The 57671-nt window shown below is 42.8% G+C and carries 52 protein-coding genes, 4 tRNA genes and 1 other annotated feature (2 of these 57 only partly in view); of the genes, 43 read left to right on the plus strand and 13 right to left on the minus strand.

Going from position 1 to position 57671, the window contains the following annotated elements:
• Together PR799_RS13905 and PR799_RS13910 are read right to left on the minus strand one after the other, a co-directional pair.
• Positions 1 to 500, minus strand: the 5' portion of a protein-coding gene (locus tag PR799_RS13905; protein WP_272522468.1) for a DsbA family protein. It extends 145 nt beyond the left edge of the window; 500 of the gene's 645 nt are visible here — the first part of the coding sequence; the start codon lies at positions 498 to 500; its stop codon lies beyond the left edge, outside the window.
• 142 nt (positions 501 to 642) lie between these two features.
• On the minus strand, positions 643 to 1515 hold the full coding sequence (locus tag PR799_RS13910) for an MBL fold metallo-hydrolase (RefSeq protein WP_272522470.1): 873 nt from the start codon (positions 1513 to 1515) through the stop codon (positions 643 to 645).
• Positions 1516 to 1640: 125 nt separating this feature from the next.
• On the opposite strand from PR799_RS13910, the gene PR799_RS13915 reads away from it, so the two are divergent.
• Positions 1641 to 2555: a LysR family transcriptional regulator gene (locus tag PR799_RS13915; protein ID WP_272522471.1), complete on the plus strand. Its 915-nt coding sequence runs from the start codon at positions 1641 to 1643 to the stop codon at positions 2553 to 2555.
• Here PR799_RS13915 and PR799_RS13920 read toward each other — a convergent pair.
• On the minus strand, positions 2535 to 3470 hold the full coding sequence (locus tag PR799_RS13920) for a LysR family transcriptional regulator (protein WP_154628218.1): 936 nt from the start codon (positions 3468 to 3470) through the stop codon (positions 2535 to 2537). The two genes, PR799_RS13915 and PR799_RS13920, sit on opposite strands and share 21 nt — an antisense overlap.
• A 123-nt stretch (positions 3471 to 3593) precedes the next feature.
• Between PR799_RS13920 and lysA the strand changes: the two genes are divergently transcribed.
• Positions 3594 to 4853 carry a diaminopimelate decarboxylase gene (gene lysA, locus PR799_RS13925; RefSeq protein WP_272522473.1) on the plus strand — a complete coding sequence of 420 codons (1260 nt, stop codon included), beginning with the start codon at positions 3594 to 3596 and terminating at the stop codon, positions 4851 to 4853.
• Between the two features lie 101 nt (positions 4854 to 4954).
• Positions 4955 to 5650 (plus strand): hypothetical protein, encoded by a 696-nt coding sequence (locus PR799_RS13930; protein ID WP_272522474.1) that lies wholly within the window; start codon positions 4955 to 4957, stop codon positions 5648 to 5650.
• Between the two features lie 134 nt (positions 5651 to 5784).
• Here PR799_RS13930 and fadE read toward each other — a convergent pair whose 3' ends face one another.
• Positions 5785 to 8250, minus strand: a complete 2466-nt coding sequence (gene fadE / locus PR799_RS13935) for an acyl-CoA dehydrogenase FadE (protein WP_272522476.1) — start codon at positions 8248 to 8250, stop codon at positions 5785 to 5787.
• 340 nt (positions 8251 to 8590) lie between these two features.
• On the opposite strand from fadE, the gene lpcA reads away from it, so the two are divergent.
• Complete coding sequence (gene lpcA, locus PR799_RS13940) at positions 8591 to 9169, plus strand: D-sedoheptulose 7-phosphate isomerase (protein WP_036954182.1); 579 nt, start codon at positions 8591 to 8593, stop codon at positions 9167 to 9169.
• 26 nt (positions 9170 to 9195) lie between these two features.
• Positions 9196 to 9963 (plus strand): class II glutamine amidotransferase, encoded by a 768-nt coding sequence (locus PR799_RS13945; RefSeq protein ID WP_154604561.1) that lies wholly within the window; start codon positions 9196 to 9198, stop codon positions 9961 to 9963.
• On the opposite strand, the gene PR799_RS13950 is transcribed toward PR799_RS13945, so the two are convergent.
• Positions 9934 to 10674 carry a L,D-transpeptidase family protein gene (locus tag PR799_RS13950; protein WP_272522478.1) on the minus strand — a complete coding sequence of 247 codons (741 nt, stop codon included), beginning with the start codon at positions 10672 to 10674 and terminating at the stop codon, positions 9934 to 9936. The two genes, PR799_RS13945 and PR799_RS13950, sit on opposite strands and share 30 nt — an antisense overlap.
• Before the next feature lie 415 nt (positions 10675 to 11089).
• On the opposite strand from PR799_RS13950, the gene PR799_RS13955 reads away from it, so the two are divergent.
• The 8 genes from PR799_RS13955 (at position 11090) to nqrM (ending at position 18434) form a co-directional block, all read left to right on the plus strand.
• Positions 11090 to 12433 carry a Na(+)-translocating NADH-quinone reductase subunit A gene (locus PR799_RS13955; RefSeq protein ID WP_154628214.1) on the plus strand — a complete coding sequence of 448 codons (1344 nt, stop codon included), beginning with the start codon at positions 11090 to 11092 and terminating at the stop codon, positions 12431 to 12433.
• Between the two features lie 4 nt (positions 12434 to 12437).
• Complete coding sequence (locus tag PR799_RS13960; RefSeq protein ID WP_036954189.1) at positions 12438 to 13676, plus strand: NADH:ubiquinone reductase (Na(+)-transporting) subunit B; 1239 nt, start codon at positions 12438 to 12440, stop codon at positions 13674 to 13676.
• On the plus strand, positions 13669 to 14463 hold the full coding sequence (locus PR799_RS13965; RefSeq protein ID WP_272522479.1) for a Na(+)-translocating NADH-quinone reductase subunit C: 795 nt from the start codon (positions 13669 to 13671) through the stop codon (positions 14461 to 14463). Before PR799_RS13960 ends, PR799_RS13965 begins: the two co-directional genes overlap by 8 nt.
• Positions 14456 to 15085: an NADH:ubiquinone reductase (Na(+)-transporting) subunit D gene (locus PR799_RS13970; RefSeq protein WP_154604565.1), complete on the plus strand. Its 630-nt coding sequence runs from the start codon at positions 14456 to 14458 to the stop codon at positions 15083 to 15085. The genes PR799_RS13965 and PR799_RS13970 overlap by 8 nt, the downstream gene beginning before the upstream one ends.
• Positions 15086 to 15089: 4 nt before the next feature.
• Positions 15090 to 15686 carry an NADH:ubiquinone reductase (Na(+)-transporting) subunit E gene (gene nqrE, locus PR799_RS13975; protein WP_006657396.1) on the plus strand — a complete coding sequence of 199 codons (597 nt, stop codon included), beginning with the start codon at positions 15090 to 15092 and terminating at the stop codon, positions 15684 to 15686.
• A gap of 15 nt (positions 15687 to 15701) precedes the next feature.
• Positions 15702 to 16928: an NADH:ubiquinone reductase (Na(+)-transporting) subunit F gene (gene nqrF / locus PR799_RS13980; RefSeq protein ID WP_154628212.1), complete on the plus strand. Its 1227-nt coding sequence runs from the start codon at positions 15702 to 15704 to the stop codon at positions 16926 to 16928.
• A gap of 231 nt (positions 16929 to 17159) precedes the next feature.
• Complete coding sequence (locus tag PR799_RS13985; protein WP_154628211.1) at positions 17160 to 18191, plus strand: FAD:protein FMN transferase; 1032 nt, start codon at positions 17160 to 17162, stop codon at positions 18189 to 18191.
• Positions 18192 to 18206: 15 nt separating this feature from the next.
• Complete coding sequence (gene nqrM, locus PR799_RS13990) at positions 18207 to 18434, plus strand: (Na+)-NQR maturation NqrM (RefSeq protein WP_154604568.1); 228 nt, start codon at positions 18207 to 18209, stop codon at positions 18432 to 18434.
• 83 nt (positions 18435 to 18517) lie between these two features.
• On the opposite strand, the gene PR799_RS13995 is transcribed toward nqrM, so the two are convergent.
• A complete protein-coding gene (locus PR799_RS13995) occupies positions 18518 to 18883 on the minus strand; it encodes a hypothetical protein (protein WP_154628210.1) in 366 nt (121 codons plus the stop codon).
• 224 nt (positions 18884 to 19107) lie between these two features.
• Complete coding sequence (locus PR799_RS14000; protein WP_154628209.1) at positions 19108 to 20004, minus strand: glycerophosphodiester phosphodiesterase family protein; 897 nt, start codon at positions 20002 to 20004, stop codon at positions 19108 to 19110.
• Between the two features lie 233 nt (positions 20005 to 20237).
• On the opposite strand from PR799_RS14000, the gene dinB reads away from it, so the two are divergent.
• Positions 20238 to 21293, plus strand: a complete 1056-nt coding sequence (gene dinB / locus PR799_RS14005; protein WP_272522482.1) for a DNA polymerase IV — start codon at positions 20238 to 20240, stop codon at positions 21291 to 21293.
• Between the two features lie 79 nt (positions 21294 to 21372).
• Here the strand turns inward: dinB and pepD are convergent, their stop codons facing one another.
• Positions 21373 to 22833, minus strand: a complete 1461-nt coding sequence (gene pepD / locus PR799_RS14010; protein ID WP_272522484.1) for a beta-Ala-His dipeptidase — start codon at positions 22831 to 22833, stop codon at positions 21373 to 21375.
• 319 nt (positions 22834 to 23152) lie between these two features.
• Here pepD and gpt point away from each other — a divergent pair, with 319 nt between their 5' ends.
• The 18 genes from gpt to luxS all read left to right on the plus strand — a co-directional run bounded on the left by gpt (position 23153) and on the right by luxS (position 40607).
• Positions 23153 to 23617, plus strand: a complete 465-nt coding sequence (gpt, locus tag PR799_RS14015; RefSeq protein ID WP_108479429.1) for a xanthine phosphoribosyltransferase — start codon at positions 23153 to 23155, stop codon at positions 23615 to 23617.
• A gap of 174 nt (positions 23618 to 23791) precedes the next feature.
• Positions 23792 to 25042, plus strand: a complete 1251-nt coding sequence (gene frsA / locus PR799_RS14020) for an esterase FrsA (protein ID WP_154604572.1) — start codon at positions 23792 to 23794, stop codon at positions 25040 to 25042.
• A gap of 71 nt (positions 25043 to 25113) precedes the next feature.
• Entirely contained in the window at positions 25114 to 25515 is a 402-nt protein-coding gene (crl, locus tag PR799_RS14025; protein WP_154604573.1) for a sigma factor-binding protein Crl, read from the plus strand.
• 115 nt (positions 25516 to 25630) lie between these two features.
• A complete protein-coding gene (proB, locus tag PR799_RS14030; RefSeq protein ID WP_036954225.1) occupies positions 25631 to 26734 on the plus strand; it encodes a glutamate 5-kinase in 1104 nt (367 codons plus the stop codon).
• A 2-nt stretch (positions 26735 to 26736) separates the two neighbouring features.
• On the plus strand, positions 26737 to 27990 hold the full coding sequence (gene proA / locus PR799_RS14035; protein ID WP_154628205.1) for a glutamate-5-semialdehyde dehydrogenase: 1254 nt from the start codon (positions 26737 to 26739) through the stop codon (positions 27988 to 27990).
• Positions 27991 to 28123: 133 nt separating this feature from the next.
• Entirely contained in the window at positions 28124 to 28621 is a 498-nt protein-coding gene (gene aroL / locus PR799_RS14040; RefSeq protein ID WP_154628204.1) for a shikimate kinase AroL, read from the plus strand.
• Between the two features lie 126 nt (positions 28622 to 28747).
• Positions 28748 to 30895, plus strand: coding sequence for a bifunctional acyl-ACP--phospholipid O-acyltransferase/long-chain-fatty-acid--ACP ligase (gene aas / locus PR799_RS14045; RefSeq protein WP_272522485.1), 2148 nt, complete (start codon positions 28748 to 28750; stop codon positions 30893 to 30895).
• Between the two features lies 1 nt (position 30896).
• Positions 30897 to 32099, plus strand: coding sequence for a lysophospholipid transporter LplT (gene lplT / locus PR799_RS14050; RefSeq protein WP_272522487.1), 1203 nt, complete (start codon positions 30897 to 30899; stop codon positions 32097 to 32099).
• Positions 32100 to 32113: 14 nt separating this feature from the next.
• A complete protein-coding gene (gene pncC, locus PR799_RS14055; protein ID WP_272522488.1) occupies positions 32114 to 32629 on the plus strand; it encodes a nicotinamide-nucleotide amidase in 516 nt (171 codons plus the stop codon).
• A gap of 92 nt (positions 32630 to 32721) precedes the next feature.
• A complete protein-coding gene (recA, locus tag PR799_RS14060; RefSeq protein WP_272522489.1) occupies positions 32722 to 33789 on the plus strand; it encodes a recombinase RecA in 1068 nt (355 codons plus the stop codon).
• A gap of 325 nt (positions 33790 to 34114) precedes the next feature.
• Positions 34115 to 36742 (plus strand): alanine--tRNA ligase, encoded by a 2628-nt coding sequence (alaS, locus tag PR799_RS14065; protein WP_272522490.1) that lies wholly within the window; start codon positions 34115 to 34117, stop codon positions 36740 to 36742.
• A 225-nt stretch (positions 36743 to 36967) separates the two neighbouring features.
• Positions 36968 to 37153: a carbon storage regulator CsrA gene (gene csrA, locus PR799_RS14070; RefSeq protein WP_004264815.1), complete on the plus strand. Its 186-nt coding sequence runs from the start codon at positions 36968 to 36970 to the stop codon at positions 37151 to 37153.
• Between the two features lie 438 nt (positions 37154 to 37591).
• Positions 37592 to 37684, plus strand: a tRNA-Ser gene (locus tag PR799_RS14075).
• Between the two features lie 11 nt (positions 37685 to 37695).
• Positions 37696 to 37772, plus strand: a tRNA-Arg gene (locus PR799_RS14080).
• A gap of 172 nt (positions 37773 to 37944) precedes the next feature.
• Positions 37945 to 38021: transfer RNA gene (locus tag PR799_RS14085), tRNA-Arg, on the plus strand.
• A gap of 102 nt (positions 38022 to 38123) precedes the next feature.
• Positions 38124 to 38200, plus strand: a tRNA-Arg gene (locus tag PR799_RS14090).
• A 185-nt stretch (positions 38201 to 38385) separates the two neighbouring features.
• Positions 38386 to 39945, plus strand: a complete 1560-nt coding sequence (gene gshA, locus PR799_RS14095) for a glutamate--cysteine ligase (RefSeq protein WP_154628199.1) — start codon at positions 38386 to 38388, stop codon at positions 39943 to 39945.
• A 146-nt stretch (positions 39946 to 40091) separates the two neighbouring features.
• On the plus strand, positions 40092 to 40607 hold the full coding sequence (gene luxS / locus PR799_RS14100; protein ID WP_272522491.1) for an S-ribosylhomocysteine lyase: 516 nt from the start codon (positions 40092 to 40094) through the stop codon (positions 40605 to 40607).
• Between the two features lie 84 nt (positions 40608 to 40691).
• Here luxS and PR799_RS14105 read toward each other — a convergent pair whose 3' ends face one another.
• Both PR799_RS14105 and PR799_RS14110 read right to left on the minus strand, forming a co-directional pair.
• On the minus strand, positions 40692 to 41978 hold the full coding sequence (locus tag PR799_RS14105) for a CNNM domain-containing protein (protein WP_272522492.1): 1287 nt from the start codon (positions 41976 to 41978) through the stop codon (positions 40692 to 40694).
• A gap of 45 nt (positions 41979 to 42023) precedes the next feature.
• Positions 42024 to 42815, minus strand: coding sequence for a cytochrome C assembly family protein (locus PR799_RS14110; protein ID WP_154639451.1), 792 nt, complete (start codon positions 42813 to 42815; stop codon positions 42024 to 42026).
• A gap of 296 nt (positions 42816 to 43111) precedes the next feature.
• Between PR799_RS14110 and ffh the strand changes: the two genes are divergently transcribed.
• The 8 genes from ffh to PR799_RS14150 all read left to right on the plus strand — a co-directional run bounded on the left by ffh (position 43112) and on the right by PR799_RS14150 (position 51167).
• Complete coding sequence (gene ffh, locus PR799_RS14115) at positions 43112 to 44473, plus strand: signal recognition particle protein (protein ID WP_036949826.1); 1362 nt, start codon at positions 43112 to 43114, stop codon at positions 44471 to 44473.
• 137 nt (positions 44474 to 44610) lie between these two features.
• Positions 44611 to 44859 (plus strand): 30S ribosomal protein S16, encoded by a 249-nt coding sequence (gene rpsP / locus PR799_RS14120; protein ID WP_036949828.1) that lies wholly within the window; start codon positions 44611 to 44613, stop codon positions 44857 to 44859.
• Positions 44860 to 44877: 18 nt separating this feature from the next.
• Positions 44878 to 45426, plus strand: a complete 549-nt coding sequence (gene rimM, locus PR799_RS14125; protein ID WP_272522493.1) for a ribosome maturation factor RimM — start codon at positions 44878 to 44880, stop codon at positions 45424 to 45426.
• 37 nt (positions 45427 to 45463) lie between these two features.
• Positions 45464 to 46228, plus strand: a complete 765-nt coding sequence (gene trmD, locus PR799_RS14130; RefSeq protein WP_154604584.1) for a tRNA (guanosine(37)-N1)-methyltransferase TrmD — start codon at positions 45464 to 45466, stop codon at positions 46226 to 46228.
• A gap of 41 nt (positions 46229 to 46269) precedes the next feature.
• Positions 46270 to 46623, plus strand: coding sequence for a 50S ribosomal protein L19 (rplS, locus tag PR799_RS14135; RefSeq protein ID WP_036949834.1), 354 nt, complete (start codon positions 46270 to 46272; stop codon positions 46621 to 46623).
• Between the two features lie 458 nt (positions 46624 to 47081).
• Entirely contained in the window at positions 47082 to 48176 is a 1095-nt protein-coding gene (locus PR799_RS14140) for a 3-deoxy-7-phosphoheptulonate synthase (RefSeq protein ID WP_154628195.1), read from the plus strand.
• Between the two features lie 13 nt (positions 48177 to 48189).
• On the plus strand, positions 48190 to 49311 hold the full coding sequence (tyrA, locus tag PR799_RS14145) for a bifunctional chorismate mutase/prephenate dehydrogenase (RefSeq protein WP_154628194.1): 1122 nt from the start codon (positions 48190 to 48192) through the stop codon (positions 49309 to 49311).
• A gap of 299 nt (positions 49312 to 49610) precedes the next feature.
• Entirely contained in the window at positions 49611 to 51167 is a 1557-nt protein-coding gene (locus PR799_RS14150) for a methyl-accepting chemotaxis protein (protein WP_272522495.1), read from the plus strand.
• 73 nt (positions 51168 to 51240) lie between these two features.
• Here the strand turns inward: PR799_RS14150 and pheA are convergent, their stop codons facing one another.
• The 3 genes from pheA to bamD form a co-directional block, all read right to left on the minus strand.
• Entirely contained in the window at positions 51241 to 52413 is a 1173-nt protein-coding gene (gene pheA, locus PR799_RS14155) for a bifunctional chorismate mutase/prephenate dehydratase (RefSeq protein WP_154639454.1), read from the minus strand.
• Positions 52414 to 52438: 25 nt separating this feature from the next.
• Positions 52439 to 52558, minus strand: a sequence feature (Phe leader region).
• A 168-nt stretch (positions 52559 to 52726) separates the two neighbouring features.
• The gene (raiA, locus tag PR799_RS14160) at positions 52727 to 53056 is read right to left on the minus strand and encodes a ribosome-associated translation inhibitor RaiA (protein ID WP_154628191.1); all 330 of its coding nucleotides are present in this window, start codon (positions 53054 to 53056) and stop codon (positions 52727 to 52729) included.
• 382 nt (positions 53057 to 53438) lie between these two features.
• Complete coding sequence (bamD, locus tag PR799_RS14165) at positions 53439 to 54167, minus strand: outer membrane protein assembly factor BamD (protein WP_154604595.1); 729 nt, start codon at positions 54165 to 54167, stop codon at positions 53439 to 53441.
• A 137-nt stretch (positions 54168 to 54304) separates the two neighbouring features.
• Here bamD and rluD point away from each other — a divergent pair, with 137 nt between their 5' ends.
• The 3 genes from rluD to clpB form a co-directional block, all read left to right on the plus strand.
• Positions 54305 to 55282 carry a 23S rRNA pseudouridine(1911/1915/1917) synthase RluD gene (gene rluD, locus PR799_RS14170; RefSeq protein ID WP_154604589.1) on the plus strand — a complete coding sequence of 326 codons (978 nt, stop codon included), beginning with the start codon at positions 54305 to 54307 and terminating at the stop codon, positions 55280 to 55282.
• Positions 55282 to 56016, plus strand: a complete 735-nt coding sequence (gene yfiH / locus PR799_RS14175) for a purine nucleoside phosphorylase YfiH (RefSeq protein ID WP_154628190.1) — start codon at positions 55282 to 55284, stop codon at positions 56014 to 56016. The genes rluD and yfiH overlap by 1 nt, the downstream gene beginning before the upstream one ends.
• A gap of 125 nt (positions 56017 to 56141) precedes the next feature.
• A protein-coding gene (clpB, locus tag PR799_RS14180; RefSeq protein WP_154628189.1) for an ATP-dependent chaperone ClpB crosses the window boundary here: on the plus strand, positions 56142 to 57671 show its 5' portion. 1044 nt of this gene lie beyond the right edge of the window; 1530 of the gene's 2574 nt are visible here — the first part of the coding sequence; the start codon lies at positions 56142 to 56144; its stop codon lies beyond the right edge, outside the window.

Here is a 57671-nt window from a genome sequence, read left to right on the forward strand (position 1 = left end):
AATTGCTTACTTTGAGCAATATGAGCGTCTGTTTCAGTTTGCGCGCATTGGGCATAATCTTTTTGGAACTGCTCAATATTCAAACCAATTTCTTGCGCCACTTCCGCTAAGACTTCGGGCTGTTTAATCTGGTGACCAGAAATGTAATGTGCTTTTTGCAAAGCTTTAAGCATTTCAACGCCTTTTCCTTGTTTTGTTGCCGCTAAAATAGCGGTTTGTGGTGGCGTTGAGTCCATCACTACATTTGGCTGGTGCAGCATTGCGATGTAGTCATCACCAAAAACTTGCCCCGTCATGGCAGCAATGCGTTTATCTGATTGCAAAATATATTGACGGAATTGGTCGTCAAGATGCAGGCGTGCATTGCCAGCAAGCATTCCGCCACCGTGCAATTCTAAGTGAATATTGGGGTGATTAGCGGCAATGGCGATTAACGGCGCAGCGGCATAACACCAGCCACAGTAAGGGTCATAAATATAATGTAGGGTAATTGTGTTCATGGTTTTTATTCTCTCTAATTATTTGTTTTATCATTCTATTCGAATCGCTGAAAAGCCAGTCGTTAAAAAAACAAGCTAACGGAAAATAGCGGGTTAATAGTCGCTATCTCCGTCATTAACTGTCTTTATATTGAGCTGCGGCTTATTGCGGCCACTGCATTTCGCCTTTCACCACTTTAGCGCTTAACTCTAAGCTTGATTTGTCATCCAAGCTTGGGTAGCGAGCTTCCATTTTCTGAATAAGTTCTGCGGAATCTTTACTCTGGCTGTTCGCTTTCTCAAAGTCAGTTAAATATTTTTGGGTAAAGGTCACGCTTGCCAGATCCATTTTGGATTTACCCGTAAAGTGTCCTGGAACAACCACGCTTGGTTTCAGCGCTTTGATGCTTTCTAACGTTTGTTGCCAATTTTGGCGCGATTGCGGAGTCTGAGTGTCGGCAACCCAAACGTGGATATTGTCAGAAACAACGACACCCCCGACAACGGCTTTGAGTGAAGGCACCCAAACGTAGCTTCTATCCGGTGATGCGCCATCTAACCCTTTGATTTCTAACGTTTCGCCATCCACAGTGAAGTGATTGGTTTTGATAACTTCAGGTACGACAACTTTGCTTGGCGCTTCATTTTTTAATACACCGCCCCAGTAAGCCAGTTTGCCATCTTTAGTCGCATTAATCGCATCAACGGTTTGTTGAGTCGCAACCACTTTGGCATCAGGAAAGGCTTTAGTCAGTGTTTCTAAACCAAAATAGTAGTCTGGATCAGAATGGCTGATATAAATGGTGGTCAGTTTTTTATCCAGTTTTTTGATTTTATCGACTAACTGCTGGGCGTCATTATTTTGAAACTGAGCGTCAATCAATACCACTTCTTTATCGCCACTGATAATTTCAGAGGAAACGGGAAACACACTGTTATTGCCTGGGTTATAAACATCTAAGGTTAAGTTCGCCGCTTGAGCAAAGTGAGTGGCAGTGGCAAATGCGGTTGCAGTTAATACAGTCGATAATTTCATTTTTCTATCCTAATGTTGAGTGATGTTGTGTGCCTGATTCGGCTTGGTGTGTATATTAAATTGCAATTAAGGTGAGAAAAACACCATAATAAGGTCATATTTGTTGCATAAATCGGTCAAATGATATGGATAGACTCAAAGCAGTACAGGTGTTTATTACTATTGTAGAACAAGGTAGCCTCAGCGGTGCGGCAGATAAATTGGATATGTCCCGTGCGATGGTGACGCGCTATTTGGCTGAAATGGAGCAGTGGGCGGGGGTACGTTTGCTTAACCGTACCACACGGCGCTTAAGTTTAACGTCAGCGGGGGAAGGGGTTTATCAGCAATCATTGCAGTTGAATGCACTCTCTTTAAGCGTTCCGGTTGAGCAAAAGCATGATACGAAAGAGCTAGCGGGCTTGGTGAGGATTAGTTGCTCTCAATCCATCGCTCAAAGTGCGTTGTCTCTAGCGATTTCTGAGTTCTTACAAACTTATCCTAATATGATGATTGATATGCAGATTTCGAATAAATCGGTGAATTTAATCGAGGAGCGTATCGATCTGGCTATCCGCATTACCAATCAGTTAGAACCGAATTTAATTGCCAAGCCGCTATCAACCTGCCATTCCGTAATTTGTGCTTCGCCGAAATTTCTACAAGGCAAAAATTTACCCACCAAACCTGAAGATTTGGCTCTGATGGAGTGCCTCACTTACAGCTTTTTTGGGCGTAGCATGTGGAGCTTTGAAAAGGCGGGAAAAACCTCGACTGTGTTGGTAGATGGGCGTCTGAGTGCGAATGAGTCAGTTTTTTTAATGGAAGCGACACTTAATGGCGCGGGCATCGCGATGCAGCCTTACTATTCTGTTGCGAGCTATTTACAATCGGGGGAGTTGGTTCAGTTGTTACCAGATTACACGCCGATGCCTCTTGGTATTTATGGGGTCTATACCAGCCGGCAGCATATGCCAACGCCATTACGTGCCGTGATCGACTTCCTTGCTAATTGGTTTAAAACCTCACCTCACTGGCTCTCATTGATGTCGCAGCGCTAAGGCGAGGTCATGCTCTAGTTGTGTAAAGGTACGTTGCAAATGCTCAGTGAAAATATGGGTGATCTGCGAAGATGGGCGGTGATTCGGCGTAATTAAGCTAACGGTAAATGGGATAGAAAAACTAAGTGGACGGATCACCAGCTTACCTGCTGATTGTTGATAAAAATCCAATGCAGTCAGGGGGTTGACGATAGAGACCCCAATTCCTTTCAAGGTCATGGCGCAAATAGAGGAAGCGGAGTGGGTTTCCATCACCATTTTGCGCTCCACTTGATGCTCGGCAAAGGTGGTATCAATGATTTGCCGATAGCTATCTGTGAGAGAGAGGCTAATAAAACGCTGTTGATGAAAATCTTGTGGAGTGAGGACTTTTTTCTGCTCGAAAGGGTGCCCTGCGGGTATCACACAAACTTCATTTAATGAACCTAATGTCAGTTGTTCCGTGCCTGGCGGAGTTTGTAAGTGCTCAGTTAGCCCCAAATCATAACGCTGGGCGGATAGCCACTCTTCTAATACGGGGGATTCTTGCGGGATCACTGTTAAGTTCACTTCTGGGTAATTTTGCATAAAGGCTTGGCAAACTTGCGGTAACAAAGATTGTGCGAAAGCAGGTAAGCAGGCAATGGAAATTTGAGCGTGTTCAAAGCGGCGAATAGTTTCTGCAGAGTTGCGAATACGCTCCAAACCATAATAGGAGTGTTCGACTTCTTCATGGAAACGCAAGCCTTGCGCCGTGGGGTGTAGGCGACCTTTGACCCTATCGAATAATTTAAATTGTAATAAATGCTCGAGTCGCGCCAGTTCTCGGCTGATGGTTGGCTGAGAGGTATTTAGCAATGAAGCCGCTTCCGTGAGGTTGGGCGTGGTCATTACCGCACGAAAAATTTCAATATGTCGCCAAGAAATAGCCTGCATGATTGCTCCTCTCGTATTTATATATCAGATATGAATAGACTCTAGCAAAAAGGATATTTTTTTTCCCGTCTTATTCGTCTAATAATCGAACTTACTATAATAAAACTTGCCAACGAGGTTCCGATGACCACATTCGCCAACACCACCAGCCAGTATTTAACCCCTGAACATTTACGTACACTGCCTACGCAGTTTGGTACGCCTGTCTGGGTGTATGATAGTGAAGTGATTATTGACCGTATTGGGCAATTAAAAGTGTTCGATACCGTCCGTTTTGCTCAAAAAGCTTGTTCCAACATTCATATTTTGCGTTTGATGCGTGAGCAGGGCGTGAAAGTGGATTCGGTGTCATTGGGTGAAATTGAGCGTGCATTAGTGGCGGGCTTTCAGCCGGGTCGTGAAAAATCGGAAATCGTGTTTACGGCGGATGTGCTCGATCCAGCCACGTTGCTGAAAGTGACAGAGTTAGATATTCCGGTGAATGCGGGCTCTATCGATATGTTGCAACAAATTGGTGAATATAAAGCTGGTCATCCAGTTTGGCTGCGTATCAACCCAGGTTTTGGGCATGGTCATAGCCAAAAAACCAATACGGGTGGAGAGAACAGCAAGCACGGAATTTGGCATCAAGATTTACCGGAAGCATTAGCGAAAATCCAGCAGTACAACCTAAAGTTAGTAGGCATTCACATGCACATTGGCTCCGGTGTTGACTACCAGCATCTTGCCAATGTGTGTGATTCTATGGTGGAGCTGGTGATGTCTGCGGGCGTGGATATTGAGGCTATTTCGGCGGGTGGTGGTTTATCAACGCCTTATCGTGAGCATGATGAAATCATTAATGTTCAGCACTATTACAGCCTGTGGGATAACGCGCGTCAGCGTATCGCGCAGTACTTAGGTCACTCTATTGAATTAGAAATTGAGCCGGGGCGTTATTTAGTGGCGGAATCCGGTGTTTTATTGGCGCAAGTGCGTGCAGTTAAAGATATGGGCAGCCGCCATTATGTGCTGGTGGATAGCGGTTTTAACGATTTAATGCGCCCTGCAATGTATGGCAGTTATCACCATATTTCGGTATTACCAGCAGATGGCAGCAGCGTTGACAGTCAGCCATTAAAAGAGACCATTGTTGCGGGGCCATTGTGTGAATCTGGGGATGTCTTTACCCAGCTAGAAGGTGGAATGGTGGAAACCCGCTTACTGCCAGCAGTCAACGTTGGGGATTATTTAGTTTTCCATGACACAGGGGCTTACGGCGCATCGATGTCATCGAACTATAATAGCCGTCCATTGTTGCCTGAAGTGCTGTTTATTCACGGAAAACCGACGCTGATTCGTCGCCGTCAGACTATCCAAGAGTTATTGGCCTTAGAATTGTAATCCTTATGGGATTTTAAATTAACGTTAAATCGTTTTATTATATGAATGGGATAGCCTGATCTATATCATAATCTTAATTATTAATGTATATAAGAAGGCTTATGATGTTAAGTGTAGTTAATGGAACAAATAAAGGTATAGAGGGTGATGATTTGGGCGGGAAGTTATTATCTTCTATTCAAACACCACTTTCTCAAGAAATTAATTTTGTTAGTAATAAAAACGATATCGATTCTTTTGTTGATATGATCAAAACAGTGAATATCAACTATTGTTTTAAATATGGAGCTACTGACCAACTTTTTTTAATTAAAAATACGGATGATAAAAAACAGGATATTGTTATTCCTTATGATGATAAATTAGGCGGTGGTAAATATGGAACTGCATTTAAAATTAATAACTTTGTTATTAAATTTCCAATGATAAATTTGATGCTGAAAGAGTTTATATTAAAAGAGCCATTTGCAGATTATGATCGTTGTTCTGGTATATTAAATACAGTGAATAAAGATGAAAATTTTTCTCGTTCAGTTACATTTGATAATGGTCAGCATGCCTTAGTCACCATATATATTGATGGAGAATCAGTAACTGGAGATAAAGCTATCCAATTTGTAAAATCCCGAGGCTACATTATCCATGATTTTAACTCCGAAGGTAATGTAAGAGTTAAAGATGGTAAATTAGTATTAATTGATGCAGACAATGTGACTAGACCTTATAAAGAAAGACGTAATTCGATAGGAAGTGAGTTTTTCTATAGTCAATATCCGGGAAAAATAAGAAATGGATAATTGAGATATTTAAAAATAAAGACATCTTCATTGGTTCCTTTATTAATTTATAGCTTTCGCCAGTTTAAGTTGTGTTATTGTCTTAAACATAAAATCCCCCGCTTTGCGAGGGATTATTATTTTTATAGGATAAATTAAGCGGCTTTCTTTTTCTTGCTCGCGTCTTCATTTGACGGTTCGTCAGGAGACTTTTTTGACGGAAGCACTCCTAAATCATCGAAATCAAATTCGTCGACATTAATCGTACGTAAGCGGCTGGCTTCGGCTTTACGTAAAATGTCGGCTTCTTCTTGGGTGATAATGTTTTCTGGCAACATTTGATCAGCTAACTTATCCAAACGCGTGAAGCTGAATTTACGCTCTTTTAAGCGGCAGATACGTTCGAAAATTGGCTCTGCAGCAATAATGTCATACAGTGCTTGGTTCACTAAACCGTGCGGGTTGTTCTCCACAGGGGTTAGGAATTGACCACGTCCAATTCTGTCGCGTGTTTCTGATGGCTCCATCATCAGCTGTGCTAGTTTGTGATCCAGTCGGTCAGATGGCATCGACATTGCACGGCCTGTCGGGAACAACACGATGCGTAATGCACCAGCAACAAAGCGATTTGGGAAGTTTTTCAGTAGGTCGTCCATCGCTTTTTCTGATTGATACAGACAATCTTCAACAGCCCATTTCACCAGCGGTAAATCCGCTTTTTGGCGACCTTCATCTTCATAACGTTTCAAGGTTGCAGAAGCTAGATACAGATGACTCAGAATATCCCCAAGACGAGCGGAGATACGCTCACGGCGTTTTAAGCTACCACCAAGAACACCCATAGACACATCAGAGAGCAGGGCTAAGTTAGCACTTTGGCGGTTAAGCATTTGGTAATAACGGCGAGTTTCATCTTTAGTTGGTGCGCTGCTGCCACGCCCATTGGTTAAACCTAACCAGAAACTGCGGCACTTATTACTGATCACATGACCAATATGACCGAATACCGCTTTATCAAATTTGTTTAGGTTATTATCTTGGGCTGCTGCCATTTCATCAAGCACATAAGGATGGCAACGGATGGCACCTTGTCCAAAGATAATCATGCTACGAGTCAGAATATTGGCACCTTCAACGGTAATGGCGATAGGTGCGCCTTGGTAGGATCTGGCAACGAAGTTAGAACTTCCTAAACAGATACCTTTACCGCCAGTGATATCCATTGCATCGATAATTGAGCGCTGGCCACGGTGAGTACAGTGATATTTCACGATGGCGGAAAGCACCGCTGGTTTTTCGCCCAACATAATGCCGGAGGTAATTAAGGTTGCTGCGGCGTCCATTAAATAGGCGTTGCCAGCAATACGGGCTAGAGGCTCTTCAATACCTTCCATTTTGCCTATAGGAAGTTTGAATTGACGACGAATATAAGCATAAGCACCCGTTGCCATTGCTACACTCTTCAAGCTACCTGTTGAGTTGGATGGTAAGGTGATCCCGCGTCCAACAGACAGGCATTCCACCAGCATTCTCCAACCTTGACCTGCCATTTGTGGACCACCGATGATGTAATCGATAGGCACGAAAATATCTTTTCCGCGGGTTGGGCCATTCATAAATGGAATGTTCAGCGGAAAGTGGCGGTGACCAATCTCAACACCAGGGGTATTCGTTGGGATCAATGCACAAGTAATACCGAGGTTTTTCTCGCCACCCAGTAGTTTCTCTGGGTCAGTTAATTTAAAGGCTAAGCCTAATACCGTCGCGATTGGCGCAAGGGTAATGTAGCGTTTGTTCCAAGTCAGGCGCATACCTAAGACTTGTTCACCTTGCCACTCGCCCATGCAAACAACGCCGGCATCAGGAATCGCTCCAGCATCAGAGCCTGCTTCTGGACTGGTTAATGCAAAACAAGGGATCTCTTCACCGGTAGCTAAGCCCGGTAAATAACGATTCTTTTGCTCATCTGTACCATAATGTTGCAGTAATTCACCTGGACCTAATGAGTTTGGAACACCCACCGTGATAGCAAGGATACCGGAAACACCCGCTAATTTTTGTAGAACTTGAGATTGGGCGTACGCAGAAAATTCTAATCCGCCATACTCTTTTTTGATGATCATCGCGAAGAAACGGTGATCGCGTAGGTATTGCCAGACTTCTGGTGGTAAATCTGCGAGTTCATGACTGACTTCAAAGTCGTTCACCATGCCACAAACAGTTTCCACTGGGCCATCAATAAAAGCTTGTTCTTCAGCGGTGAGTTGTGGTTTTGGGTAATTATGAAGTTTGTTCCAATTTGGTGCCCCACGGAACAGGTCACCTTCCCACCAAGTGGTTCCAGCATCAATCGCTTCTTTTTCTGTGCTAGACATCGGTGGCATCACTTTCTGGAACAGGGTCATCGCTTTTGATGAAAACAGAGATTGGCGAATTGGTGTGATGACAAATGGTAATAAAACCAGAGCGACGGGTAACAGCATCCAGTAGCTCCAGACACTAGCAGCACCCATGGCTGCGGTATAAGCCAGTAATATAACGGTGCTCAGAATGAGTGAGCTTTTGTGGTAGCTCAGCACGCCGATTAACGCAATAAATAAAACAATACTGAGAAGGATCATAGTTGAAGCTCCTGTCTACTTGTAAGAGGTCTGACCTGTTTGTTTTATTAATCTATATCTGGTAATAAACAATTAGCAAGGTATTTACATCTTAATTACAACTTGGCTCACAAAATCATCAGTTCCTTTTGTAAAGGGACGGTGAATGAAAAATAACCAGTCTTTAGCTAGCCGCAGAGCAGAAGCGCATTGTTGGAGATTTCGCCAACCATACCCCATACGGTACAATCAAAAGTAGAAACAAAATGTACCCTGTGCAACAATCGAGAAATCAAAGATAAATTACCTATAAAGACGTAATTATCTCCATCAAGCATTCGTAAAAATTAAGGGGAAACTCATGTACCAAGACTTGATCCGTGGTGAGCTGACTGAAGCGGCAGATACGCTATCAAAATTTTTAAGTGATGATGCAAATCTGCAAGCGATTGAGAAGGCGGCAGTATTGCTGGCGGACTCTTTTAAAGCGGGTGGTAAAGTGCTCTCTTGCGGTAATGGCGGCTCTCACTGTGATGCAATGCACTTTGCGGAAGAGTTAACCGGACGCTATCGTGAAAACCGTCCTGGCTACCCAGCGATTGCTATCTCCGATGTTAGCCACATCTCTTGCGTGAGTAATGACTTTGGTTATGAATTTGTTTTCTCTCGCTTTGTGGAAGCGGTAGGACAAAAAGGCGATGTGCTGCTTGGTATTTCGACCTCAGGTAACTCTGGCAATATTATTAAAGCGATTGAAGCCGCACGTGCGAAAGGTATGAAAGTGATCACCCTGACAGGGAAAGATGGCGGGAAAATGGCGGGAAGCGCTGATATTGAAATTCGCGTTCCACATTTTGGTTACGCAGATCGTATCCAAGAGATCCACATCAAAGTGATTCATATTCTGATCCAATTAATTGAAAAAGAGATGGTTAAGTAACCATTTTTAGTAGCAGGAGACTTTAAATGTGCGAGTTGCTTGGCATGAGCGCCAATGTACCAACGGATATTACGTTTAGCCTGAGCGGGCTGATTTCCCGAGGTGGGCAGACTGGCCCACATAAAGATGGATGGGGGATCACGTTCTACGAAGGTCTAGGCTGCCGCACATTTAAAGATCCCCAACCCAGTTTTGTCTCCCCTGTGGCGCGTTTTGTGCAGGAATATCCTATTAAATCGGAAAGCATTGTGGCGCACATTCGTCAGGCGAACCGGGGGGATGTTTCACTGGTGAATACCCATCCGTTTACACGGGAACTATGGGGACGGAACTGGACTTATGCGCATAATGGGCAATTGAAAGGGTTTCGTTCATTAAAGACAGGGCACTATAGACCAATCGGTGAAACTGATAGCGAATGGGCGTTTTGCTGGATTTTGCATCAACTGAATCAAAAATACCCAAGAAAGCCAACAAACTGGAAAGCCGTTTTCCGTTTTATTGGCACACTCGCGCAGCAACTGCGTGAAAAAGGGGTATTTAATATGCTGTTATCCGATGGGCAATATTTGATGGCATTTAGTTCAACAAAGCTGCATTGGATCACGCGTAGAGCGCCGTTTGGTAAAGCGAAACTGCTGGATCAGGATATCGAGATTGACTTTCAGCAGTGCACAACGCCAAGTGATATTGTTTCTGTCATTGCCACGGCGCCCTTAACGGGCAACGAGACGTGGCAAAAAATAGAACCCGGTGAATTTGTGCTATTCCACCGAGGTCAACGCATACTGTGATTTAGATCCCAATAACTTAGTGGGCGTTTCTGGCATGCTGTTAACATGATATTTACCTAATGTTACTGATATTTCAGCAGGTTTGCCGGTTCGCTCAAAATAATCATAAGCAGGTTGAAGCTGTTTCCAAAAAGCATAATGCGTTGAGTTGCGATAACGCAGCATATTCATTTTAGTCATGCGAAATGGATAAATACTCACATCAACGGCTAGTTGACCATTTTGAAGTGCTTGTTCCACGGTTTGATAAATTTCACCCATGGATTTATCTGTCATTGCATAACACCCGACAGACACACAGCTACCGTGAATCATCAGATAGTTACCTGAATACCCCTGCGTCTTATCAAATTCATTAGGAAATCCAAGATTGATAGATCGATAATATCGACTATTTGGATTGAGTTGCGAGCGCGTGATCTGATAAAACCCCTCAGGGCTTTTTAAGTCACCTTCTATCTTTTTAGGGCCTAGTCCACCAGAAAACTTACAGATAGGGTAGGTTTTGACTAATTTATACTTTCCTACGGCTGTTTTTTGGTAGAGCTCAAGTACACCCTCTTGCTTAAATATTTGAATAAATATCGATGAATCAGGCTGAGCAGTTGGCTTACTATTAAGGTGAAATAATGTGTTTTCTTCTTGTTGAGCAAATGCAGACGCTGCAAATGTGAAGAGTAAATAAACACCGACGGTTTTACTTATATGCATAATTAAGCCAAATGTTGAAAAATAAGCTGATTAAAAATGGACCAAATTCAACATATTTTAGACGAATGGAACAAAATTTAATATATCAAGTTAATAATTTTCTAATGAATCATTATTGACTACAAATTAATCGATGCTCGATAAATATGAGCCAACATGTAGGTATTTACGAATTGTTGCAACAAAATTTTAAATTTTATTGCAATTTGCTTGAACTAGGTCACTTCTATAACCGGACAGAGGTCGAGGGAACTGATAAAATTGACCCCGGCAGAAGAAGAGAAAGTGTAGCAATATTGTTAGATTTACTTACTCGAGTGGCGAAAGCAACTTGAGTTATTTTTATTATTGAGTCGCTATCATTCATTGCTGAATCGTTAGCTTAGGGTTTAACTGATAAACTTGTGCAGATCTTATGATTAAAATTAAAAAAGGCCTTAACCTTCCAATAGCAGGTGAGCCAGCCCAAGTGATAGAAGACGGCCCGAAAATTCAACACGTAGCGGTGCTAGGTGAAGAATATGTCGGAATGCGTCCTTCGATGCTGGTTAAAGAAGGTGAGCGTGTAAAAAAAGGGCAGGTTCTTTTTGAAGATAAAAAGAATCCTGGCGTGGTATTTACTAGCCCAGCCTGCGGTAAAATTATTGCTATTCATCGCGGTGAGCGTCGTGTACTTCAGTCCGTTGTTATCGAAATCGATGGTGATGAACAAGAGACTTTCGAGTCTTATTCTACCGACCAACTCCCATCACTGACGAAAGAGCAGGTTGAACAAAATCTTTTAAGATCCGGTTTATGGACTGCTTTAAGAACGCGTCCATTTAGTCGTTCTCCAGAGCCTGGTTCATCCCCCGCAGCGATTTTTGTGACTGCAATTGACACCAATCCTCTTGCTGCTGATCCTTCGATTATTATTGGCGAAAATACGCAAGCCTTTACTGACGGCCTCATCGTTCTGAGCCGACTGACTGAAGGCAAGGTGCATGTTTGTCATGGTGCGAGCGAGCTTCCAAAACAAGCTGCTAATACACAAATCACATACACACAATTTGCAGGACCACATCCAGCGGGCTTAGCAGGGACTCATATTCATTTCCTTGAGCCTGTTAGCATTCGCAAAAAAGTGTGGAGCCTCAATTATCAAGATGTGATTGCCATCGGTAAATTATTTACCACTGGCCATCTTTATACTGATCGCGTTGTCTCTGTCGCAGGCCCGCAAGTTGAGAAACCTCGCTTGCTGCGTACTCGCCTTGGCGCGGATATCTATGAATTAACCAAAGGTCAGCTCAAAGCAGGTGAGAACCGTATTATTTCTGGTTCTGTGCTGTGGGGCGTGACTTGTGATGATGCTCATCATTATCTTGGTCGTTTCCATAACCAAGTTTCTGTATTAGCAGAAGGTCGTGAAAAAGAGCTGTTTGGATGGATTATGCCAGGCGTGAATAAATTCACTATCACGCGTACCACCATTGGGCATTTCTTGAAGAATAAACGCTTCGATTTTACCACGACGATGAATGGCGGTGAGCGTTCAATGGTACCAATTGGTAACTATGAGCGTGTCATGCCTCTCGATATTATGATCACCCACTTACTGCGTGATCTGCTCGCAGGGGACACCGATACTTCTCAGGAACTGGGTTGTCTGGAACTCGATGAAGAAGACTTGGGACTGTGCACCTATGTGTGTCCAGCTAAGTATGAATATGGTCCAGTACTGCGTGATGTCCTGACCAAGATTGAGCTAGAAGGGTAATTCCATGGGTCTGAAAAATTTATTTGAAAAATATGAGCACCAATTTGAACCCGGTGGAAAATTAGCAAAATTCTATCCATTGTATGAAGCTGTTGCGACAGTCTTCTATACACCGGGCACTGTAACAAAAGGTCGCTCACACGTCCGCGATACTATCGACCTCAAGCGCATGATGATTTTAGTCTGGCTTGCGGTTTTCCCTGCGATGTTCTGGGGTATGTATAACGTTGGTAACCAAGCTATTCCTGCGCTACATCATTTATACAGTGGCGCTGAGCTGCAACAAGTTTTAGCGAGTGACTGGCACTATTCTCTGGCTCAGTTATTGGGCGCATCTTTAGCTCCTGATGCTGGCTGGGGCAGCAAAATGCTGCTAGGTGCGATTTACTTCCTGCCAATTTACTTAGTGGTATTCTTGGTCGGCGGTTTCTGGGAAGTGTTGTTTGCCATGATCCGTGGTCATGAAATCAACGAAGGCTTCTTTATCTCCTCTATCTTATTTGCGCTGATTGTTCCGCCTACCATTCCATTATGGCAAGCGGCGCTCGGTATCACCTTCGGTGTGGTTGTCGCAAAAGAGATTTTCGGTGGTACAGGTCGTAACTTCCTTAACCCTGCGCTAGCGGGTCGCGCTTTCCTTTTCTTTGCTTATCCAGCGCAAATCTCGGGTGACTTAGTTTGGACTGCTGCTGATGGATTCTCGGGTGCAACGCCTCTGTCCCAATGGGCGACGGGTGGTGTGAGTTCACTGGTGAACACAGTAACTGGCGAGCCAATCACTTGGATGCAAGCTTTCTTAGGGAATATGCCAGGTTCGATTGGTGAAGTTTCTACCCTGATGATCTTCATCGGCGGCGCATTTATTATCTTCTTCCGTATCGCCTCTTGGCGCATCGTGGCGGGTGTGATGCTGGGTATGATTGCCATGTCTTACCTGTTCAACTTTATCGGTTCAGACACCAACCCACTGTTTGCTATGCCATGGTGGTGGCACATGGTTTTAGGCGGCTTTGCCTTCGGTATGATCTTTATGGCGACAGACCCTGTTTCCGCTTCCTTTACCGATAAAGGTAAATGGGCTTACGGGATTTTGATCGGCGTAATGTGCGTACTTGTTCGGGTTGTGAACCCTGCATATCCAGAAGGGATGATGCTCGCAATCCTGTTCGCCAACCTGTTTGCTCCTCTGTTTGACTATATGGTCGTTCAAGCAAATATTAAACGGAGAAAAGCCCGTGGCTAATGATAAACCAGTAAATAAAGATGGCGTCGGCAGAACGTTTATCGTTGTTTTCATTCTCTGCTTAGTCTGTTCCGTCGTTGTTGCCGGTGCTGCGGTTGGTCTTAAACCCCAGCAACAAGAACAAATTATGTTAGATACTCAGCGTAATATTTTAAGTGTTGCAGGTCTGCTGCAGCCGAAAATGAGCGCCGAAGAAATTCAAAAAGTGTATGGCAAGCGTATCGAGCCTAAGCTCCTGAATTTCAAAACCAATGAGTTATCTAACAGCGTAAGTCGTTTTGACTTAAACAGCGAGCTGCGTAGCGAAGAGACCAGCATTGCGTTATCCCCAGAAGAAGACATTGCGAAAATTCGCCGTCGCGCCAATAGCGCTGAAATTTATCTGGTTAAAGATGAGCAAGGGAAAGTGACCCAAGTGATTCTGCCAGTTTATGGTTCAGGCTTATGGTCAGTGATGTACGCCTTCATTGCGGTGGATGTCGATGGTGTAACCTCTCGTGGTATTACCTACTATGCGCATGGTGAAACGCCGGGTCTGGGCGGGGAAGTTGACAACCCACAATGGAAAGCGCAATGGCCGGGTAAAAAACTGTTCAATGAGCAGGGTATTCCTGCAATCAAGATCGTGCGTGGTGGTGCCACCGATAACCCATTTGGTATCGATGGTCTTTCAGGTGCAACCCTGACTTCAAACGGTATTCAACATATGTTTGATTTCTGGTTAGGCGATAACGGTTTTGGTCCGTTCCTGAAAAAAGTTCGTGAAGGAGCGCTGAATAATGGCTGATTCTAAAGAAGTAAAACGCGTCCTACTTGGACCATTGTTAGATAATAACCCGATTGCATTGCAGGTTCTGGGTGTGTGCTCCGCATTGGCGGTGACCACTAAACTTGAAACTGCATTGGTTATGACCATCGCCGTAACGCTAGTTACCGCGTTCTCTAACTTTTTTATCTCATTAATTAGAAATTACATTCCAAGTAGTGTTCGTATTATTGTTCAAATGGCAATTATTGCATCATTGGTAATTGTGGTTGACCAAATCTTACGCGCCTATGCCTATGAAATTTCGAAACAACTTTCCGTATTCGTTGGTTTAATTATCACCAACTGTATCGTGATGGGACGTGCTGAAGCGTATGCGATGAAAGCACCACCAATCGAAAGTTTTATGGATGGTATCGGTAACGGTCTTGGTTATGGTGTAATTCTGGTACTGGTTGGCTTCCTGCGCGAGCTATTTGGTTCCGGTAAACTGTTTGGTATTACAGTATTTGAATCACTGCAAAATGGTGGTTGGTACATGCCAAACGGCTTATTCCTGTTAGCACCAAGTGCATTCTTTATCATCGGTATGCTGATTTGGGGTCTACGTACTCTGAAACCAGCTCAGATAGAGAAGGATTAAGAGAATGGAACATTATATTAGCTTGTTTGTAAAAGCCATTTTCATCGAAAACATGGCGTTAGCTTTCTTCTTAGGGATGTGTACATTCCTTGCGGTATCGAAGAACGTAAAAACTGCTTTTGGACTGGGTATTGCGGTAACCGTGGTGCTTGGGATCTCCGTTCCTGCGAACAACTTAGTGTACAACTTAGTGTTACGTGACGGCGCGCTGGTTGAAGGCGTGGATCTCTCATTCCTGAACTTCATTACCTTTATCGGTGTCATCGCGGCACTGGTTCAAATTCTGGAAATGATTTTAGATCGTTACTTCCCATCACTGTATAACGCACTGGGGATCTTCTTACCGTTGATCACCGTAAACTGTGCAATCTTTGGTGGTGTATCTTTCATGGCTCAGCGTGACTACAACTTCACTGAATCCATTGTTTATGGCTTTGGTTCAGGTATTGGTTGGATGTTAGCGATTGTCTTAATGGCCGCGATCCGTGAAAAGATGAAGTATTCAGACATTCCAGCGGGTCTAAAAGGGTTAGGCATCACCTTTGTTACGACCGGTTTGATGGCATTGGGCTTTATGTCCTTCTCCGGTGTGCAGCTATAAAGGCGAGAAGAATTCATGGATATTATTATTCTAGGCGTAGTTATGTTTACCCTGATTGTCTTGGCGCTGACAGGTCTGATCCTGTTTGCAAAGTCCAAGTTGGTCAATACAGGGAACATTAAAGTTGAAGTCAACGGCGATCCTGATAAGAGCTTTGATGCTCCAGCAGGCGATAAGCTGTTAGGTATGTTAGCAAACCAAGGTATCTTTGTTTCTTCTGCCTGTGGTGGCGGTGGTTCATGTGGTCAGTGCCGTGTGAAAATCAAAGAAGGCGGTGGTGACATCCTGCCAACTGAGCTTTCTCACATCAATAAGCGTGAAGCGAAAGAAGGTTGCCGTCTGGCGTGTCAGGTTAACGTAAAACAAGATCTTAAGATTGAATTACCTGAAGAAATTTTCGGCGTGAAAAAATGGGAATGCGAAGTTATCTCCAATGATAACAAAGCGACGTTCATTAAAGAGCTGAAGTTAAAAATTCCTGAGGGAGAAGTGGTTCCATTCCGTGCGGGGGGTTTTATTCAGATTGAATGTCCTCCTCATGTGGTGAAGTACTCAGATTTTGATGTGCCTGAGGAATACCGTGAAGATTGGGATAAATTCAACTTGTTCCGCTATGTTTCTGATGTTAAAGAAGAAACTGTACGCGCTTATTCAATGGCAAACTATCCAGAAGAGCACGGTATTATTATGCTGAACGTGCGTATTGCAACGCCACCGCCGCGTAATCCAGATGTGCCGCCAGGAATTATGTCATCGTATATTTGGTCACTGAAGCCAGGTGATAAAGTGACAATTTCTGGTCCATTTGGTGAGTTCTTCGCGAAAGAAACTGATGCGGAAATGATCTTTATCGGTGGTGGTGCGGGTATGGCGCCGATGCGTTCCCACATTTTCGACCAATTACGTCGTTTAGATTCTAAGCGTAAGATCAGCTTCTGGTATGGTGCACGTTCGAAACGTGAAATGTTCTATACTGAAGATTTTGATCAGCTAGCTGCAGAGCATGACAACTTTACATGGAATGTTGCACTTTCTGACGCTTTGCCAGAAGATAATTGGGACGGTTACACAGGATTTATTCATAATGTCCTGTATGAAAACTACCTCAAAAATCACCCAGCGCCAGAAGATTGTGAGTTCTATATGTGTGGGCCTCCTGTCATGAACGCCGCGGTCATTAAGATGTTAAAAGACCTCGGTGTTGAGGACGAAAACATCTTACTGGATGATTTTGGTGGTTGATTAGTTGCTGTAAACTATCTATTAAGCGCTCAGGAAACTGGGCGCTTGTTGATTAAAAAGAGGAAAAAATGGGTTTTTTTCCTCTTTTTGGTTGTAAACTGTAAATTGCCAAATAGGCAATTCAATTTTTAAACGTGAGTATTCTCTAGATTTGTGAATGTTGAGTTTGTTAGACGTCTCAGCACCTACTCTTTCTCTAGTGGGCGCTTACAATTAACGCTGAGAAAATTTATGCTAAACAGAAAAGTATTTGCTCCTGTGCTGCTATTCGCAGCCACTCTCCTTCTTGCCGCATGTGGTGGACCTGAACAAAAGAATCTTCAGGGACAAACCATGGGAACCTATTATTCTGTTAAGTTCGTGACAGACTCTTCAGAGCCTTCATCGGAAGCTATCCAAGCCGAAATCGACAAGCGTTTGGAAGAAGTGAACGACCAGATGTCTACCTATCGCCCAGGTTCTGAATTAAGTCGTTTCAATCAATCCAATGAAGTTAATGTGCCATTCCCTGTTTCTGCTGCGACGGCAAAAGTGGTCAGTAAAGCCATTGAGATTAATAAATTAACGGATGGCGGTCTGGATGTCACCGTTGGTCCACTGGTTAATCTGTGGGGGTTTGGTCCAGAGGGGCGAGTGACAAAAGCACCGACAGATGAGGAGCTTGAAAAACGTCGCGCATGGGTGGGTATCGATAAGCTCTCTGTACAAGACAACAATTTAATCAAAACCATTCCTGAGCTATATGTTGATTTATCTTCAATCGCTAAAGGTTATGGTGTTGATGTGGTGGCTGAATATTTAGAGTCCATCGGTATCAATGATTATATGGTTGATATTGGTGGTGAAGTCCGTACAAAAGGTAAAAATGGCAAAGATACACCATGGCGTATTGCGATTGAAAAACCTGCAACGGATGGCGTGAGTCAAACGGCACAGGAAATAATCGAGCCGGGCGATTTATCCATTGCCACTTCAGGGGATTATCGTAACTATTTTGAACAAAATGGTGTGCATTTCTCACACACAATTGACCCAAAAACAGGTAAGCCAATTTCCCACAATTTAGTCTCAATTACGGTATTAGCCGACGATTGCATGAGTGCGGATGGGTTATCTACAGGCTTCAATGTGATGGGGCCAGAAGCGGGTCTCGCTCTTGCTGAAAAAATGAATATTCCTGTTTTTATGATTGTTAAGACAGATAAAGGTTTCGAAGAGCGTTACACTAAAGCATTCGAGCCATTTTTACAGAAAAAACAGTAAAAGGAGGAAAGCAGAATGTTGAATGTTTTTCTTGCAGCCTTTGCCTTATTTTTGTTGGCGTTTTTAGGTATGTCCCTTGGGTATATTATTAAACGTAAAAGTATCCAAGGCAGTTGCGGCGGTTTAAGTAGCATTGGGGTAGAGAAAGTTTGTGATTGCCCTGAACCTTGCGATGCGCGTAAAAAGCGTATGGCACGCGAAGAAGCGCGCCAAAAAATGCTAGAGAAAAATCGCATTTTGTAATTACTGAGTAGTAAGCCTAGGCAACGATAAATACAAACCTTAGTCATTGATTGATGGCTAAGGTTTTTTATTTTTAATTGAAATTAAATTGGGTTCATTTTTTTTGAACATGAATTAAATCTAGGATAAGAAACGTGCATTTCTTTTTTATTCCCATCGAAGCTGATCATAATATGACTATATTCAGCTTTATTTGCATTACACGTTAGGAAATTGCCACTACTCCATTTTATACCGTCACTCGTTGTTATGTTTCCAATCCATTCACTTTTCCCTGTCGAGGAATACGAGATATTAAATATATCATGGAGAGTTTTATTATTAGATAAATTGTATGTGACAAAAGCATTGTCATATTCACTCTCATTACTTTTATAAATTATTTCGACTTTCTTGATAGTTTCATTCCATTTGTTTTCAATTGATATCGTGCCTTTTGAAATAGACATATTACCTCTTACTCATGTTTTTATTTGATATGAAATCATATCTAGATATTGAGGGTTTGAATTTTTACAAAAATGAGTTTGGCAGTATCTTATTGAAATGTAATTAATATTAAATATCATGCATTAATGAAAATAAATGAAATATGAGGGATATTTATAATGAAGGTAAGCTACTTAAATTAAATGAAAGCCTATTGAATAAAAGTAGCTTAATAGTTTTAATGTTATTTTTTGAAGGCTTTTGGTGAGTCGACCATCACTGCATCCACGCCAATGTCTTTAGCAAATTGGTAGTCATCTTGATTATTGACACCAAACACGATGATATAGGCGTTACCATTTTTTCTAAAACAGTCGATGGCTTCTTTATCCCACGATAAGGTGGCAGGGGAGCGAGCTTCCCCAAGAGTATATTTCTCAACGACTTCAACTTTGCGATGTAATTCAAAGCCGTACCAGCGCGTGGTAGATTTGTCATTCTCAATAGAACATTTGTGGTCCATGACACTATTTGCCAGCATGGTGCGAGTCTCATCACGGCTTTCAAATAATTGTAACTGAGTAGAAAGAGGCTTCAGAGCTTTTAAAAATGCATCGTTAGTGGAATAAAAACGGACTTGGTTAAATGCGTTAGTTTTATTCAACAACGCCAAAATAGCTTGAGCTTGCGTATTAGGATCTGCATCTGGGGATTTTAAGTCGATATAAAAAATCGTATCGGGGTATTTTTTTAAAACATCTTCCAGTGTGACGATAGTGGTTTGTGCAGCGGGTAGTTGTTGGTTATTTTTCTGATTAAATTTATACGCCGCATTTATCTGGCTTAATTGTTTGGCGGAATAATCAGAAATAACGCCGCTTTTATCGGTTAATGCGTCTAAATCACTCGGGCGATACAGAACGAGTTGATTATCTTTACTGAGCTGAACAGTTAACCAAATTGCATCAGCTTTATTGCTTTTGGCTTGTTCGATCGCATAAAGCGTATTTTCAGGGGCATCTGCGGTACCTGCGCGGTGTGCCACAATTTGCGGCGTTAATGCAAAAGCGGATTGGCTAACCAAAAGCAGTAAACCTATCGCGGTGGATTTTTTGAACACTGACGTTGATATAATTTGCATTTGTATAATCCATAATAATAGAGAATTCAATGAACTAACATGAGATTGACCGAGTGGTTGTTGTAATATGTTCCATCAACTTTGTAAGCAATAAGCTTATAAATTAGGAGTAACTTTTTACTTTTTCGGTCATTTACAGTATTTCAGGAATACATTTCAATCAGATGAATAAGTTGCATGGCTAACAAAACAACTGTATATTTATTCAGTAATCATTGGTTGGGGCAGCTATCATGCGTAAAATTATTCATATTGATATGGATTGCTTTTTTGCTGCGATAGAGATGCGCGACGACCCAAAATTACGCAATGTTCCTCTTGCTGTCGGGGGGAGTGTAGACCGGCGTGGCGTATTGAGTACCGCAAATTATGAAGCGAGACGCTATGGCGTTCATAGTGCAATGTCGACGGCGTTGGCATTGAAACTATGCCCTCACCTGAAAGTCGTCCCCGGTCGTATGGCGGTCTATAAAGAAGTTTCCCATCATATTCGGCAAATATTTGCCCGCTATACCGATCTTATTGAGCCATTATCTTTAGATGAGGCCTATTTGGATGTGACTGATTGCCAACAGCTTCACGGCTCTGCCACGCTCATCGCTGAGGCTATCCGCCAACAAATTTTTGATGAGCTTCAGCTCACTGCTTCTGCGGGAATTGCCCCGATTAAATTCCTCGCCAAAATCGCCTCTGATATGAATAAGCCCAATGGGCAATTTGTGATCACGCCACAGGAATTACCGGCGTTTATTGCCACGCTGCCATTAAAAAAGATCCCCGGCGTTGGAAAAGTGACAGCGCAAAAACTTGCGGACATGGGGTTATTGAGCTGCGCGGATGTTCAGCGCTATGACATGCTGGCGTTGGTAAAAAGCATGGGTAAATTTGGACAGGCTCTGTGGGAGCGCTGTCATGGCATTGATGAACGAGCAGTAAATACTGAACGCTTACGTAAATCCGTTGGGGTAGAACGCACTCTCGCCAAAGATATTCATCAGTGGGAGGAGTGTTTACCTTTACTCGATACTTTATACGATGAGCTACATTTTCGCTTAGAGAAAGTGAAGCCAGATCTGCGTATTGCTCGCCAAGGTGTGAAATTAAAATTTGAGGATTTTCAGCAAACGACGCAAGAGCATGTTTATCCCATTATAGATAAGCAGGATCTTATTCGGTTGGCACAGCAGGCTTGGGAAAATCGGCGGGCAGGGCGAGGTGTCAGGTTAGTTGGCTTGCATGTGACATTGCAAAATCCGCAAATTGAAAGGCAGCTTTCATTACTTTTATAGGCTAAAAATAGGGTATAGGCTAAAAAATAGGGCCATAAACTGTCGCTTATAACCCTGATATTGACAGCTAAAAGCCGACTTAGTTTTTCACTGGGATAGCTTTTAAGATAGCAGTTAACAGTGTCCAGTATTGACCCACGCTCTCAATGTGAACGCGCTCATCTGGTGAGTGTGCACCACGGATGGTTGGTCCAATGGAGACCATATCCATTAATGGATAAGGCTTTTTGAACAGACCACACTCAAGACCTGCATGGATAACCATGATATTTGGAATTTTACCAAACAGTTTTTGGTAAGTGTCGCTAACAATATGCATGACTGGTGAGTCTGCATCTGGCTGCCAACCTGGGTATCCACCTTCAGCTTGGTGCTGAGCTTTTGCCAGTTTTGTCAGAGACGTCAGCATATTAACGACGTAGTTTTTACCAGAGTCGATTAACGAACGGATTAAGAAGATCACTTCGGCTTTGTCTTCAGTCATTTTCACAACGCCTTCGTTCAGCGAAGTTTCAACAACCCCTTTCACCACATCACTCATACGGATAACACCGCTTGGTGCAGAGTTCAGGAAGAAAACTAAACGTTGTTGGCAATCATCAGTCAGTGCTTTTAAGTCACTCGTTGTTTCATCTAGCAGTAAAACTAAGTTAGGTTCTACAGCGGCTAATTCATTTTTCAGAATGCCTTCGTAGCGAGTTCTTAATGCGGTTAACTCAGCGACTTTATCAGCTGGCACTGCGATGGTTACTTGGCCTTCGCGTGGAATCGCGTTGCGTAGAGTACCACCAGTGAATTCCAGCAGTTTTAAGCTTAAATCTTCAGCGTGACCCGCAACGAAACGCGCTAACAGTTTGTTTGCGTTACCTAAACCTAAGTGAATGTCACCACCAGAGTGACCGCCTTTAAGGCCTTTTAAGGTCATGCGGAAGGTTTTATAACCTTGTGGTAATGCTTCACGGGTTAAATCAAATGTCGCAGTGAAATCAACGCCACCTGCGCAACCCATGTAAATTTCGCCTTCTTCTTCTGAGTCAGTGTTGATCAGAATATCCGCTTGTAACCAGTTTGGTTGTAGACCGAAAGCGCCGTCCATACCGGTTTCTTCGGTCATGGTCAGTAATACTTCCAGTGGGCCGTGCTCAACGCTGTCATCCGCTAATACCGCTAATGCAGAAGCCATACCGATGCCGTTATCTGCACCTAATGTTGTGCCTTCGGCAGTAACCCACTCACCATTAATATAAGGGCGGATAGGATCTTTAGTGAAATCGTGCTCTGTGTCGTTATTTTTTTGCGGCACCATGTCTAAGTGAGCTTGCAGTACAACAGGCTTGCGGTTTTCGTAGCCTGTAGTCGCTGGTTTACGGATTAAGATATTACCAACTTGGTCGCGCTCAACGTGAAAACCTTTCCCTTTAGACCATTCCATGATGTGGGCGGCTAAAGCTTCTTCGTGTTTTGATGGGTGAGGGATGGAGCAGATTTTAGCGAAAATATCCCACAATGGTTGTGGTTTTAGCGTTGATAATTGTGACACGTTCTTCTCCTTGGCACTTTGATCGTAATCTTTCCGTCATATTTCAAGCTGGGGATTGGCTTACATCCAAAACAATTAACTGACGGCGTTGGTCGCTTAATTTAAGATTGCACTTAAGTGTAATGACTCAGGTTTTAAGCGGTTTTATGTATTGATTCAGCATAACACTTTCTATCGAATAATGGAGAGCGCTAATAAGAATAATTCATTTAGTGGGATGGTTTCGCTGGTTTTTCCTGCGTCAAATCACTATAATCTCGCGCAACCTTTTTTCCGCAAGACACATTTCTGTTTTACTCACCTTCGGGACCCGAATTTTATGAGCGAAAAATATGTCGTAACGTGGGATATGTTGCAAATACATGCCCGTAAACTCGCACAACGTTTATTACCAGCAAAACAATGGACTGGTATCATCGCAGTTAGCCGTGGTGGTTTAGTCCCAGGCGCACTGTTAGCGCGTGAGCTGGGTATTCGTCATGTTGACACCGTTTGTATCTCTAGCTATGACCATGACAACCAACGCGAATTGAATGTAATCAAACGCGCTGAAGGCGATGGTGAAGGCTTTATCGTGATTGACGATTTAGTGGATACTGGTGGCACAGCGAAAGCTATCCGCGATATGTATCCAAAAGCACACTTTGTGACTATCTTTGCAAAACCAGCAGGTCGCCCATTAGTGGATGATTATGTGGTTGATATCCCACAAAACACTTGGATTGAACAGCCTTGGGATATGGGCGTTGTGTTTATCGATCCTCTGTGCGAACAAGATAAGTAGTCCGAACGAAATAATTTAAATCTGTTTAGCCGTGATAGGTCGCGTTTGTTTGATAAAAACAACACATTATTACCTAAGTGATTTGAGCTAAACACGATATGATAGAGGGGAGTGCGAAATGCACTCCCTTTTTGTTTATGTGACAGATTTAATAGGTAAAAGTAGGGAACCCACATGACTCAGCAAAATTTATCCGAAAAACTTTTTAAACCTCGCGTTAGACAAGTTGAAACATCAACGTTGGTTTCTTATTCCTCTCATACTTTGTCCCAATTAGAGAACCACAGTGTATTAAGTGGCTCTTCGCATAATCATTGGTATCGTACTCTCAACCGTTTAATGTGGATTTGGCGTGGTATTGATGCGATTGAGATTGAAGAAGTTTTAAGCCGCATTGCTATTTCAGATGCTAAACGTAGCCGTGAAGAATGGCTTGATACGGTTATTGGTAATCGCCGTGGTAATTGGTGCTTTGAATGGTCCCATCAAGCCATGCACTGGCAGCAAAAAGCCTTAGAATTTGAAAAAGGTCAGGAAGCGTGCGATGCGTGGTTGCGTGCCGCTAACTTATACAGCATTGCGGCATACCCGTTTATTAAAGGGGATGAGCTGGCGGATCAAGCGATTGTGTTAGCCTGTAAAGCTTATGATAGTGCGGCAAAATTCTCACAGTACCAATTGAAAAAAATCCCATTCAAAGTTGATGGTGGTAAAGAAGTCTGTGGCTTTTTGCACATACCATCGAATGTTCAAGGTCCTTATCCTACGGTAATGGTCTGTGGCATGCTGGATAGTCTACAGACAGATTACAGCCGCTACTTTCGAGAATATTTAGAGCCTCGCGGTATTGCGATGCTAACGCTGGATATGCCATCCATCGGTTATTCTGGCAAGTACTGCCTTTCGCAAGAAACCAGTACATTGCATGAACAAATTGTTCGTCAGCTCGACACCATCCCATGGATTGACCACACACGATTTGCAATCACCGGGATCCGTTTTGGCGCGAATATCGCCGTTCGCTTAGCGTATATGTGCCCAGATAAAATCAAAGCCGTTGCGGTGATTGGCCCTATCGTCCATAGCCTATTACATGAAGAAAAATATCAAAAAGATATCCCCCGTATGGTGCTGGATGTTTTTGCTAGCCGCTTAGGAATTTATCAAGTTGATGGTCAATCATTACGCCATGAGCTCAGCTGTTATTCACTGCGTAATCAAGGCCTGTTGGGACGCCGTAACCAAGTACCGATGATGTCAGTATGTTTTAAAAATGATCCCTACAGTCCGAAAGCGGATTCAGATTTAATAGCGCGTTCATCTATGGATAGTCATTTATTGACGTTACCAAGTAGCCCTATTTTAGAGGCTTTCGAGCGATCCATGTCAGATACAACCAAATGGTTAGAAAGTAAAATATTATAATTGTATTGAATAGCTTGCTTATTTTTTAACATTTGTTAAAAAGGGATCTTCCCAAGAAGGAGATCCTTAATATGGCGTTACCGACTGATTACACAAATGGAAAATTTTTAAAGAAATTTGCTGCGATAGGGCCTTATTTACGTGAGCAACAATCTATCAAAAACTGCTACTTTTTTGATAGCTTGGTTGTCTGTGTTAATGCAAATATTGCGCCTGAAAAACGAGAGTTTTGGGGATGGTGGTTAGAATTAGCCTCCACGGATGAAGGGTTCGAATTTGCTTATAAATTAGGGATCTACAATAATCAGGGAAATTGGCAAGCAAAAACCTTGAAAGATGCCGCAACAACGGATGCCGTTGAAAAGAACCTGCATGCCTTCCATCAACGCCTTTCCCAGCAATTATCCGCTCTAGAATTAAGCTTGTTCCCATCCCCCTTAATGACAGAATTAAAGCTGGAATTAAGCGCATAAAATTGTTTTAAACCAACTTTTGTTTAATTTTGCGTTATGCCTGTTGGCATAACGCGCATCTCCTGATAAAACTGATACCCACTTTGTATTTATTAATCCTAATGGCAGAAAAAAGATGAAAAATAGCCAAACACTCGTGGTCAAACTTGGCACAAGTGTCTTAACAGGGGGCTCACGTCGTTTAAATCAAGCTCATATCGTTGAGTTGGTTCGACAGTGTGCGCAGCAATATGAAAAAGGTCACCGAATTATTATTGTCACGTCTGGCGCAATTGCCGCAGGGCGTGAACATCTCAATTACCCCGAACTGCCGGCCACCATTGCATCTAAACAGTTGCTGGCGGCGGTCGGTCAAAGTCGTTTGATCCAATTATGGGAAAGGCTTTTTTCCATCTATGGTATTCACATTGGGCAAATGCTATTAACGCGTGCAGATCTTGAAGATCGCGAACGTTTTTTAAATGCGCGAGACACACTGCAAGCGCTGTTAGATAACGGTATTATTCCGGTGATCAACGAAAACGATGCAGTGGCGACAGCCGAAATTAAAGTGGGGGATAATGATAACTTATCCGCACTTGCTGCCATTCTTGGTGATGCAGATAAACTACTGTTATTAACCGATATTGAAGGCCTTTACGACGCGGATCCACGCAGTAATCCGAACGCAAAACTAATCCCTGAAGTTCACGGCATTAATGATGATTTACGCCGTATGGCAGGGGATAGCGTAACGGGCTTAGGCACCGGTGGAATGGCAACAAAATTACAGGCGGCTGATGTTGCTGGCCGTGCTGGGATTGACGTGTTTATTGCCGCGGGCAATAAACCGGATGTCATCAATTCAGTGATTGAAAATATCCCTGTGGGAACCCGTTTTTATGGGCAGAAAAACCCAATGGAAAACCGTAAGCGCTGGATTTTTGGCGCTCCAGCGGCGGGGGATGTTTATATTGATGATGGCGCGCAGTTGGCGATCACCGAAAAAGGTAGCTCATTATTGCCAAAAGGCATTAAGAAAATAGAAGGCGATTTCTCCCGTGGCGCAGTGATCCGTATTCGCAATATGGCAGGCAAAGATTTGGCACATGGCGTAAGCCACTATAATAGTGATGCGCTCAGAATGATTGCCGGTCATCATTCCCAAGATATTGGTAAAATCCTTGGCTATGAACATGGCTCAGTTGCCGTTCATCGCGACGATATGATAGTGAGTTAATTATGTTAGAACAAATGGGTAAGGCGGCGCGCGAAGCGTCATGGCAGTTGGCTCAATTCAATACCAAACAAAAAAATAGTGCGCTTGAGCAAATTGCTGACCTCTTAGAGCAAAAGAGTGCCAGTATTTTAGCAGCTAACCAGCTGGATATGGCTCAAGCTCAGCAAAGTGGTATGAGCGAAGCATTACAAGATCGTTTATTACTGACCCAAGCGCGCTTAAAAAGCATCGCGGATGACGTCAGAAAAGTGTGCCAGTTAGCTGATCCGGTAGGGCAAGTCCTTGATGGTAGCGAGTTAGATAGCGGGTTAAATTTACAACGTCGTCGTGTTCCGTTAGGGGTTATTGGCGTGATCTATGAAGCCCGCCCTAATGTGACTGTGGATGTCGCTTCTTTATGTTTAAAAACGGGAAATGCGGTCATTCTGCGTGGCGGAAAAGAGACGCATAATACCAATCTTGCTGTGGTAGAGGTTATTCAGCAAGCGCTGAAAAATAGTGGGCTGCCAGCCAATGCGGTACAGGCAATCAATAATCCTGATCGTGAATTAGTGGCTCAATTATTAAAATTGGATCGCTATGTGGATATGCTGATCCCTCGCGGCGGTGCGGGTTTACATAAATTATGTCGCGAGCAATCTACAATCCCGGTGATCACTGGCGGAATTGGTGTTTGCCATACTTTTGTAGATGACTCTGTGGATTTTGATAAGGCACTGAGTGTCATTACTAATGCTAAAGTTCAGCGTCCAAGTGCATGTAATTCATTGGAAACACTGTTGGTTCATGAAGACATTGCCGCGAGTTTCTTACCGCGTTTAAGTGAAAAAATGGCTCAGCAGCAAGTGACATTACATGCCAGCGAGAAAGCAATGACATTCTTGAAAGATGGCGCTGCTAAAGTGGTTCCTGTTCAAGCGGAAAACTTAGTTGATGAATGGCTATCTTTGGACTTGAACGTTGAGATTGTTTCAGGGATTGATGCCGCTATCGAACATATTCGTCATTATGGTACTGCACACTCTGACGCCATCTTAACGGAGTCTATTCGCCAAGCGGATTACTTTGTGCAGCGTGTGGACTCGGCTGCGGTATACGTTAATGCCAGCACCCGTTTTACCGATGGTGGGCAGTTTGGACTCGGTGCTGAAGTGGCAGTGAGCACCCAAAAACTCCATTCCCGTGGGCCGATGGGGTTAGATGCTCTGACAACCTATAAATGGATTGGTTACGGTGACTTTTTAAGTCGCCCATAATTTAACCATAATAATATTGAGCCACACTGCGTGTGGCTTTATTTTTTTAGACTATTCGCCATTTTGGCTAACCTGCTAGAAGCATGTGTATGGCAAATTTATCATAGTAATCATGATGATGGGATGAATATCGATGTTCTACATTATTGGGCCTAGAGGCTCAGGAAAAACAACGATTGGTAAGAAGCTCGCAGAAAACACGGGTTACCAGTTTATTGATACCGACAAACTTATTTTAGAACACGCGGGAATGAGCATTGCTGACATTGTCCAGCAACAAGGTTGGGACTATTTTCGTCAGTTAGAAAGCCAAATTCTTGCTTCAATCGAACCACAAAAAGCCATTGTTTCAACAGGGGGCGGTATTATTTTAGCCTCTGAAAATCAGCAGGTTATGCGGGATAATGGAACGGTCATTTATTTACGTTCCACGCCTGAAATCCTCGCACAGCGGCTGGCGGCAGAGCCTCAAGCAGAACAGCGACCGAGCTTAACGGGAAAATCATTGCTTGAAGAAATTGAAGAGGTGATGAAGCAGCGTGATCCTATCTATTTATCGACTGCGCACCACGTTATTGATGCCAATCAATCCATTGATGCTATCATTAACCAGATCGCAAATTTGAGATAAATATTTGGTATACCAATGCCTTTAGGAATAAACCCCTTAATGAGGCGCATTGGTGACGAGATAATTAATGTAGTATCTAATTGTTAATCAATAGATAAAATTATCACCATAAGAAAGGGAATCATTATGTTGGCAAAGATAATAAAAAAAGTACTGAAGTTTTTGTTTCGTGTCGAAGTCATTGGCAATCCAAATGAGTTCAATCAAGACAAATGTATCATTACGCCAAACCATGTCTCTTTTCTTGATGGTGTGTTGATTGCGCTATTCTTACCAGTAAAACCTGTATTTGCTATGTACAGCACAGTGGCAACGCCTAAGATGATCAAGCGTCTTAAGCCTTATGCCGATGTTGTTGCATTAGATCCAAAGAACCCGTTGGGCCTCAGACACTTAGTTCGTGAAGTGGACAAAGGTCGCCCAATCGTTATTTTCCCAGAAGGCCGCATTTCTGTTCATGGCTCTTTAATGAAGATCTATGAAGGTGCGGCTTTTGTCGCTGCCAAATCAGGGGCAAAAATTGTCCCTATTCGTATTGATGGTGCGGAGCGAAGTTACTTTGGGCGCTTAAAAGGGGTTATCCCGTTAAAGTGGTTCCCGAAAATCAAGTTACACATCCTGCCTGCTGAAGCCATTCCTATGCCGGATGCGCCTCGTGCAGTTGAGCGCAGAGCATTAGCGGGTGAACACCTTTACCAAATCATGAAAGCGGCACGTATGGCAAGCCGCCCGCAAATGACGTTAGTCGAAGCCTTTATTGATAGTATTGAGCGTTACGGACGTCGTTCTCGCTGCATTGAAGATATCGCTTTTAAAGAAGATAACTATCAAGGATTACTGAAAAAATCTCTTGGTGTTGGGCGAATTATCGAACGCTATACTCATGAAAATGAACGTGTCGGGCTATTACTACCCAATGCGACAGTGACCGCCGCGGCGATTTTTGGCTGCTTAATGCGTGGTCGTGTGCCTGCAATGCTGAACTACACGGCGGGAAGCCACGGGATCAGTAATGCTTTGAAAGCGTCAACGGCGAAAGTGGTCTTTACTTCAAGACAATTTTTGGAAAAAGGGAAACTGACTCATATTCCTGAGCAAGTGCCCGAAGCCACGTGGATTTACCTCGAAGATTTAAAAGATACTGTCACTTTTCAAGATAAGTGGTGGATTGTTAAGCACTTATTTTCACCACGTAACGCTATTGTTCCCCGTAACGTGGATGACGAAGCCATTGTATTATTTACCTCTGGTTCTGAAGGGACGCCAAAAGGCGTAGTACATAGTCATCGTAGCTTAATGGCTAACGTTGAACAGATCAAAACCATTGCCGATTTTACGCCGCGTGACCGTTTTATGTCATCACTGCCGTTATTCCACGCATTTGGATTAACCGTTGGGTTATTTATCCCGCTGTTTTCTGGGAGCCGCGTCTTCCTATATCCAAGTCCGTTACATTACCGAATTATTCCTGAATTGGTATATGACCGAAATTGTACCGTTCTGTTTGGAACCTCAACATTCTTAGGCAATTATGCACGTTTTGCCCATCCGTATGATTTTGCAAGAGTTCGTTATGTTGTGGCTGGCGCAGAAAAACTGTCAGATAAAACCAAGAAAATTTGGTACGAAAAATTTGGTATCCGTATTCTTGAAGGTTATGGCGTGACGGAGTGTGCGCCAATAGTCTCTATTAATGTTCCTATGGCGGCGAAAGAAGGCTCTGTAGGGCAGATTTTACCCAGTATGGAAGCCCGTATTATTCCATTACCGGGTATTGAACACGGTGGAAAACTTCAACTGAAAGGCCCAAATATAATGAAGGGTTATTTACGTGTAGAAGCGCCGGGCGTGTTAGAGGAGCCAAAAGCGGAAAATGCTCAGGGCGAGATAGAACTAGGCTGGTATGACACTGGGGATATTGTTGAGTTAGACAATAAAAACTTCTGTACCATTAAAGGACGAGTGAAGCGCTTTGCTAAACTCGCTGGCGAAATGGTTTCTCTTGAAAGTATTGAACAAATGGTGGCTGAGATCTCTCCAAGCTGCGACCATGGTGTTGTGACCAAACCCGACAGTAGCAAAGGGGAAGCGTTGGTGTTATTTACCACGGATAAGGATCTTGACCGAGGTGCATTATCTGCCGCAGCGAAAGGTAAAGGTTTAACCGAATTAGCGGTTCCTCGGGATATTCGTTGGGTTAAAGCCTTACCAGTATTAGGTAGCGGAAAAACGGATTTTGTGACATTAAAACAGATGGCGTTAACAGGGGAATAATATGCAGGAAAGCACACCAAATACGCCACTGATGAGCACCGGAATGAAAGCCGTTCTGGCGTCTCAGTTTCTTTCTGCATTTGCAGATAACGCGTTATTATTCGCGATATTAGCGCAGCTAAAAGCGGAATTTTACCCAGAATGGAGCCATCCAATTCTACAAATGGTGTTTGTCTTCACCTATATTGTGCTGGCACCATTTGTGGGGCAAATTGCGGATAGATTTTCTAAAGGCCGCGTGATGCTGTTTTCCAACATATTTAAATTTATTGGGGCATTGGGGATCTGCTTAGGGGTTAATCCATTCCTCTGTTACGGGTTAGTCGGTGTCGGTGCCGCCGCATATTCTCCAGCAAAATACGGTATTTTGGGTGAACTTACAGACGGCGATAATTTAGTCAAAGCTAACGGACTAATGGAAGCCTCTACGATCGCAGCGATTTTAGTGGGTTCTGTGGTTGGCGGTATGCTCTCTGACATTAACCTACTATTGGCATTGGGAACTTGTTCTTTACTGTATGCGCTCGCGGTCATTGTTAACTTTTTTATTCCCCACTTAGCGGCCGCAAGACCAGGAACAGGATGGAATTTCAAACAGTTGGTGGGGGATTTCTTCTCCGCCTGTCGTATTTTATGGGCAAATCAAGAAAGTCGTTTTTCCCTTGTGGGCACCAGCATGTTTTGGGGCGCAGGGGTAACATTGCGTTTCTTGCTGGTGGCATGGGTGCCAGTAGCTTTAGGATTGCAAGATAATACAACCCCAACCATTTTGAATGCGATGGTGGCGGTGGGTATTGTTGTCGGGGCTGGGTTGGCGGCGAAATTTATCACCTTAAAAACGGTTTATCGCTGTATTCCAGCAGGGATTGTGATTGGGGTTATGGTGGTTTTCCTTTCACTGCAAACTAATATTATTCCTTCATATTTTATTTTGATGGTATTAGGGATTTTTGGTGGGTTATTTGTGGTTCCACTGAATGCTTTGCTTCAAGAGAAAGGTAAAGAAACGGTCGGAGCAGGTAATGCCATCGCAGTACAAAATCTCGGTGAAAACAGTGCCATGCTATTAATGCTAGGGTTATATTCTCTGGCGATAAAGGTCGGGTTCTCGGTCGTGAGCGTAGGTGTCGGTTTTGGCGTGGTATTCGCAATTGCGATTGCAGGGCTATGGATTTGGGATCGCGCTCGTAAGAAAACAGCATAATGGTGAATAACCGAATGATAGATGAGAAGCAACTCGAAATATTAAGTATTCAGTTAGGACAGCGTTTACTGCAACTTGATAAAACAGTGACGGCAGCGGAATCCTGTACTGGTGGATGGATTTCCAAAGTGTTGACGGATATAGCAGGCAGCTCAGCTTATTTTAACCGTGGGTTTGTAACTTACAGTAATGAAGCCAAGCATCAAATGATTGGGGTAATGAATGACTCATTAACGCGTTTTGGTGCAGTGAGTCAGCAAGTTGTTCAAGAAATGGCGCTTGGTGCATTAAATGAAGCTCAGGCAGACTTTGCGATGTCAGTCAGTGGCATTGCTGGACCGGGCGGCGGTAGCGAAGATAAACCTGTCGGGACAGTTTGGTTTGGTTTTGCATTAAAGCAGGCCAATGGTACTGTGGATGTTGTGACTCGTCATCAGATATTCGAAGGTGATAGGTATCAAGTTCGTTTGCAATCAACAGGTTATTCGCTGGAAACGCTTTTACAGTTAATATCTGAAAAATTTTCTTGATACTGTATGATTATACAGTATACTTAGTTTCAACAAATCGAATTCAATCGTTTTATTCGCAATGGTTACCACCATTGCCTTAGGGAGTGAACATGGCTATTGATGAAAACAAACAAAAAGCACTTGCTGCGGCATTAGGTCAAATCGAAAAGCAATTCGGTAAAGGCTCCATTATGCGTCTTGGTGAAGACCGCACAATGGATGTTGAAACCATTTCAACAGGCTCTTTATCTCTTGACGTTGCTTTAGGTGCGGGTGGTTTGCCATTAGGGCGTATTGTTGAAATCTACGGTCCTGAATCTTCAGGTAAAACGACATTAACTCTGCAAGTTATTGCAGCAGCTCAACGTAGTGGTAAAACTTGTGCGTTTATTGATGCCGAACACGCGCTTGACCCTATCTACGCGAAAAAATTAGGCGTTGATATTGATAACCTTCTGTGTTCCCAACCAGATACGGGTGAGCAAGCGTTAGAGATCTGTGATGCATTAACTCGCTCTGGTGCAGTAGACGTGATCATCGTTGACTCCGTTGCAGCATTAACACCAAAAGCTGAAATTGAAGGCGAAATCGGTGATTCTCATATGGGCCTTGCGGCGCGTATGATGAGCCAAGCAATGCGCAAATTAGCGGGTAACCTGAAAAATTCAAATACTTTACTGATTTTCATCAACCAGATCCGTATGAAGATTGGTGTGATGTTTGGTAACCCAGAAACCACGACTGGTGGTAACGCGCTGAAATTCTACGCTTCTGTCCGTTTAGATATCCGCCGTATTGGTGCTGTGAAAAACGGTGAAGAAATTGTTGGTAGCGAAACTCGCGTTAAAGTTGTGAAAAACAAAGTCGCGGCGCCATTTAAACAAGCTGAATTCCAAATCCTCTATGGTGAAGGAATCAATACCTTCGGTGAGCTGATTGACTTAGGTGTTAAACATAAGCTGATTGAAAAAGCGGGTGCTTGGTACAGCTATAACGGCGACAAAATTGGTCAAGGTAAAGCGAACTCGACAACTTACCTGAAAGAACATCCTGAAGTTGCACAAGAAATTGATAAAAAGCTGCGTGATTTATTATTAAACCACACAGGTGAATTTAACAGTGTAGCAACTGATTTCATCAGTGATTCTGATGAAGAAGAGGTTCCAGAAGAATTTTAATTCAACGCTAACGTGTTGAAATAAATTGATATCAAAAGCGCCATTCTTAATTGATTGGCGCTTTTTTGTTTCTGCCTATCACAATAATAGTTTATTGCACAGTTTTTCTGTGGAAAAATACCCTAGCCAGAGGTATAAACATACTTTCAGAAAATATTCAGACGCTTTACAATGAAAGCCGCGAATGGATGTATCTATATTTTACTTCTATACAAAGAGACTTTATCTTATCAGTCACTTTTTAATCGGAGAGTTGATTAGAGGTGATGTTACATTCCATCTCAACAATTCGTAATTCTGTTTCCAGCTTGATATCGGGATAAATATGAGTAAAAGCACCGCTGAGATCCGTCAAGCGTTTCTCGACTTTTTCCATACGAAAGGTCATCAGGTGGTAGCCAGCAGTTCGCTAGTGCCAAATAATGACCCAACACTATTGTTCACTAACGCAGGGATGAACCAGTTCAAAGATGTATTTCTTGGTCTGGATAAACGAGCATATTCCCGAGCGACAACCGCACAACGTTGTGTACGTGCAGGTGGTAAACATAACGACTTAGAAAACGTGGGCTATACCGCTCGCCACCACACATTCTTTGAAATGCTAGGTAATTTTAGCTTCGGTGATTATTTTAAACACGATGCTATTCGCTTTGCATGGGAACTTTTAACCAGCGAACAGTGGTTTAACCTACCAAAAGAAAGACTGTGGGTTACTGTATACGCGACTGACGATGAAGCTTACGATATTTGGAACAAAGAAATTGGTGTTCCTGTCGAGCGTATTATTCGCATTGGTGATAACAAAGGCGCTCCTTACGCATCTGACAACTTCTGGCAGATGGGTGACACAGGGCCTTGCGGGCCTTGTACCGAAATTTTCTTTGACCATGGCGATCATATCTGGGGTGGTCCTCCAGGAAGCCCTGAAGAAGATGGCGACCGCTATATTGAAATCTGGAACCTCGTCTTTATGCAGTTCAACCGTCAATCTGACGGTACCATGGAGCCGCTACCAAAACCGTCTGTAGATACAGGCATGGGGCTGGAGCGTATTTCTGCGGTTCTGCAACACGTGAATTCTAACTATGAAATCGATATTTTCCGCGAACTGATTGCTGCAGCAGCAGAAGCGACAGGTGCAACTGACTTGTCCAACAAATCTCTGCGCGTTATTGCTGACCATATTCGTTCATGCGCGTTCTTGGTGAGCGATGGCGTAATTCCATCCAACGAAGGTCGTGGTTACGTTTTACGTCGTATTATTCGCCGTGCGGTACGTCATGGTTATATGCTGGGTGCGAAAGAAACGTTCTTCTATAAATTAGTTTCTACCCTAATTAAAGTGATGGGACCTGCTGCAGAAGAGCTACAGCGTCAACAAGCTTTAGTTGAGAAAGTATTAAAAACTGAAGAAGAACAGTTTGCGCGTACTTTAGAGCGCGGTCTGCAATTATTAGATGAAGAGTTGGCATCACTGAAAGGCGATACGCTAGATGGTGAAACCGCATTCCGTCTCTATGATACTTATGGATTCCCGTTAGATTTAACGGCGGACGTATGCCGCGAGCGCAACCTCAAAGTAGATGAAGAAGGCTTTGAGCGTGCAATGGAAGACCAGCGTCGTCGTGCGAGAGAATCAAGCGGCTTCGGTGCAGACTATAACGCCCTGATCAAAGTTGATAAACACAGTGAATTCTCTGGCTATCAGCATGATGAACAGCAAGCGACTATCACAGCATTATATAAAGATGGTCAGCCGGTTGATTCCCTGCAGGCGGGTGATGAAGGGTTAGTGATCCTTGATAAAACGGCATTCTACGCAGAATCTGGTGGTCAAGTTGGTGATACTGGTGTTCTCAAAAATGACAGCGCTAGCTTTACTGTGACTGATACCCAAAAATATGGTCAAGCAATTGGTCATGTGGGTAAGGTTGAATCAGGTTCATTAGTTGTTAACCATCGAATTGCGGCTATAGTCAATAGTGAAAGACGTAATGCTATTCGTTTAAACCACTCGGCGACTCACTTATTACATGCAGCATTACGCCAAGTCTTAGGCGAGCACGTTTCTCAAAAAGGCTCGTTGGTGAATGACAAGTATCTCCGTTTTGACTTCTCTCATTTTGAAGCGATGACACAACAGCAACTGCGTCAAGTGGAAGATATTGTGAACGCTCAGATCCGTCAAAACTCAGAAATTGAAACTGAGTTGATGGATTTAGAGGGGGCGAAAGCGAAAGGGGCTATGGCATTATTCGGTGAAAAATATGAAGAGCGCGTACGTGTTCTGAGTATGGGTGATTTCTCCATCGAATTATGTGGTGGTACACATGCTAGTCGCACAGGGGATATTGGCCTATTCAGTATCTTAAGTGAGTCTGGTACCGCTGCAGGGGTTCGTCGTATCGAAGCGACAACTGGTGCAGCTGCGATGGAGCACTTACATACTCAGTCAGAACAACTTTCTGCGATTGCTCACCTGTTAAAAGGTGACGTAAATAGCTTAGTTGAGAAAGTTAAAGCTGCATTGGATAAATCACGAAATCTTGAAAAAGAGATTTTGCAATTAAAAGATCAGCAAGCCTCTCAAGAAAGTGCTTCACTGGGTAGTAAAGCGAAAGATGTTAAAGGTATCAAACTATTAGTTAGTCAATTAAGCGATACTGATCCTAAACTATTGAGAACAATGGTCGATGATCTAAAAAATCAGCTGAAATCGGCGATTATCGTGCTTTCAACCACAAGTGGTGATAAAGTCAGTATAATTGTTGGTGTGACTAATGATTTGACTGCTAAAATTAAAGCAGGTGATTTGGTATCCTACGTTGCTCAACAAGTAGGCGGTAAAGGTGGCGGTCGACCAGACATGGCGATGGCTGGAGGTACTGACGTAAGCGCATTACCAACAGCGATGGAAAGTGTCGAACAATGGGTTGATTCTAAACTGTAATTGCTGCGAAGTTACCCCATTTTAGTGGGGTAACTTTAATCTGTTGCAGCATTGTTAATATGTTGCCGGTAGTGTTATATTTTGCTTGTAAATAATTAGAATTATTGCCTTGATGGCATCAATGCTTTAGGTGAATGTCATTGCTTTACGTTTTCACGGTGTGTGATGGACAATAGCGGGGAATACCTAGAGACCCGACTCTTTTAATATTTCAAGGAGCAAAGAATGCTTATTCTGACTCGTCGAGTTGGTGAAACACTCATGATAGGCGATGAGGTAACAGTGACCGTATTGGGCGTAAAAGGCAACCAAGTACGTATTGGTGTTAATGCCCCAAAAGAAGTTTCTGTTCACCGTGAAGAAATTTATCAACGGATCCAGGCCGAAAAGACTCAACCAGACAATCAATAATAATGAATAAGCGTCCAGTGAGTTATCACACAGCAATAATGGGCGCTTGTCTTTCTCTTTTTTATCTTTAGTGATTCCCTAATTTTTCTATTCTTTAATTGGCTTAACACATTATGTTAGTGTTGAGCGCTATCTCTTTGAATGAATCCACCTTTCTTCCTGTACTATTTTCATACTGCTAAGCTACACGCTATCAACTTTCTCCATTTTTTCCTGAATTTTTTATAATAAGATTGAAGATAATAAAAGGGCAAAAAAGCACGGAAACATCGCTTTTTCGGTGTTAAACTAATCATCTTGCTTGTGAAATGTGCAAACGATCATTGGAATGCAAAAAGTTTGGAAAAATTGTTTGACTTCTAAGTCTAGGAAAGTAATATGTGCGCCACACAGAGACGAGATGTTTAAACAAAAACAAATCGCATGTGACTAAAATATGGTGAGGTGGCCGAGAGGCTGAAGGCGCTCCCCTGCTAAGGGAGTATGCGGTCAAAAGCTGCATCGAGGGTTCGAATCCCTCCCTCACCGCCATTTTAGGCTCTGCATCCGTAGCTCAGCTGGATAGAGTACTCGGCTACGAACCGAGCGGTCGGAGGTTCGAATCCTCCCGGATGCACCATTTTCTACCTTATGAGTAAAACTGATAGGGTGATGTTTTAGTTTATAGCGAACTAAAGCAAAAGTAGTTTAGATTTAATATGGTTTTAAAGCTAACAAGATTTACAACCATAAATATTGAAGTAGATTTTGATTAAGCAGTATTGAGAGAGAAGTACGTATTGCACTAAAATGCATCCGTAGCTCAGCTGGATAGAGTACTCGGCTACGAACCGAGCGGTCGGAGGTTCGAATCCTCCCGGATGCACCATCTCTTAAACATTTCTGTCAGTATCAATAATTCTGTCATCAATTCAATGAATCCAAATTACTGCTGTAGTTATACAGCATCGATTGATAATCGACAAATTCTGCATCCGTAGCTCAGCTGGATAGAGTACTCGGCTACGAACCGAGCGGTCGGAGGTTCGAATCCTCCCGGATGCACCATCATTAAGAAACTCCTCAATCTGAGGAGTTTTTTTTTGCCTAAAATCCTAATTTGCTATCTTCCTTCCTTTTCTTTCTGTTTTCTCATCGGGTAAACCACACATCTAGACAGCGACAATTTATGTGATTTAAGCTAAAGTAATCACCTTATTAAAATAAAACTAAATCACAGGCGGGAGGTCGATTTGATCCCGGACGTATCAAAAGCGCTCTCATGGTTAGAAGCGCACCCGGAAATTCTCAATGGCATTCAACGCGGTATTGAGCGTGAAACACTACGCGTGACACCTCAAGGTGCGTTAGCCGAGACATTACATCCAGATGAGCTGGGGAAAGCCCTTACCCATAAATGGATCACCACGGATTTTGCGGAATCCTTACTCGAATTTATTACTCCTGTAGATAAAAGCATTAGCCACAACTTGGCTTTTTTGCGGGATCTGCATCGCTATACGGCACGTCATTTACACGATGAAAGAATGTGGCCGTTAAGTATGCCTTGCTTTATTGCAAGTGAAGATAAGATCACATTAGCGCAATACGGTAGCTCCAATGTGGGGCAGTTTAAAACGCTGTATCGTGAAGGGTTAAAAAACCGCTATGGGGCATTAATGCAAACCATCGCGGGTGTTCACTATAATTTCTCATTTCCAATTGAGTTTTGGAAAGCGTGGGCGGGTGTTGAAGATGCAGAAAGCGGAAAGGAAAAAATTTCTGAAGGCTATTTACGTCTAATCAGAAACTACTATCGCTTTGGTTGGGTGATCCCATACTTATTTGGCGCATCTCCCGCTATTTGCGGCTCTTTCTTAAAGAACAGAGAAACCACACTGAACTTTAACAAGACCGAGTGCGGTACTTATTATCTGCCTTACGCAACGTCATTGAGAATGAGCGATTTAGGTTACACCAATAAATCTCAGAGTGATTTAAATATTACGTTTAACCACCTTGACGAATATGTGGAAAATCTGAAAAAAGCCATTCACAAGCCTTCCGCTGAATTTGAAAAGCTGGGCGTGAAAAAAGATGGCAAGTACGTTCAGTTGAACACCAATGTGCTACAGATCGAGAATGAGCTGTATGCGCCAATTCGTCCGAAGCGTGTCCCTCAAGGTAACGAATCGCCTTCTGATGCATTATTACGTGGTGGTATCGAATACATTGAAGTTCGCTCCCTCGATATCAATCCATTTAGCCCTATTGGGGTTAATGAAACCCAAGCTCGCTTTGTAGATTTATTCCTTATTTGGTGCGTGCTTGCAGATGCCCCGGAAATGAATGTTCAAGAGTTGGATTGCTGCCGCAAAAACTGGAGCCGTGTGATCCTTGAAGGTCGTAAACCGGAGCAGGTGATTGGCTTTGGCTGTGGTAGCGAGCTCAAACCATTGGTTGAAGTGGGACAAACGTTGTTTAAAGATCTGATCCGTGTGGCTGAAGTTTTGGATACCTGCTGTGATGCAAAATACAAAGATGTGTGTCATCAGTTTGTCGCCATGTTTGAAGATCCAAACTTGACCTATTCAGCGCTGGTGATGGACGAAATGCTGGAAAAAGGTATCGGTGGCTATGGGTTAGAATTAGCTGAAAAATACTATCAGCAGTTAATTAATGAACCTTATGAAGTGATCACTGAAGAACAGTTTGAACAAGCACGTTTGGCTTCAATTGAGAAGCAGAAGCGAATGGAGCAAGATCAGAGCGAAAGCTTTGAAGAGTATCTTAAGATCCACGCAGGACGCTAAAAGAAAATGGCCACAACGAGGTGGCCAAATAAAAAATCTTTTAAAGAATTAGGGATGATAACAATTTGCGCGTCTTTCACATATTAAGACTCTGCATTTTTGGATTAGTTTCATTTTTTTTAAATTATTTTTTTGGAGGTCATGAAATGCCGTTATTAGACAGTTTTACTGTGGATCATACGCGTATGGCTGCTCCTGCTGTTCGTGTAGCGAAAACGATGACAACGCCTCATGGAGACACTATCACCGTATTCGATTTACGCTTTACAGTTCCAAATAAAGAAGCAATGACAGAAAAAGGAACGCATACGCTAGAGCACCTTTTTGCTGGCTTCATGCGAGATCACCTTAATGGTAACGGTGTTGAAATCATCGATATTTCGCCAATGGGATGCCGTACAGGCTTCTATATGAGCTTGATTGGTCAACCGGATGAACAACGTGTTGCAAAAGCTTGGAAGGCCTCTATGCAAGATGTACTGCATGTGCAAGACCAAAACAAGATCCCAGAGCTTAATGTGTACCAATGTGGTACTTACATGATGCACTCTCTTGAAGAAGCTCAGCAAATTGCCCGAAATGTGCTAGCGAAAGATATTCTCGTCAATAAAAACGATGAACTTGCATTGCCAGAAGAAAAGCTCGCCCAGCTTCATGTTTAGTTGTTGAAAAAAACAGACTAAAAAGCCTTAAAATCACCGATCAATGGATCAGGGTTTTAAGGCTTTTTTCTTTGAAATGAACAATTAAAATTCAGGGGTTTGTGAGTCAAAACCGAGCGGGGTGATTTTTACCTGCTTGATAATATTATCGTTGATTACTAAAACTTCGATAACATAGTGGCCAATAACAATTTGTTCTTCAGGCTGCGGAATATCACCTAATACCTCTAAAACCATCCCATTCACGGTTCTAGGACCATCAATAGGGAGGTTCCAATCAAATGCTTTATTCAGGTCGCGAATGTTTGCTGTTCCATCCACAAGGACGCTACCGTCGCTCTGAGGCATGACTTCTTCAGCTAAAGAAGGGGACATTGACGTTGTGAAGCCACCGACAATTTCTTCCAAAATATCTTCGACAGTGATCAAACCTTGGATCTCGCCATATTCATCAACGATGATGCCTAGCTTCTCTTTTTTATGCTGGAAATTAACCAACTGAACGTTGAGTGGCGTGCTATTTGGTATGAAATAGATACTATCGGCAGCTTTGATCAAGTTCTGCTTGTTGAACTCGCGTTTTTCTACCATCAATCGATAAGCTTCTCGCACACGCAAAATACCAATCAAATCATCAAGAGAATCACGATACAGGACAATACGTCCATGAGGGGAGTGAGTGAGCTGCCTAACAATCGACTTCCAATCATCATTAATATCGATACCGACAATTTCATTACGTGGCAGCATAATATCGCCAACAGTGACTTTGTCTAAATCAAGAATTGAAATCAGCATGTCTTGATTGCGGCGGCTGAGCTTGTTTTTGGACTCGTGAACAATAGTGCGTAACTCTTCTTTGTTGACAGCATCGTTACGGGTGTTTGAGACTTTTATTCCACAGCAGCGCATAAAAAGGGCGGAAACAGTATTAAACGCCCACACGACAGGTAACATGATTTTTTGCAGTGGCGTAAGAATAAAGCTACTAGGGAAGGCAATACGCTCTGGGTACAGTGCCGCGATGGTTTTTGGCATCACTTCTGCAAATAACAAAATAACAAATGTGAGCACACCAGTTGCAATGGCGACACCCATATTGCCATATAAGCGGATCCCGATAATGGTCGCGAGAGCAGAAGCAACAATGTTGATTAGGTTGTTACCAATCAATACTAAGCCCAGTAAGCGGTCGGGGTGGCGTAGTAGTTTTTCAACGCGGATAGCGGAGCGATTACCTTGTTTCGCTAAGTGTTTTAACCGATAACGGTTCAACGTCATCATACTGGTTTCTGACGCTGAAAAATAAGCGGATAAAAAAATTAAAACAATCAGTATGATGATTAGAGTACCAGTAGATACTTCATCCAAAACAAGGTTCCTTATTTATAACGGTCGTTTAAGACTAAAATGGCTCTACACCATAGTTAATTGCTGAATTAATCGATTACCAAAAAACGCTAAGGTAAGGATAAGTGAACCGCCCACATGGAAAAAGAGGACGCGTTTGCCTCGCCATCCACCATGAAAATGCCCCCACAGCAAAATAACGTAAACAAACCAAGCAATAACGGAGAGTACGGATTTGTGGATATTCTCTTTATCAAAGATGTTATCCATATAAATAAAGCCCGTGCACAGCGTTAAGGTCAAGAGAATGACGCCCACCTGAGTGACGTGAAACATTTTGCGTTCAATGACCATCATTGGCGGCATATCAGGGCTAAATTTCAGAATTTTGTTTTTAAGCTGGTAGTCAATAATGGCAACTTGAAACGCATATAACGCCGCGATAAGCAACGTAGCATAGCTTAATAAGGCTAAGCCAATATGGACAAATAATGGGGTGCTTGCCTCTAAATGAGTAATAAACTCACCAGGCATAATCGTAGATAAAATCAGGTTAATAATCGCGAAACTATACACAATAGGGGTTAAGTACCACGCACGCCCTAAATAGGAAACCACCGTCATAATCAAACACATTAAGAGACTGACAGAGGAGCCTAAATTTAAGAGGGTGAGATTTTGCCCGCTGGCTTCACTAAAAATTTGTAATTTCAACGTGATTGCGTGAGTAACCATCGCCACGATAGCTAATAAAATAGCCAATCGACGATAAAGAGCTTGCTTGCGCACTTGTCCGGGAACGATCAGCAGCAGACTGACCATGTATGTACAAACTGCTATGACTGCAAATACGGGCATAGTATAGTGTCGTTATTCATTTTAAGTGGATAGTAATTAACTAGTATAACCCGTGCAAGTGTAGGCTCCAACTATTGGTATGACGTATCGCTGTATATTCTTTACTAATCGCTCATTTAGGCTGCTCACTTAGCTTAATGAAACGAAACAGCGAAACCCCATCAAGTATGATACAATCGGCGACCAACACAGCGTTGAATTGTGCCGTGGCTATCTTGAGTTTGCCCTTGAAATATAGCGCGCGAGTAACCAAATAAGGCTACATATAGGCCCATAACAGAATTGAGCTAAGACACATGTTTGATAATTTAACTGACAGACTATCGCGCACTTTGCGCAATATCAGCGGGCGTGGACGTCTGACTGATGACAATATTAAAGATACATTACGCGAAGTTCGCATGGCGTTACTGGAAGCCGACGTTGCTTTGCCAGTCGTCCGTGAATTTATTCAAAAAGTCAAAGAAAGTGCTGTTGGTCAAGACGTTAATAAAAGCCTAACACCGGGTCAAGAGTTCATTAAAATTGTTCAAAATGAACTGACCCGCGCAATGGGTGAAGAAAATCACCAGCTGAATTTATCTGCTCAGCCTCCGGCTGTTGTGTTGATGGCAGGTTTGCAAGGTGCGGGTAAAACAACCAGCGTTGCAAAACTGGGTAAACTGTTAAAAGAAAAACAAAAGAAAAAAGTCTTAGTAGTTTCTGCCGACGTTTATCGTCCAGCGGCGATCAAACAGTTAGAAACTTTAGCACAAGCGGTTGGTGTTGATTTCTTCCCATCTGAAGTGCAAGAAAAGCCAGCGGCAATCGTTCAAAAAGCCTTAAAGCACGCACAATTACAATTTTACGATGTGTTGTTAGTAGATACAGCCGGTCGCTTACACGTTGATGAAGCGATGATGGAAGAGATCCAAGAAGTCCATCGTATAATCAATCCAGTTGAAACCTTGTTTGTGGTTGATGCCATGACAGGGCAAGATGCAGCTAACACAGCGAAAGCTTTTAATGAAGCATTGCCATTAACTGGGGTCGTTTTAACCAAAGTTGACGGTGACGCGCGTGGTGGTGCTGCATTATCTATTCGCTCCATTACCGGTAAGCCAATCAAATTCTTAGGGGTTGGTGAAAAAACTGACGCCCTTGAGCCATTCCACCCTGAACGCGTGGCTTCACGTATTTTAGGCATGGGGGATGTGTTATCTCTGATTGAAGAGATTGAACACAAAGTTGACCGTGATGAAGCTGAAAAATTAGCGAAGAAGTTGAAAACAGGGGATACCTTTGATTTTAATGACTTCTTAAACCAGCTAAAACAGATGCGTAATATGGGCGGAATGACTAGCATGCTGAGTAAGATGCCAGGCATGTCCCAGTTACCAGATGCGGTTAAATCCCAAATGGATGACAAAATTACCATCCGTATGGAAGCGATGATCCAATCCATGACACGCAAAGAACGCGAAAAACCCGAGATTATTAAAGGATCACGCAAACGCCGTATTGCTGCGGGTTCTGGAACCACAGTACAAGAGGTTAATAAACTCTTAAAACAGTTTGATGATATGCAGCGCATGATGAAAAAGATGAAGAAAGGCGGTCTCGCCAAGATGATGCGCGGTATGAAAGGTATGATGCCTCCGGGTTTCCCGGGGCGTTAAGCAGTAAAGCCTGAAACAAAAGTGTACTTTTGATTGATTTTTTCGTCAAAGTGAGTAAACTTTTCGGGCTTTTTATATAACAACCGGACTCTATCCCTCGATGGAGTCTGGTTGTTTTGTTAACTAATGAGGATGTTATGGTAACAATTCGTTTATCTCGTGGCGGCGCTAAAAAACGTCCGTTCTACCAAATCGTTGTAACCGATAGCCGCAATGCGCGTGACGGTCGTTTCATTGAGCGTATCGGTTTCTTCAACCCGATCGCTGCAGGTCAAGCAGAAGAACTGCGTTTAGACCTAGACCGTATTGAGCATTGGGTTGGCTTAGGCGCAACTGTTTCTGACCGTGTTGCACAACTGGTCAAACAAGCTAAAAAAGTAGCTTAATCTGTCACGGTGGTAACAATGAGCAAGCAAACTAAACTACTGCCTCCTGCAAACCCAATTGTATTGGGCAAATTAGGCGCGGCATACGGTATTCGTGGTTGGCTCAAAGTTTTTTCCTCCACCGAACATGCTGAAAGTATTTTTGATTATCAACCTTGGTTTATCCAACGCTCTGGTCAGTGGCAACATATTGAAATAGAAGATTGGAAACATCATAACAAAGATATCATCGTCAAGCTCAAAGGGGTCGAAGACCGCGATGCAGCTGCTCTATTGACCAATTTTGAAATTGCGGTTGATTCAACCCAACTTCCTGATTTGGGCAACGACGAATACTACTGGAAAGACCTTATGGGTTGCCATGTAGTGACGTCTGAGGGTTACGACCTTGGTACTGTCATTGATATGATGGAAACGGGATCGAATGACGTTCTCGTGATCAAGGCAAATTTAAAAGATGCATTTGGCATCAAGGAGCGGTTAGTTCCGTTTCTTGATGGGCAGGTTATCAAGAAAGTCGATCTCTCCACCAAAATTATTGAAGTGGAGTGGGATCCTGGTTTTTAAATCTCCGGTTTACCGGTTTTTATGAGTGGGATAAATCATGTGGATTGGGGTAATTAGCCTGTTTCCCGAAATGTTCCGCGCAATAACCGAGTACGGGGTAACTGGTCGGGCAGTGAAAAATAGCCTGCTAACGGTTGAGTGTTGGAATCCGAGAGATTTTACTCACGATAGACACAAAACTGTTGATGATCGCCCCTATGGTGGTGGTCCAGGCATGCTGATGATGGTGCAACCGTTAAAAGATGCAATCCACGCAGCAAAAGCTGAGGCCGGTGATGGTGCAAAAGTGATTTATCTTTCACCTCAAGGTCGCAAACTCGGTCAAGACGGAGTTTGTGAACTGGCAACAAACGAGAAGATAATTCTTGTTTGTGGTCGTTATGAAGGTATTGATGAGCGGATCATTCAAACCGAAATTGATGAAGAATGGTCAATCGGTGATTACGTTCTCAGTGGTGGGGAGCTCCCTGCTATGGTGTTGATAGACTCAGTCTCTCGGTTTATTCCTGGAGTTCTAGGTCATCAAGCTTCAGCTCAAGAAGATTCTTTTGCGGATGGCTTGTTAGATTGTCCTCACTATACCCGACCAGAGGTGTTAGACGGCATGCAAGTTCCTGACATACTACTTTCAGGAAACCATGCCAAGATCGATAGCTGGCGCATGAAGCAGTCACTCGGTCGTACCTGGCTTAGAAGACCTGAGCTTCTAGAAAGCCTAGCTCTGACTGACGAGCAGAGGATGTTGCTAGCTGAATTCCAACGGGAATATCAGGCTGAGCAACCAGTGAATCCAGACAATTAATTGTCTAAACATATCAGTTTACCTAGGGTAAGAGAGTTATTATGAGCAACATTATTAAACAACTTGAACAAGAGCAGATGAAGCAGGACGTACCTTCATTCCGTCCGGGTGACACCGTGGAAGTTAAGGTATGGGTCGTAGAAGGCTCTAAAAAACGTCTGCAGGCATTTGAGGGCGTGGTTATCGCTATCCGTAGCCGCGGTCTGCATTCTGCATTCACTGTTCGTAAAATTTCTAACGGCGAAGGTGTTGAGCGTGTATTCCAAACTCACTCTCCAGTCGTAGATAGCATTGCTGTTAAACGCCGTGGTGCTGTTCGCAGAGCTAAACTGTACTACCTGCGTGAGCGTTCTGGTAAGGCAGCTCGTATCAAAGAGCGTCTGAACGCCAAGTAATACGCTTTCGCTACATCCGAAAGTTAAAAGGCCCGCATATTTGCGGGCCTTTTTTATATTCGTCATATATTCGTCATATTTCAAGTTCTCGCGGTGTTAGCTACGTTCATTCGCACTAGTCACATACTCATGTATGCTCCTAGCGACTCATTCTCTTGCCGCCTAGCGACAACTCGAACTATTTAGAATATATCGTTCAATAAACTCCAATGTGTAAACTTATGTTTACTTATTTTATTAATGCTTTGCTTTTTAATATGAAATTTTTGCTTGTTATTCATTAATGTTATTTAAATTCAATGGTATAAAATAATGTAATTTTTTATGTACACTCAATTAAATTATTTTACAGTTTTGGATTGAAATCTTTACGATGCATGATATGTTATCTCTCACGCACCAAACACAAGATCGATAAATAACATCACTAATAAATAATAAGCTAAGTAGGTAATCAAATGATCATGCAAAAAGATGTACTCAATAACGTGAATATTCAAGACGAGCAGGTTCTTATCACCCCTGAAAGTCTGAAACAAAAATACCCATTGAGTCACAGCAACCTGCATGCCATTGCGACATCGCGTAAAGTGATTGCTGATATTATTCATCAGCGTGATCCGCGCTTACTCGTGGTATGTGGTCCTTGTTCAATCCATGATGTAGATGCTGCCATCGAATACGGTGAGCGTTTACAGAAACTTGCCGCTGAGTTAAGTGATAGCTTATATATTGTGATGCGTGTGTACTTTGAAAAACCACGTACAACCGTGGGTTGGAAAGGCTTAATTAGCGATCCATTTATGGATGGCAGCTTTGAAATGGAAAAAGGGCTACACATTGCCCGCGATTTATTGACCAACTTAGTGAATATGGGATTACCACTGGCAACAGAAGCGTTAGATCCTAATAACCCACAATACTTAGGTGACTTATTCAGTTGGTCAGCAATCGGAGCGAGAACCACGGAATCCCAAACTCACCGTGAAATGGCATCCGGCTTATCAATGCCAGTCGGTTTTAAAAACGGCACAGACGGCAGTTTATCTACCGCCATCAATGCGTTAAAAGCCGCTGCAATGCCACATCGCTTTATGGGAATCAATCAATCAGGTCAAGTTTGCTTGCTGCACACCAGCGGCAATAAAAATGGTCATGTGATCTTACGTGGTGGCAAAACACCAAACTATGATGAGCAAAGTATTGCAGCTTGTGAAGCAGAAATGAAAAAAGCAGGACTAGAGCCATCGTTAATGGTGGACTGCAGCCACGGTAACTCAAATAAAGATTTCCGTCGTCAGCCACTGGTGGTTGATTCAATCATCGAACAAATTGTTAATGGTAATGAATCAATTACAGGTATTATGCTTGAAAGCCATATTAATGAAGGCAACCAGTCATCAGAACAGCCACGTGAGAATATGAAATATGGGGTTTCGGTGACAGATGCATGCATTAATTGGGATGAAACTGAGTCTGTGCTGCGTAAATTACACCAAGCATTATCCCCAGTGCTTGAGCAGCGTGGGCAGAAATTAAGTAAAGTGAGCTGAGCAAGGGATTGGTATGTCTGCTGAATTATCCCATTTACGGGAACAGATTGATGAAGTTGATAAGTCATTATTAGATTTGTTAGCCAAACGGCTTCAGCTAGTGGCTGAAGTCGGCGAAGTCAAAAGCCAGCATGGATTACCTATTTACGTGCCTGAGCGTGAATCCAGCATGTTGGCAGCTCGCCGAGCAGAAGCGGAGCGAATGGGGATCCCGCCTGATCTGATTGAAGATATTCTTCGTCGAATCATGCGTGAGTCCTATGCGCGCGAAAATGACAAAGGATTTAAAACATTGAACCCTACCGCCGGCCCGATTGTGATCGTCGGTGGGAATGGAAAAATGGGGCGGTTATTTCATCGTCTGCTCTCCCTGTCTGGTTATCAGGTTAAATTGCTGGGTGAGCAGGATTGGGATAATGCGGCGTCAATAGTTTCTGGTGCAAGCGTGGTGATAGTCAGTGTACCTATCCACCTCACTGTTGATGTCATTAAACGTTTGCCTACTTTAGATCCAGAAACAATTTTAGTGGATATTGCTTCTGTGAAGCAAAAGCCACTCGAGGCTATGCTGTCAGTGCATCAAGGCCCTGTATTAGGGTTACATCCGATGTTTGGTCCTGATATTGGCAGTGTTGCCAAGCAAGTTTTTGCATTCTGTGATGGGCGAAAAGCGGAATCTTACCAGTGGCTACTGGAGCAGCTACAAGTTTGGGGCGCGCGCTTGAAAGCGATTAAGCCTGAAGAACACGATCGTAATATGAGTTTTATTCAGGCGTTACGCCACTTTACGACGTTTACTTATGGGCAAAATTTAGCGAAAGAGCAGGTTGATCTACAGCAGTTGTTGGATCTCTCTTCCCCAATTTATCGTCTTGAATTGGCAATGGTAGGGCGCTTGTTTGCACAAGATCCGCAATTGTATGCAGATATCATCATGTCTTCGGATGAAAATGTTGAATTGATCCGCCGTTATTACCAGCTTTTGGGGCAATCCATTGAAATGCTGGAGCGTAAAGATAAAGCCGAATTTATTCGACAATTTGAGCAAGTTAGCCAGTGGTTTGGTGAAGATGCTCATCATTTCATGAAAGAAAGCCAGTCTCTATTACAACGGGCGAACGATAACCGTAAATAATCTCTTTTAGCCATTACTCTATAAATCGATGAAAAAGGGTAATGGCTATCTTTATGCTAAAAGTGCTAAATACATTTTCATTATTAATATTTATAATAAATAAGTAATTGTACTTATTTCTGTAGTTTATCCTAAATTTACAATTGGGCTTCTTCCTTGGGTGGGTTTATCCACTAATTAATTAGAAATTAATCAGTTTATAATGTCGATATTTATAAATTAAACGATTTATCTAATAAAGATCCCTTGTCATTGACCGATAACACTAATCATTAAATGATGATAAGTGTGGTAAACCTATGTCTTTTAAGCACCTCAAAATTAGTTTGAAATTAACTATCGCGTTTGGCGTTTTCATCACGCTAATTGTTTTAAGTTCCCTGTTTTCATTAGTGAATATGAATCGTGCAAATGAAAGCATTCAGAACGTCATTTTTAAAAGTTATCCAATAACCGCTAATGCAAACTCGGTGATGGATAACTTTTATTCTTATATTGGTATTCAAGAATTGATTTTATTGGATGACCGAGGGAGTGAAAAACGCAAAGAAGAGCTGGGTAAAATTAGCCAAAACATTTCTGATCTGCTGGATGAGTTAGACCGAAGCATAACCGATAGCCGTTCTCGCGAGGTGCTTGATAATATCCAAGAAGTGAGAGCTAAATTTATTAGTGCTCAGCAACAGATGATGGAGTTTATGAATCAGGGCAATCGCCAAGCTGCGATTGAAATGATGATGACAAAAACATCTGCTATTCAACGAGAATATCGTGAGCAAGTCCAAAACCTGATAGCCATCCAAAACATGTTGATGCAAGAAACCGGTTATCAGGTGGAAGATGACTATAAAGCAAATCGTGTTTTATTAGCATTTTTATCAATCATCAGTATTGTTGTGGGTTGCGTTATGGGGTGGTACATCACGCGTATTATCACTCGACCTTTAGAGCAAGCAGTTGATTTTGCTAAATCGATTGCCAGTGGTGATTTGACCCAAAATATTCAAGCACAATCTAAAGATGAAACAGGGATTTTACTTGAGTCGCTCAGCGAAATGAAAGGGCATCTACTTGAGATTGTCCAAGAGGTTCAAAATGGTTCTGAGAGTATTTCTGCGGCAGCAGGGCAAATTGTCGCGGGTAATCAGAACTTAGCGGCTAGAACGGAAGAGCAAGCAGCTTCTGTTGAGCAAACGGCAAGTTCGATGGAGCAAATCACATCAACGGTACAGAACACCACTGAACATACCCATGAAGCGACAATGTTGGCTGACAATACGGCTGTGACAGTCAAAAACAATGGTCAGATGATGGTTCAGCTAACTGATAAAATGCGTGCAATTAATGGTTCGTCTCAAAAAATGACGGATATCATTAATTTAATCGACTCTATTGCCTTCCAAACGAATATCTTAGCCTTGAACGCGTCCGTTGAAGCAGCAAGGGCGGGAGAGCATGGTCGTGGATTTGCGGTAGTGGCGGGGGAAGTGAGATTACTGGCACAAAAAAGCGCTGCATCGGCCAGTGATATTCGTTCATTAATCGAAAATTCTTCCTCACAAACCCAAGAAGGGATGGAATTGGTTGAACAAGCCAGCCAGCAGATCCACGGAATGGTTGCCAGTGTTGAAGAGATGAATGCGTTGCTGCGTGAAATTGGCCAAGCGAGTAGAGAGCAGAGCGATGGTATTTCACAAATTAACAGCGCTGTGGGGCAGTTGGATCTAACCACTCAACAAAATGCGGGACTGGTAGAAGAGTCAGTGGTGGCAGCTGATTCGTTAAATGACCAAGCTTACCATCTTCAAAACTTAGTTAATTACTTTAAGCTCAGCGCGACAATACAAAAATCGTGATTGGCATAAATCGTAATTAATAAAAATAACACAGGCGAATAACCTGTGTTATTTTTTTGAGCCAAAATTAAAACTAAGGCGCCATTTTTTCTGGTTCTACAGGAACGATATTTTCAGATGGGTAGCAGCCAAGAATTTTAATTGAGCGGGTGATCTCCGCTAATTCTTTCAGTGCTTGTTGCATATTATCTGAACGCAAGTTAGCGTGAACATCCACATAAAACATCTCTTCCCACGGCTTACCATTAATTGGACGCGATTCTAATTTACTCATCACTATCTTATTATTTTTTAAGATAATCAAAGCATCCACTAATGCACCAGCTTGTTGACCTGTTGTGATCAGTAATGTGGTTTTCGCAGGAACTTGTTCAGTCACTTCAATCGCTCGTGGAGCCACAACAATAAAGCGAGTCATATTAATTTGCTGATTCGCTAAGTTATGCTCCAAAACCGTTAAGCCATATAAAGCACCGCCCGCTTCACTTCCTAATGCAGCAACATTAGGGGAATTATGTTCTGCCACTTTTTGCATGGCTGTAGATGTGCTGTCGCAATATTCAATTTTCCAATGGGGGAATTGAGATAAATATTGGCTACATTGCTGGAATGGCTGAGGGTGGCTATAAACCGTATCAATCTTACTTAATTCACTACCTGGGGTAGTCAGCAAGCAATGGTTAATCGGCAAACGAATTTCACCGACAATGGATAATGATGTATTTTGCAGTAAATCGTAAACATCATTAATTGCCCCTGAGCTGGTATTCTCAATAGGCAAAATACCGTAATCTGCTTGGCCACTTTCAACGAGTGAAAAGATATCTTGGAACTTATGGCAGCTGCATTCAACCAGTTGATCAAAATGACGAGCTGAATATTGACGCGCGGCAACATGGGAATAAGAACCTTTCGGCCCTAAAAATGCAAATCTTGCGGTATCGCTTGGTGTCAGGTTTAAATGTTTTTGCAGGATAGCTTGTTGAGTCAGAACAGAATCCTCAATGATCATCTGAAACAAGCGTGTAATATAAAAACCATCAAGACCCAGAGGCGTGCCTTTATTAATTAATACATCGAGTAATTGGCGTTCACGCTCTTTATCACGGATTGGGCGGTTATCATCGATTTTAGTTTCCGCAACTTCAATTGCATAGCCTCGACGTTTTGCAAGAAGCCCAAGGAGTTCACTGTCTAACTGGCTAATTTTCTCACGGACTTTCAGTAAATTAGTGCTATTTTCCATTCTGCGACCCTATCAAACATCAGTGAATAAAAAAGCCCCCTAGGTAGGGGGCTTTAAAATATTGTCTTCTTTTTTTTCTCGAACGACAAAAGCCCCTTAATGTGAGTGGCTAAAGAAGAAAAAGAAAACAGTATTTAGTTTCATGGGAAATCCTTTCGAGTGAAGTTATTCAAATAGACATGATAGTGAACGAGAAGTCAACAAAAAACAGCGCACAACGTAAAAACGCGCCCATGATGAGCGCGTTTGGAAGGTTTCAAGATAAGTGGATTGATAATATAAAAATATAACGTAACTACTTAAACGTAACTGATTACAACGTTTCTAGATTCGCTTCTTTTACACTACTAGTTGCCCTTCTTGATTCTCCTTTATGTTGCACTTTGTTTAACTGTCTTTCGAGTTTGTTGATAAGGTCATTTATTGCAACGTACATATCTTCATGCTTAGCACTTGCTACCAACTGTCCGGTAGCGGTTTTTATGTTGGCATCAACCATAAAACCTTGAGGCTCTTTTGATAGCACCACGTGGGGGCTAATCAGGGAAACTTGCCATTTATCGAGTTTTGCTAGACGGCTTTCAATGTGCTCACGAATTGCGGGAGTGATGTCCATTTGTTTGCTAGTAATGTTAACTATCATATAGTTACCTCTCATTGTTTCCGTCTTTGATGAATTCAGAATACCGATATCTAGGAATAAAAAAATGATCTAGATCACACTTAAATTATGGGGGAGAGGGTACCCACTTGAAGTGTGATTTTGGCTAAAAAAGGCAGGTAAAAGGATTGCCAAAATAACTATATTGAGGGAGACTGAAAGAGTTGGCTATCGACACGGTAAATAGCCGGTACTTTTTTTGGGTAAAATTTTAGGGTATGAATTTTAAAAGAAAAAGTTCAAAACTATCTCTTACTTGTATTCATATTTAAACCTGCAGTATTTCAAATCACGATTAAAACTATCAAAAAAACAGCAGCCGAAGCTGCCGTTCTTATTTCAATCGATAGCGTTAAAAAGCAATTTATTGGTTTGCTGCAATAATGCTGCCGACTTTATTTGCTTCTTTGTCTAAGCCCATCTCTTTATACGCAATTTCCATATATCCGAGCGCTTGACGTGTTGCTTCTGTATCTGGATAGTCACGTAACATTTGTTGGACACGATTAACAACCGCGACATAGGCCCCACGTTTGTTGTAATATTCAACGACAGAGAGATCAAATTTTGCCAAACGATCTTTTAAGTAAACTAAACGCTTACTTGCATCGTTGGAATATGGGCTGTTCGGATAGTAACGAACTAGCTGGCTCAAGTCTTTGAACGCAACCAATGCGTGTTGTGGGTCTCTGTCAGAGCGATCGATACCAAAGAAACCTTGTAACATGCTGTCATCTAACGCCATTGCCGTTAAGCCACGCATGTAAAGTACGTAGTCAATATTTGGATGAGTTGGGTTTAAACGCATGAAACGGTCAATCGAAGCTATCGCCATTGGTAGCTCAGCTGATTTATAATAGGCGTAAATCAGGTCTAACTGTACTTGCTGAGCATACGGACCAAACGGGTAGCGGTTATCCAACGCTTCAAACTGTTTAATTGCCGCGCTATAGTTACCGTCCTGTAATTTTTGCTGACCTGTACTATAAATCTCAGCTGGGGAACTATCGGGGCTGACTTCGTTATTGCTGGAGCATCCGGCGAGAGCCAGGCTCAACGTGGCAGCTGCCACCAGATATTTCATACGTATCATCACGTGTTGGTTATCCTCTGACTGTATCGAGGGAGTCTATCCGTAAGGCTCCCGGCAAAATTCGAGTTACAATAGCATACATTTTAAATGAAACGGCAGCGCCGTCAAAACACAAACACCAAAAAGTAGATTAATTTATGGCTCAACAAGTACAATTAAGTGCAACTATCGCAGAATCACAGCTTGGTCAACGTTTAGATCAAGCTTTGGCTGAATTGTTCCCCGATTATTCACGTTCTCGAATAAAAGAATGGATTTTAGACGATAGAGTGCAGGTTAACGGCAAAGTTATCAATAAGGCAAAAGAAAAAGTTTTAGGTGGTGAACAAATTTCCATCGATGCCTTAATTGAAGAAGATTCCCGTTGGGAACCTCAAGATATTCCACTTGACGTTGTTTATGAAGATGAAGATATCCTAATTATTAATAAACCGCGTGATTTAGTTGTTCATCCAGGGGCTGGCAACCCGGACGGAACCATTTTAAACGCATTATTATATCGCTATCCTGAAATCGCGGATGTACCAAGAGCGGGTATTGTTCACCGTTTAGACAAAGACACAACTGGGCTGATGGTTGTCGCTAAAACGGTTCCAGCACAAACTCACTTAGTGGAAGCGTTGCAACGCCGTGAAATTACGCGTGAATATGAAGCGGTCGCCGTTGGTCGTATGACAGCGGGCGGTATGGTGGAAGAGCCAATTTCTCGCCATCCAACCAAAAGAACGCACATGGCAGTGCATCCAATGGGCAAACCTGCGGTGACTCACTATCGTGTAATGGAACATTTCCGTGCACATACGCGCTTACGTTTACGCTTAGAAACTGGCAGAACGCACCAAATCCGTGTTCATATGGCGCATATTAACCATCCATTAATTGGCGATCCATTATACGGTGGTCGACCACGTCCACTGAAAGGAGCAACAGAAGAGTTCCTCGAAGTGATGCGTAGTTTTGATAGACAAGCATTGCACGCGACAATGCTGCGTCTTTATCACCCAATCACTGGGATCCAAATGGAATGGCATGCGCCATTGCCTGATGATATGGTGAAATTGATTGAAGCACTGAAAGCAGACACTGAACTTCACAAAGACGATATGGACTGGTAATGAATACGTTGATTTTCCCTGATTGGCCGCAGCCTAAAAATATTTCAACATGCAGTACAACTCGTGCTGGTGGAGTGAGCCTTCCACCTTTTGATAGCCTAAATTTAGGTGACCATGTTGAGGATTTGCCTGAGGCAGTCAGTGAAAATCGTTATCGTCTTGAAAAGCTAGCTCAATTGCCACAGCAACCCGTGTGGCTTGAGCAAGTTCACGGTACTCATGTTCTGCACTTAACGGGAAGTGAGATTAAAAATCGTCAAGCGGATGCGGTGTATACCAATCAAGTTGGTCAAGTGTGTGCCATTATGACGGCGGATTGCTTGCCAGTATTGTTTTGCAGCCGCGATGGTAAAGAAGTGGCTGCCGCTCATGCTGGGTGGCGAGGTCTTTGCAATGGCGTATTGGAAAATACGCTAGCGGCATTTAATGCACAACCAAGTGACATTATGGTGTGGATGGGACCCGCTATTGGTCCTGAGAGATTTGAAGTTGGTGTAGAAGTTAAACAAGCATTTATTCATCAATCAGCCGATCTTGCGGATGCGTTTACACCTCACAATGACAAATTTCTGGCAAACATCTATTTACTCGCACGTAAAAAGCTACAAGCAGCGGGCGTTTCCGCCATTTATGGCGGTGAATTTTGTACAGTAAGTGATGAAAACAGATTTTTTTCCTACCGACGTGAGGGACGAACAGGAAGAATGGCATCCCTTATATGGATAAATAACTAGTTCATGGAATAATATTCCAAATTAACAAATATTGAAAAAATAATCCCGCCTAAAACTTGAATATTTAAAAACAGACCGCATCTTATCTCCAGTAGCAAATTTAATCATATTCTATTGGAGGTGTTATGCGTCTGGATCGTTTAACTAATAAATTCCAGCAAGCTCTCGCTGACGCCCAGTCATTAGCCCTTGGGCGCGAAAATCAGTTTATTGAACCAATTCATTTACTCAGTGCTTTGTTTAATCAAGAAAGTGGCACCGTGCGTCCATTATTGACGACGCTCGGCGTGAACGCAGTTGCGTTCGAAAACAAAATTGAAGATGCATTGGCTCGGCTCCCTCAAGTACAAGGTGTTGCTGGGGATGTACAACCATCAAGTGACTTAATGCGTCATTTGAACTTATGTGACCAGCTGGCTCAGAAAAATGGGGATGACTTTATCTCCTCAGAACTATTTCTGCTCGCTGCTTTAGAAGCCAATACAACCCTCGCTGATATGTTAAAAACAGCAGGTGTTAATAAAGACAATTTGAAAAAGGCAATAGAACAGATGCGTGGTGGCGAAAAAGTGAATGACCAAAGCGCTGAAGACCAGCGCCAAGCTTTGAAAAAATTTACTGTTGATTTAACCGAACGTGCAGAACAAGGGAAATTAGACCCTGTGATTGGTCGTGATGAAGAAATTCGTCGTACCATCCAAGTATTACAACGTCGTACTAAAAATAACCCAGTATTAATTGGTGAACCTGGTGTAGGTAAAACGGCGATTGTTGAAGGACTTGCACAACGTATCGTCAATGGTGAAGTCCCTGAAGGATTGAAAAACAAACGTGTATTATCACTGGATATGGGTGCACTGATTGCAGGGGCGAAATATCGTGGTGAATTTGAAGAACGCTTGAAAGGTGTTCTGAATGACCTTGCTAAACAAGAAGGTAACGTCATTCTGTTTATCGATGAATTGCATACTATGGTAGGTGCGGGTAAAGCCGACGGCGCGATGGATGCCGGTAACATGTTAAAACCTGCACTGGCTCGTGGTGAACTGCACTGTGTGGGGGCAACAACTCTTGATGAATATCGTCAATATATAGAGAAAGACCCTGCGTTAGAGCGTCGTTTCCAAAAAGTATATGTTGCAGAACCATCAGTCGAAGACACTATCGCTATCTTGCGTGGTTTGAAAGAGCGTTATGAGTTGCACCATCATGTGCAAATTACTGATCCTGCAATTGTTGCAGCTGCTACATTATCGCACCGTTACATTACAGACCGTATGCTGCCAGACAAAGCTATCGACTTAATCGATGAAGCCGGTGCCAGCTTACGTATGCAGATGGATTCAAAACCAGAATCTTTAGACAGACTGGAAAGACGTATTATCCAATTAAAACTGGAACAACAGGCACTGAAAAAAGAGTCGGATGATGCCAGTAAAAAACGTCTGGAAATGTTAGAAGAAGAGCTGGTGGAAAAAGAGCGTGAATATTCTGCATTAGAAGAAGAGTGGAAAGCAGAGAAAGCATCATTAACTGGCACCCAACACATTAAAGCTGAATTAGAAAATACGCGTATTGAGATGGAAAAAGCGCGTCGTAACGGTGATTTGGCGAAAATGTCTGAGTTGCAGTATGGACGTATTCCTGAGTTAGAA

It is taken from the genome of Providencia sp. PROV202 (assembly GCF_028479565.1).
Classification (GTDB): domain Bacteria; phylum Pseudomonadota; class Gammaproteobacteria; order Enterobacterales; family Enterobacteriaceae; genus Providencia; species Providencia zhijiangensis.

Excerpts from the sequence above, each read along its gene's own strand:
- rimM (WP_272522493.1), top strand. The coding sequence starts at position 44,878 with ATGAGCAAGCAAACTAAACTACTGCCTCCTGCAAACCCAATTGTATTG.
- gpt (WP_108479429.1), top strand. The coding sequence starts at position 23,153 with ATGAGCGAAAAATATGTCGTAACGTGGGATATGTTGCAAATACATGCC.
- pncC (WP_272522488.1), top strand. The coding sequence starts at position 32,114 with ATGATAGATGAGAAGCAACTCGAAATATTAAGTATTCAGTTAGGACAG.
- lysA (WP_272522473.1), top strand. The coding sequence starts at position 3,594 with ATGACCACATTCGCCAACACCACCAGCCAGTATTTAACCCCTGAACAT.
- crl (WP_154604573.1), top strand. The coding sequence starts at position 25,114 with ATGGCGTTACCGACTGATTACACAAATGGAAAATTTTTAAAGAAATTT.
- aroL (WP_154628204.1), top strand. The coding sequence starts at position 28,124 with ATGTTCTACATTATTGGGCCTAGAGGCTCAGGAAAAACAACGATTGGT.
- pheA (WP_154639454.1), bottom strand. The coding sequence starts at position 52,413 with ATGGAAAATAGCACTAATTTACTGAAAGTCCGTGAGAAAATTAGCCAG.
- tyrA (WP_154628194.1), top strand. The coding sequence starts at position 48,190 with ATGTCTGCTGAATTATCCCATTTACGGGAACAGATTGATGAAGTTGAT.
- nqrM (WP_154604568.1), top strand. The coding sequence starts at position 18,207 with ATGTTGAATGTTTTTCTTGCAGCCTTTGCCTTATTTTTGTTGGCGTTT.
- ffh (WP_036949826.1), top strand. The coding sequence starts at position 43,112 with ATGTTTGATAATTTAACTGACAGACTATCGCGCACTTTGCGCAATATC.
- PR799_RS14150 (WP_272522495.1), top strand. The coding sequence starts at position 49,611 with ATGTCTTTTAAGCACCTCAAAATTAGTTTGAAATTAACTATCGCGTTT.
- yfiH (WP_154628190.1), top strand. The coding sequence starts at position 55,282 with ATGAATACGTTGATTTTCCCTGATTGGCCGCAGCCTAAAAATATTTCA.
- csrA (WP_004264815.1), top strand. The coding sequence starts at position 36,968 with ATGCTTATTCTGACTCGTCGAGTTGGTGAAACACTCATGATAGGCGAT.
- fadE (WP_272522476.1), bottom strand. The coding sequence starts at position 8,250 with ATGATCCTTCTCAGTATTGTTTTATTTATTGCGTTAATCGGCGTGCTG.
- proB (WP_036954225.1), top strand. The coding sequence starts at position 25,631 with ATGAAAAATAGCCAAACACTCGTGGTCAAACTTGGCACAAGTGTCTTA.
- rluD (WP_154604589.1), top strand. The coding sequence starts at position 54,305 with ATGGCTCAACAAGTACAATTAAGTGCAACTATCGCAGAATCACAGCTT.
- dinB (WP_272522482.1), top strand. The coding sequence starts at position 20,238 with ATGCGTAAAATTATTCATATTGATATGGATTGCTTTTTTGCTGCGATA.
- PR799_RS13985 (WP_154628211.1), top strand. The coding sequence starts at position 17,160 with ATGCTAAACAGAAAAGTATTTGCTCCTGTGCTGCTATTCGCAGCCACT.
- proA (WP_154628205.1), top strand. The coding sequence starts at position 26,737 with ATGTTAGAACAAATGGGTAAGGCGGCGCGCGAAGCGTCATGGCAGTTG.
- aas (WP_272522485.1), top strand. The coding sequence starts at position 28,748 with ATGTTGGCAAAGATAATAAAAAAAGTACTGAAGTTTTTGTTTCGTGTC.
- recA (WP_272522489.1), top strand. The coding sequence starts at position 32,722 with ATGGCTATTGATGAAAACAAACAAAAAGCACTTGCTGCGGCATTAGGT.
- alaS (WP_272522490.1), top strand. The coding sequence starts at position 34,115 with ATGAGTAAAAGCACCGCTGAGATCCGTCAAGCGTTTCTCGACTTTTTC.
- rplS (WP_036949834.1), top strand. The coding sequence starts at position 46,270 with ATGAGCAACATTATTAAACAACTTGAACAAGAGCAGATGAAGCAGGAC.
- PR799_RS13950 (WP_272522478.1), bottom strand. The coding sequence starts at position 10,674 with ATGCATATAAGTAAAACCGTCGGTGTTTATTTACTCTTCACATTTGCA.
- PR799_RS13995 (WP_154628210.1), bottom strand. The coding sequence starts at position 18,883 with ATGTCTATTTCAAAAGGCACGATATCAATTGAAAACAAATGGAATGAA.
- PR799_RS14140 (WP_154628195.1), top strand. The coding sequence starts at position 47,082 with ATGATCATGCAAAAAGATGTACTCAATAACGTGAATATTCAAGACGAG.
- PR799_RS13910 (WP_272522470.1), bottom strand. The coding sequence starts at position 1,515 with ATGAAATTATCGACTGTATTAACTGCAACCGCATTTGCCACTGCCACT.
- trmD (WP_154604584.1), top strand. The coding sequence starts at position 45,464 with ATGTGGATTGGGGTAATTAGCCTGTTTCCCGAAATGTTCCGCGCAATA.
- nqrE (WP_006657396.1), top strand. The coding sequence starts at position 15,090 with ATGGAACATTATATTAGCTTGTTTGTAAAAGCCATTTTCATCGAAAAC.
- rpsP (WP_036949828.1), top strand. The coding sequence starts at position 44,611 with ATGGTAACAATTCGTTTATCTCGTGGCGGCGCTAAAAAACGTCCGTTC.
- bamD (WP_154604595.1), bottom strand. The coding sequence starts at position 54,167 with ATGATACGTATGAAATATCTGGTGGCAGCTGCCACGTTGAGCCTGGCT.
- PR799_RS13970 (WP_154604565.1), top strand. The coding sequence starts at position 14,456 with ATGGCTGATTCTAAAGAAGTAAAACGCGTCCTACTTGGACCATTGTTA.
- PR799_RS13955 (WP_154628214.1), top strand. The coding sequence starts at position 11,090 with ATGATTAAAATTAAAAAAGGCCTTAACCTTCCAATAGCAGGTGAGCCA.
- PR799_RS14110 (WP_154639451.1), bottom strand. The coding sequence starts at position 42,815 with ATGCCCGTATTTGCAGTCATAGCAGTTTGTACATACATGGTCAGTCTG.
- PR799_RS13920 (WP_154628218.1), bottom strand. The coding sequence starts at position 3,470 with ATGCAGGCTATTTCTTGGCGACATATTGAAATTTTTCGTGCGGTAATG.
- PR799_RS13930 (WP_272522474.1), top strand. The coding sequence starts at position 4,955 with ATGATGTTAAGTGTAGTTAATGGAACAAATAAAGGTATAGAGGGTGAT.
- PR799_RS13960 (WP_036954189.1), top strand. The coding sequence starts at position 12,438 with ATGGGTCTGAAAAATTTATTTGAAAAATATGAGCACCAATTTGAACCC.
- frsA (WP_154604572.1), top strand. The coding sequence starts at position 23,792 with ATGACTCAGCAAAATTTATCCGAAAAACTTTTTAAACCTCGCGTTAGA.
- luxS (WP_272522491.1), top strand. The coding sequence starts at position 40,092 with ATGCCGTTATTAGACAGTTTTACTGTGGATCATACGCGTATGGCTGCT.
- PR799_RS13915 (WP_272522471.1), top strand. The coding sequence starts at position 1,641 with ATGGATAGACTCAAAGCAGTACAGGTGTTTATTACTATTGTAGAACAA.
- raiA (WP_154628191.1), bottom strand. The coding sequence starts at position 53,056 with ATGATAGTTAACATTACTAGCAAACAAATGGACATCACTCCCGCAATT.
- nqrF (WP_154628212.1), top strand. The coding sequence starts at position 15,702 with ATGGATATTATTATTCTAGGCGTAGTTATGTTTACCCTGATTGTCTTG.
- lplT (WP_272522487.1), top strand. The coding sequence starts at position 30,897 with ATGCAGGAAAGCACACCAAATACGCCACTGATGAGCACCGGAATGAAA.
- PR799_RS14000 (WP_154628209.1), bottom strand. The coding sequence starts at position 20,004 with ATGCAAATTATATCAACGTCAGTGTTCAAAAAATCCACCGCGATAGGT.
- PR799_RS13945 (WP_154604561.1), top strand. The coding sequence starts at position 9,196 with ATGTGCGAGTTGCTTGGCATGAGCGCCAATGTACCAACGGATATTACG.
- lpcA (WP_036954182.1), top strand. The coding sequence starts at position 8,591 with ATGTACCAAGACTTGATCCGTGGTGAGCTGACTGAAGCGGCAGATACG.